Origin of the sequence: Bacillus sp. FMQ74 (assembly GCF_001875785.1) — a bacterium.
In the GTDB taxonomy this organism is placed as follows: Bacteria; Bacillota; Bacilli; order Bacillales; family Bacillaceae; genus Bacillus; species Bacillus stercoris.
Genome location: NZ_MOEO01000003.1, coordinates 288,358 through 344,978 on the forward strand (window position 1 = coordinate 288,358; position 56,621 = coordinate 344,978).

Genomic DNA, 56,621 nt, shown 5'->3' on the forward strand with positions numbered 1-56,621 from the left:
CACACCGTCTGTTATAAAATTAACCTTATTGTAACTTGTTTTTTTATCATGTATTATTTATATTATAAATTGAGATGACCGAATGGTCAAAGCTCAAGCGAAAGGGTGAATCTAGAATGAGAGAATTGGACGAAATGATCAGCCGCTTGCGAAACAGAGGAATAAAAGTGGAGAAAGTTAAATATCCGAAGCAGACCTTGTCAGAGAAAAAATGGGTTCATCAATGCAAACAGCCGCTCAAAACAAATTACAGAGATTTTAACGGCTATTCTTTCACATAAAAAAATAGACTGCAAAAACATCTACAGTCTATTTTGGCACTGCTATGCGGTATGTTACACCCGTTTTGTCATTTTCAATTGAGATAGACGCCTTATGAAGAGTTAAAATTCGTTTTACGATGCTTAGACCAATGCCGAATTCGCCTTTCTTCCCTTTATTAAAAGGCTCATAGAGGCTGGAGAGCATCTCATCTTCAATATGCGGACCGTCATTTTTAATGGTGATCACAATATTCCGATCATCTTGTTTCATGCTGATTTCTATTTTTGTCTCAGCATAGCGTATTTGATTTTCCAGAATGTTTTCGAGGAGTTTGTTCCATTGCTCCGGATCACCCGGCATCAAAATATCCTCTTCTACATCAATTTCCCACGATAGTTCTTTTCGCGCCCACTTCAATCGTTCGATGACTTCTTCTGTCACTTCCACGATACTGAACATGTCGTGCTGCACTTTTTGCTTGGCTAAATAATCCAGCTTCGTTAAATATAATAAATCCTTTATTTTTTTCTCCAGCTTAAGCGCTTCGCATTCTATGACATCTACAGTGTTTTCAAGATCTCCTTTAGGGAAAATCCCGTCTTTAATTGATTGTGTATAGCCTCTGATGACCATGACCGGCGTTTTTAAATCATGAGAGATATTTTGCAATAGAGTTCTTTCTGTTTCATCCTTTTGCACAAGCTTTTGGCGCATCTCTTCGATGGTATGGCCCAATTTGCCGATTTCATCTTTCCGATCCACTTTTACTGGATCATCCCAATCCTGTTCTGAAATCCGTTTGACGTGTTTTTCAAATGATACGAGAGGCCTTGATAAATACTTTGCAAGCCAAATGGCCGGAATCCAGCTTAATAAAATGACGACAGCTATAATAAACAGAAGCTGTTTGAACAAGGTATAGGCCAAATCGTCCCGATAAGAATCAAGCGCGTAAGAGAGCATCATCGCTGATTGTCCATTGACGGAAAGTCCCTTTTTAATGACAAAAAACACTTTCTCTCCATTGACGTCGGCGCTGTAACGTTTCTTTTTAGCTTCCTGCTTATCAGCCAGCTTGTACACCTTGTGGATAAATGAAGATGACAGTATGCTTAAATCCTTGTCTGAAGAAGCCTCTTCATTTTCAGGAAGGAGCACGTGCTGTACGGAGCGGACAGTTGTCGGCGCCGTCGCTTCCTCGCTGTAATAGCGCCTTTCAATCGAACCTGGCAGGCGGTACTCTGTCAGAACATGCTGCTCATTTTCAATCGTCGTATACGTTTCATTGGTGAAGAAATCGCGCAGCGTGTTTGAAAATAACACTAGCAGTAAAATCGATATCGCTAACAGGATGCCGGATATAACAACCCATATCTGAAACGCGAGCGGTTTGTTTTTCATGATGACATCATCCTGTAGCCGAAACCGTAAATCGTTTCCACCTTCAATTCTGGCATCTTTCTGCGCAGTCTCCGAACGAGGTCATCAACGACCCGGTCTGTTCCGAAGTAGTCATGTCCCCATACTTTTAAGAGGATATCCTCACGAGAGTATGGATGCCCTTTATGATGGATAAATAATAGCAGCAGATCAAATTCCTTCGACGTCAAATTGATGATATTCCCGTTTTCATCATAGACCTCGCGGGCGTCTTCAGCGACCCGATACGAGGAGACGGCAATTTCATTTTTTTGTACAGGAGGAGCTTCCTTATATACGAGCTGCAGCAGTTTTTGCACACGGATAATCAGCTCCCGCGGCAGAAACGGTTTTGAAATGTAGTCATTGCTGCCAAGCTCTAAGCCAAGCACTCTGTCAATATCTGCATCACGGGCGGAAATAAAAATGACCGGCACGTCAGGATCTTTCGCCTTGATTTCTTTTATTAATGTATAGCCGTCGGTATCCGGCAGCATGATATCGAGAATCCATAGGTGGGGAGACGGTGTCATTTTCTTTCTGGCGTCTTCACCTTTCGTAAAAGATGTAATGTTCCAGCCCTCATTCTCTAAATACTTCGTCAGCAGTTCATTCAGGTTATCCTCATCTTCAACTAGATAAATGGTGTATGACAAGGCTCTTCACATCCTTTCAACGTCATTATAAACTAGTTTTAACATACGGCTGGCAATTTTCATAATTTCACATATTCTTTTCATTTTTATCCCACAATGTTTGTTTATGATATGTTTAAGGGAAGAAAGGAAGAGAAAAAGAGCGAGGAAGATGTAGGATGATCAGACATATTCTATTTTGGTGCTTTGCTTTTCTCCTCATTATTGGGACAATTGAACTTGTACATGCGATGAATATGTAATGATAAATGAATAACCGTTAAAGGAGTGCAAGAACATGGATTATCGACGTGATGGCCAAAACGATCAACATCAAACAGAACCTTCACATACAGAACAGCAGAATACAGAAAACCAGAAGCTGATAGGACATTCTGAACAAGAATTGCTTGACGCGCCTGTGCCGTATGAAGCGGGACGGCAGGAAACGGCTTCTGCGTTAGAAATGGAAAAGCAAGAAACGGCTGTGAAAAAAGAAAAGAAACGGAGAGCCGCATGGCTGAGCCCGATTTTAGGCGGTATTATCGGCGGGGGCCTTATGCTTGGCATTGCGCCTTATCTGCCCTCAGACCAAAATCAGGCGACCGAGGCCGCTTCTGCAAATAAACAGGTGCAGTCTGATAATTTTACTTCGACACCGATAACGAACGCTTCAAACGTCGCTGATATGGTAGAGGATTTAGAGCCGACGATTGTCGGAATTTCAAATATCCAAACCTCTCAAAATAACACATTCGGCACGGGAGGCGGCTCCAGCTCAGAAAGTGAAAGCGGAACCGGGTCAGGTGTTATTTTCAAAAAAGACAGCAATAAAGCGTATATCATTACAAACAACCATGTCGTTGAAGGCGCGAACAAGCTGACTGTTACGTTATACAACGGAGAAACGGAAACTGCCAAGCTTGTCGGCAGCGATGCCATTACTGATTTGGCGGTTTTGGAAATCAGCGGAAAAAACGTCAAAAAAGTGGCGAGCTTCGGTGATTCTTCAAAGCTGCGCACGGGTGAAAAAGTAATCGCTATCGGTAACCCGCTCGGACAGCAGTTTTCCGGTACGGTGACACAAGGCATCATTAGCGGGCTGAACCGGACAATTGATGTGGATACAACACAGGGTACGGTGGAAATGAACGTGCTGCAAACTGATGCGGCGATCAATCCGGGGAACAGTGGTGGTCCGTTAATTAATGCAAACGGCCAGGTCATCGGCATCAACAGCTTGAAGGTGAGCGAAAGCGGTGTGGAATCACTTGGATTTGCGATCCCAAGCAATGATGTCGAGCCGATTGTTGACCAGCTGCTGCAAAACGGAAAAGTGGATCGTCCGTTTTTGGGCGTGCAAATGATTGACATGGCGCAAGTTCCTGAAACCTATCAGGAAAATACGCTCGGCTTGTTCGGGGATCAATTAGGCAAAGGTGTTTATGTAAAAGAAGTTCAAGCGAATTCACCTGCGGCAAAAGCAGGCATTAAATCCGAGGATGTTATTGTCAAACTAAACGGTAAAGACGTGGAAAGCAGTGCGGATATCCGCCAGATCCTTTACAAAGACTTAAAAGTCGGAGATAAAACAACAATTCAAGTGCTGCGAAATGGAAAAACGAAAACGTTGAACGTGACACTGACGAAGCAGACAGAAAGCAGCACAAGCTAAGAAGAAAACAAAAAGCTGAACCCAAATAGGTTCAGCTTTTTTGTTACCCTAAATAAGAGGAAAGCATCCACACTTGTTTTTCAACTTCTTCAATTAATCCGACAAATAAGTCCGCTGTCGCATTGTCTTGATTTTCTTCAGCCAAGCCGATCACGAATTTAGATTCGCTGCTGATTTGTTTGTAGTCGTTAACCAATGCTTGTACCATTTCTGAGGCTGATGTTTCGTTTCCGCCGTCTGTGATAGATGCATGCTCAGTGTATTCTTTCACTGTGGCAACAGGCTGCCCGCCGATCGCCAGCAGACGCTCAGCGATGGTATCGACTGTTTCAGCCGCATGATCATAAAGTTCTTCAAATTTCTCGTGCAATGTAAAGAAATGAGGTCCTTTCACATACCAATGGAAACGGTGGAGCTTAGAGTATAAAAGAAACCAGTTTGATAATTGTGTGTTCATTGATTTCTCAACTAGTGTTTGATTTGTTTTTGCGTTTTCAGTTTTCATAAGATAACGTCCTCCTTGTGATCTGTTGACTTAATTATATCATATACTAAATAAAAATCAATACTAAATTATAATAATTATAATTTAGATTAGCTGAATAGCTTTTTCTTCAGGATAGATTCCCACGCAGACCAAGGAAAAAGCGATCGGAACAGCAGGGTAAGCTTGATGCCTTTTCCGATCGGGTATCGCAATTTCTTTACATGCTTTTTTGTTGCCAATTGATAAATAAGGTCGGCAACCTCTTGGGGATCTCCGCTTTCTTCTCCGTTTTTTTCAACGTACGAAAGGATCTTTTTATAGTATTGATGATAGGCTGAATCGTCAGCAGGCACCGACATAAAATTTGATAATGAAGTTGACCAGATCGATGTCTTGTATGAGCCTGGCTCGATCAAAGCGGTTTCGATACCAAACGGAAGCAGCTCGATACGCAGGCTTTCAGAAAAACCTTCCAATGCATGCTTAGAAGCTGCATATGGCGATAGCGCAGGGAACCCGGTCAGTCCGCTGATGCTGCTCACGTTTATAATCTTTGCGCCGCCATGCTTTCTTATGTAAGGCAGCACGGTTTTTGTCACATGAATCACTCCGAAGACGTTCGTTTCAAATTGTTTTCTGAAATGTTCCATCGGCACATCCTCAATAAATCCTCCATAAGCCGTTCCGGCATTGTTGACGAGTAGGTCGATCGGGGCGTAAGCACTAATGGTTTTTCCGAATGAGACTATAGATTGTTCATCGGTGACATCAAGAGCTGTTATGTGAATGGAATCAGACACCTTGTGTGCTGCAGCCAATTCTCGAAGCTGTTCCGCTTTTTCAGGCTGTCTTGATGTGGCAATCACGAAAAACGATCGGGCGAGCCTTACAGCTGCAAGCAAACCGAAGCCGCTTGATGCTCCTGTTACGATTGCTATTTTTTTATTCATCCTAACCCTCCTATTAAACTGCTACAGCTATTGTACAATCCTGAACAGAAAATGACGCCTGTAAAAGAAATTTTTATACAATAATTCAGAATTGTTCTATAATAGAACGAAAGAAGGAAAGGGGTTTTGTGATATGGCGCTTCAAGGGGTAGACCAAAAATGGGATCTTGATTCATTTTTTAAGGGCGGGAGCCAATCAGAAGAATTCAAAGGGTATATTGAGAAGCTGTCACAAAGTCTGCGTGCATTTCAAGACATGACTGACGCGTTTCAGGTGCCTGCATCGTCTGAAGAGGCTGATGAGCTGACCGCGTTGCTAGATTTATTCGAGCAGACATCCGTCAAGCTTCAGCAGGCCGGCGCTTTCGTTGCTTGCCTTCAGGCCCAGAATATCAATGATCAAAAGGCTATAGAGCATCAGTCGCTTATGAATCGGCTTTCCGCAGATTTTCAATCGTCGCTCGTTACATTAGATCATAAACTTGTGGACGTTGATCAAGACGTGTGGAATGAATTGTTAACAAAACCGGGATTACGCGATATATCTTACATATTAAATGAAAGAAGACAGAGGGTTGCAGAAAAGCTTAGCCCAGGTAAAGAAAAAATGATCGGAAACCTTGCGGTGGATGGATATCACGCTTGGAGTGACTTATACAATATGATTGTCGGGAAAATGACGATCCCGTATGAGGAAAACGGTGAAAACAAGCAATTGTCTGTCGGTCAGGCAGAGAATATGATGGACCATCAAGACCGAGCTGTCAGAAAAGCAGTATATGAACGTTTCCATCAAGCATGGGAAAGCAAGCAGGATATTATCAGCAGCACGCTGAATCATTTGGCGGGATTCCGGCTTGAAACCTATAAAGCGCGCGGCTGGGAAAATGTCCTGAAGGAACCGCTTCAGATCAACAGGATGAAAAAAGAAACACTTGATACGATGTGGCAGGTCATCACTGAAAACAAGCAGCCGTTCGTTCAGTTTTTGAACCGGAAAGCATCCATGCTCGGCCTTGAAAAGCTTAGCTGGTACGATGTTGAGGCGCCAATCGGTTCTGACGGAAAGGTCTATTCCTATGATGAAGCCGCAAATATCATTACCAGCCAGTTTTCAACGTTTGGCAAAAAGCTGTCCTCATTTACTGAAAAAGCGTTTCGGGACGGCTGGATTGAGGCGGAAGACAGAAGTGGAAAAAGAGTTGGCGGCTTTTGCACCAGTTTTCCTGACAGCGGGGAATCCCGAATTTTCATGACATTTTCGGGCAGCGCCTCAAATGTTTCTACTCTTGCGCATGAACTCGGGCACGCGTTCCATCAGGAAGCAATGCTCGACGTCAGGCCGTTAAACCGTTCCTACGCTATGAACGTTGCGGAAACGGCTTCAACGTTTGCAGAGATGATAGTCGCGGACGCGACTGTCCAGCAGGCCGAGACGAGGGAAGAAAAGCTTGTTCTTCTGGAGGATAAAGTGCAAAGAAGCGTTGCGTTCTTCATGAACATTCACGCGAGATTTCTATTCGAAACGAGATTCTACGAGGAACGAAAGCGGGGAGTGGTACCGGCCAGCCGCTTGAATGAACTGATGGAAGAGGCGCAAAGAGAGGCCTACTGTAATGCGTTAGGAGAGTATCATCCGCTTTTTTGGGCATCAAAGCTTCACTTTCACATCACAAGGGTACCGTTTTATAATTTTCCATACACATTCGGCTACCTGTTTTCTCTTGGCATTTACGCGTTGGCACTTGAAGAAAAAGACACATTCGAAGAGAAGTATATGGCGCTATTGCGTGACACGGCTTCTATGACCGTGGAGGATTTGGCGATGAAGCATTTGGGTGCTGACATCACGAAGCGCGATTTCTGGGAGAATGCCATCAAGCTGGCTGTGCGTGACGCCGAAACCTTTTTGCAAATGACCGAATCTTAAAGAAAAAGCCGTGGCGTTAAATGCCCCGGCTTTTTCAATTCTTCTCTGAATGAGGATTTCATTCTCTGGATATACCTAAAACAAATGGAATCCTACAGGGGGGAAACATATGCATTTGATCAGAGCAGCCGGGGCTGTATGTCTCGCAGTGGTTCTGATTGCGGGCTGCCATCTTAATGAAGACCAGCAGCAGGCAGAAGGAGAAAATACAGCCGTCACCCAGCTGAAGTCCGTTCCTTACAGCAATTTTTCGCTTCGTGTGAGCTACGGGGATGGTGAGCATAACCGTTATGAAGGCATCTATACAAAGAACGGGACTCAGGAAAAAGCGGAAATACAGGATAAGCTCTCAGGTGTCAATCAGGAGGGAGAAGAAGCATTGGATGAGATGAAAATGATTCTGAGCGAGCTTTCCGTGACAGACCAAATGGCTGAAACAGAAGTGATACACAGCGTACTGGCAGCATTTAATCTGGACAGTCATTATGATCATATCGATTTAAAACTAAAGCTTAAGGACGGCTCGATCAGAGAAATCAAGAAATAATCGTGTAATAAAAAAAACATAAACGCCAATTATGTCCAAAGACTAATTGAAAATGATTTTCAAAGTCAGTGTTTTCTGCTACAATGAGGGATAGATGACCATATCAAATGGCTGAATATCGAATCACTTGCATTGACGACAATTGACTGAAAAGCATGTATATAGAAAACGTGCAATACATAATGCTGCTAAAAAGCCAGCAAAAAGGAGCGGTTATGGGTATGAGTGCAATTTCTACAGAAACGCTGAGCTTAGGATACGGAGATGCCGTTATTATTGATGAGTTGAATTTAACAATTCCCAAAGGTGAAATTACCGTATTTATTGGCAGTAATGGCTGCGGAAAATCGACACTTTTACGTTCATTAGCGCGCCTGATGAAGCCGAGAGGCGGTTCAGTGCTGCTGGAAGGAAGAGCAATTGCCAAGCTTCCGACGAAGGAAGTCGCAAAAGAGCTGGCCATCCTGCCTCAAGGTCCTTCGGCTCCAGAGGGGCTGACGGTGCATCAGCTGGTGAAACAAGGTAGATATCCTTACCAAAACTGGCTGAAGCAGTGGTCAAAAGAGGATGAGGAAGCAGTTGAGAGAGCACTTAAAGCAACAAAGCTTGAGGACATGGCTGACCGTGCCGTTGATTCTTTGTCTGGCGGACAGCGCCAGCGGGCTTGGATCGCAATGACGCTTGCGCAGGAAACCGATATCATCCTCCTAGACGAGCCGACGACGTATTTAGACATGACGCATCAAATTGAAATTCTTGATTTGCTGTTTGAGCTGAATGAAAAGGAAGAGCGGACGATTGTTATGGTTCTCCATGACTTAAACCTGGCATGCCGCTATGCGCATCATCTTGTGGCCATAAAAGATAAACAGATTTATGCTGAAGGCCGTCCGGAAGAGGTTATCACTTGTGATCTTGTGCAAAATGTGTTTTCTATGAACTGTCAGGTTACACAGGACCCGCTGTTCGGAACGCCTCTTTGCATTCCTCATGGCAGGGGCAGATGCATTGTCCAGGAAGCCGCTTTCACATCACATGGATAAATAACGCCAGCGAAGGAGCTTTCATTTGAGAAAGCTCCTTGCTGTTTTTTCGAAAGGAAGATGGAAAATGGAACAGAAACTTCAGGAACAGCTGGATGGATTGCTGGAAAAGTATACGGAACTTCTGCTTGGTGAAACAAACGATGAGCTAAAAGAAGAAGTGAAGCAATGGATTTTGTATACTCATATAGCCAAGAGCATGCCTCCGCTCGCTAAGCATTGGAATGCGACATATCCCGAGGCAAAGCAGGGCATTAAAGATGTCATTCAGCATATTAAAGAATTAAATGAAGAGCATCGAAACAAACAATAGCCAAAAAGCAGTCTGTTCATTATAGCAGACTGCTTTTTTGTGATTCATCCGTTTTACCTGGTGCAAAGGAATCCATAAAGGTTCTCAGCGCGCTGCTGATAAACGAATCTTTTCGAACAATAAATTCTGTTTTCATCTGTCTGAGTGCTTCAGGCAACGGGTACAATCGAATCGATCCTTCTGCCTCATGCTTTTGCACAACCGTTCTAGGCAGCAACGAAATGCCAAGACCTGCTGTAACCCCGCCAATAATTGCTTCAAGCGTACCAAATTCCATAATGACCGGCTGTGTGACACCGACGGAGCGCAGCCATTTTTCAAGTGTTTCTCGATACGAGCAGCCTGTGCTGTAAACGAGAATCGGCTTTGTGATGGCTTCCTCAACATCGGACACGGAGGCAGCCGAAACAACTACCGGTTCTTCCTCAAATGCCGGATAGGATTCGAGCTCAGGATGGTTGCATTCGCATCCGATAAACGCGCCGTCCAATTCGTAACGAAGAACTTTATCAAGGAGAAATTGCGTATGTCCTGTTGTTAAAGACAACTGGACGTTTGGATGTTCTTCATAATAAGATGCCAGGAGCTTTGGAAGCCTTACCGCGGCAGTTGTCTGAGTGGAGCCGATCATAAGCGGCCCGCTTGGTTCTGCGGAGGATGAGAGCGCTTTAGACGCTTCATCAAGTAGGCCGATAATTTTATTTGCGTAATCCAGCAGCAACTTTCCGCTTGCGGAAAGTGTCATGCCCCGATTATGGCGCAAAAACAGTGTGGTACCCAGTTCAGCTTCCAATTGTTGAATTCTGGCCGTGACATTCGATTGCACATAGCCAAGCTGCAGAGCTGCTTTCGTAATGGTTCCTTCACGGGCTACCATTTGAAATACACGTAAATCTCCGCTTTCCATTATGAACTCCTCCGTTCGTTTGATATCAATCTGAATGATATCAAGTATCTTTAACAATCATTATACGTAACATCAAAGCTGGATTACAATGGAATCAGAAATATATTTTAGTCAACAGCAAGGAGTGGCGGCAATGAATGTCTTGAACAAAATAGCTCTCGTAACGGGGGGCGGCACAGGAATCGGAAAAGCAGCCAGTATGGAATTGGCAAAGCGCGGGGCGATTGTTGCGGTGAATTATTCACGTTCGCAATCAGAAGCGGAGGAAACAGTGGAAATGATTCAAAAAGCTGGCGGGAAAGCCTTCGCCATCCAAGCAGATGTATCCAGAAACAGCGAAGTGCAGGACATGATTCAAGCAATCGTGAACACACACGGCAGGGTTGATATTTTAGTCAACAATGCCAGCATTACACGGCATATTCCAATGGATGATCTTGAGGCTGCGACAGAAGACATATGGGATGAGCTGTATGCCGTTAATGTGAAAGGGATGTTTTTCTGCGCACGGGCAGTGGTTCCGTTCATGAAGAAAAGCAAGGCCGGAGCGATCGTAAACGTCGGCAGCATCGCAGGGTTAACTGGTGCGGGCTCATCTATGCCTTACGCAGTATCAAAATCGGCGGTGCACGGTTTAACGAAATCATTGGCCCACGCCTTAGCGCCTGAAATCAGAGTGAGCGGTGTAGCACCAGGAGCTGTGGCAACGAGATGGTGGGCTGGCCGGGAAGAAAAAATGAAAAGCATGATCGGCTCTTTGCCGCTGCAGTATATTGCAAAACCTGATGATGTTGCCAAATTGATTTGTTCACTAGTTGAACAGGAATCACTCACAGGCCAAATCATCACAATTGACAGCGGACAGACGCTGTAAAGAGAGGGATGCAGGGAGATGCCATTTGTACAGATTCATTTACGGTCGGGAAGAAGCGAAGCGTGGCTTCAAAAACTGAGCAGGACTATCCACCAATCGATGATTGAAGAGATCAATGTGCCGGAAGATGACTATTTTCAAGTCATCAGGCAGTATGAAAAAGGCGAATTTTTTTATGATCCATTTTATCTCCAAGTTGAGCGTACTGATGAACTGATATACATTCATTTTACACTGAAACATTCAAGAACAACTGAACAGAAAAAAGCGCTTTACCGCTCAATCGCAAGCCGGATTCATTCCGAGCTTGGTGTAAGAAAAGAAGATGTGTTTATCATGCTGGCCGGAAATCAAGATGAGGATTGGTCTTTCGGAAATGGAAGGGCCCAGATGATTGAATAAAAAACCCCGCGGTTTGATACCCGCGGGGTGCTCTATTAATGGGAAGGTGATTCAACGGCTTTTGCCGCTTTCTCTTTCACTTGTTCTCCCGTTTTCTTATTTGATAGTTTGATAGGTTTTAAGAACAATGTAAATACGGCTCCGACTGCGATAAAGATCAGGCCTGTATAAAACACGCTGTGGAGTGAATCCATCAACGATGTTTTTAAAATCGGCACAATATGGGATGAGAAAGCCGCAGGGATTTGTTTGACTGCGTCCGGACTGAACAGTGATTGCAGCAGCCCTTGCGGATTTGTATCAATCATACCCTTTAGCTGGGCGGCAAATGAGCTTGCCTGTGCCGGAAGAGAGTCTAAATACGGCACCAATTTATCTGTTAATAGATTTCCTGATCTCGCATTCATTACGGCTCCCAACATGGTAATGCCGAATGTTCCGCCAATAGAACGGAAGAATTGGCTGGATGAGGTGACAACTCCAAGCTCCTCTTTCGAAAAGCTTTCTTGTAAAGCCAATGTCAGAATCGGCATAACAAGACCCATTCCAAGACCAATAATCGCCATATATGATGTAGCGACAAGCTTGCTCGTGTCAAGATCCAATGTCGTTAACAGCAGGAATCCGCCGGCCATAACCAGCATGCCTGTAATGATTTGCGGTTTAATTCCGATTTTGTACACAAGCTGGCCGCCGATAATACTTGTGATAATCATAGAAATCATCATCGGTGTCATAATTGTACCCGATTCAGACGCACTTACACCGACAATTCCTTGCATAAAGAAAGGAACAAACGTAATGGCGCCAAACATACCGATACTCATAAAGAAGCCAATCAAGTTTAGAAAGGTAAATGTTCTATTTTTAAATAAATACATTGGCAGGATTGGCTCTTTTGCTTTTGATTCTACGATAATAAAGCTGACAATGCCGATCAGTGCGAGAGCGAACAAACCAAGAATCTGCCATGAATCCCATGCATAATCTTTTCCGCCAAAGCTTAAGGCGAGCAGGAGGCTGACAACACCGACAATCATCGTGAAAATACCAGCGATGTCGAAGTTGATCGGACCAGTCTGCTGGCGCCCCTGTAATCCTCTTGCAATGAAAATAACCGCAATAATTCCGACTGGCAGGTTAATATAGAAAACCCATTTCCAGTTTAACGAGTCTACAATCCAGCCGCCGATTTGCGGCCCAATTACTGAAGCTAGCCCGTAAATCGCGCCAAAGACCCCTTGGAATTTAGCACGCTGTTTTCCTGTGAACAAGTCACCGATAACAATCATTGCCATCGGCATCATGATGCCTCCGCCGATTCCTTGCAGTCCACGGAAAATAATCAATTCTGTCATGTTGTTGGCCATCCCGCATAAAGCAGAAGCGGCCATAAAAATAATCAAACCTGATACATAGACAATGCGGCGTCCCAATAAATCAGCCAGTTTGCCGGCAATTGGAACAATGGTTGTTGATGTTAACAAATATGCAGTTGTCAGCCAGGTCATCATGCTCAAACCGCCCAGATCACCGACAATTTTCGGCATGGCCGTTCCGACAATGGTACCGTCAAGGGCTGAAAAAAACATGGCAATAATTAAGCCTGTTATTAATAACGTCCGTTTGGATTGTTTGCCTTCTTTACTCATTTTCATCCGTTTCCTCTTTTCATGTTTTGCTTTTCATCAGTTTCCGCTGCTGCTTGTGCGAGCTTTGCTGTAATATGCGCCGCCTGAAGCATCTCTTCCTCCGTCAAAAAGGAAAGATAACGCGCCATAATGGCTTTTCTGCCTGCCAAAATCTCCTCGAATTTTCTGTCTCCTTCGTCAGTAAGACTGAGATCAATCACTCGCCTGTCTTTTGTGTTGTGTGTTCTTGCGATAAGATTTTTTTGTTCAAGGCGATCTGCCATTAGCGTCACCGCGCTTGGCTTCACCTCCATACGCTCGGCAATTTCAGAAATTTTGAGGCTGCCGTGTTTCTTTAAGCTGGCCAGCACAAACAGCTGCGCTGGGGTGACACCTTGTTTCTCCATGCTTTCCAGCATTTCAGGCTGTATCTTTTGAAAGAGCGCCTGAAGCGATAATTGAATATCGGACATTAACTGATCCGCACTCTTCATATTCATTTCCCCTCTGTTACATACACTGTATATATATTTTGATGACAAAATAGTTAATGCTTATTAAATATAAATAAGCGTAAATGAAAAGTCAACTGATTTTACACGAAAAAAAAGGATAGATGCCCGAAAGAACATCGTATCCTTTTTACTGATGTTGTTATTGCTGATAAGGAGACTGCTGCTGAATGGTCTGCTGGAATTTTTGATAAGACTGCTGCAGCTTTTGTGCATCCTCCGCTTCAACAGAATACCATCCATATTGGAACATGAGGTCATACAGTTTTCTTTGCGCTTTTTGTGACTCATCAAAAATGGATTGAATATCCTGATAAAGAGACTCGTGGCTGAATTCGTGCAAGGCCGTGCAATAAGCTGTTGTCATGTATTTTTCGGTTGTCAGCAGTTCGTTGACGAAATCTCTGTCATTCATTTCCGATGTTGTCGGTACAGGTGTCTGCGGGTTGCTGATTTTTTGATTTTGTTGATTCATTCTGGCGCCTCCTTATTGGATGTAGCCGGACTGCTGCTGCCCTGGCTGCAGGTGCTTTAATATTCTTTGATAGTGATCATGATGCATGTGTCCGACGCGGTCGAGTTCTTGTTTTAATGATTGATCCTGGCACTTTTGCGCCATGAAATGCGCTTTTTTCATCGCAAGCAAATTCCAGTTCAGCATGTCATTCAGATACAAATGATCCTTTGTCGAAATAACGGAAGGCGGCATTTGGGATTGCTGCTGATTGTCCATTGTGATCCTCCTTTGATTTCTGTTCATTTTATAGTTTCCTTCAGGCTGGGATTTATATACAGGTGTTTTGAAGATGACGGCAGGAGGGAGTCGAATGTTGAGACATGTGTTTTTATTCTTATCTCAAAATAAAACACTTACCAAGTTCGCCAAAGCATATGGAACGCGGCTTGGAGCACGAAGGTTTGTCGCAGGGGATACAATTGAATCGGCGGTTAAGACCGTCAAAAAGCTAAACAGATCCGGTTTGTGTGCAACAATTGATTATTTAGGCGAGTATGCAGCCTCGGAAAAAGAAGCAAAACAAGTCGCAGAGGAATGCAAGAAAGCCATTCAAGCCATTGCCGAACATCAATTGGATTCGGAGCTTTCACTTAAACTGACCTCAATCGGGCTCGATCTTTCAGAAGAACTTGCTCTTACTCATTTGCGCGCTATTCTTTCCGTTGCGAAGCAATATGATGTTGCTGTGACCATTGATATGGAAGACTATTCCCATTATGAACAGACACTTTCTATTTACAGGCAATGCAAACAGGAATTTGAGAAGCTCGGCACGGTCATTCAGGCGTATCTGTACCGGGCGGCAGAAGATATTAGAAAGATGCGCGACTTAAAGCCGAATCTCAGACTTGTGAAGGGCGCTTATAAAGAATCTGCGGCTGTAGCGTTTCCTGACAAAAAAGGAACAGACCTACATTTTCAGAGCTTAATAAAGCTGCAGCTGTTAAGCGGGAACTACACGGCTGTCGCCACACATGACGATGACATCATTGCATTTGCGAAACAGCTCGTAGCCGAACATCAAATCCCCGCGTCGCAATTTGAGTTTCAAATGCTATACGGCATCAGGCCAGAGCGTCAGAAGGAACTCGCGAAAGAAGGCTATAGAATGCGTGTGTATGTCCCATATGGAACGGACTGGTTTAGCTACTTTATGAGAAGAATTGCCGAACGGCCCGCCAATGCAGCATTTGTGTTAAAAGGAATTCTGAAAAAATGAAAGCAGCCGCGGGAAGCAGCTGCATTATGATTGTTCCATATTATGTTTTTTATACTGTTGGTTTTGACTTGTCCGTTTTCCGCCGCCGTAATGCTGAGTCGGACCGGCATCTCCCTTTACGCTCGCCGAGCTGACTGCCGCAGAAGACGGATTTTTCTTCTCTCGCACCATTCCCTTCACCTCCGGGCTTAAGTTACCCGTCTTTTATAGGCTTCATACAAAAAAATAACAAATTAGCTATTGAAGTCGAACCGGAAATCTTTTAAGATGAAAGAAGAAACGGGTTTCATTTTTTTTAGTCAAAAAATGAATGACTATTCATTCAATGTTCAAGGGGGATATCTCATGCACAAACACATTCGGAAGGCAGCCGTTTTAGGATCGGGGGTAATGGGTTCCGGGATTGCGGCGCATTTGGCTAACATCGGAATTCCTGTCCTGCTGCTAGATATTGTGCCGAACGATTTGACAAAGGAAGAGGAAAAAAAGGGGCTGACGAAGGACAGTCCGGAGGTACGCAGCAGGCTTAGCCGGCAGGCGGTGAAAAAACTGCTGAAACAAAAGCCCGCTCCCCTCACATCAGCGAAAAATACCTCCTATATTACACCGGGCAATCTGGAGGATGATGCAGAAAAACTGAAAGAAGCAGATTGGATTATTGAGGTCGTAGTCGAAAACCTTGAAGTCAAAAAGAAAATTTTCGCTCTTGTGGATGAACATCGAAAGACTGGAAGCATCGTCTCAAGCAACACATCCGGCATATCAGTGCAGGAAATGGCTGAAGGCCGGTCGGATGATTTTAAAGCCCATTTTCTTGGAACGCATTTTTTTAATCCCGCACGCTATTTAAAGCTGCTGGAGATCATTCCGATTAAGGAAACGGATCCCGATATTTTAAAGTTTATGACAGCTTTCGGAGAAAATGTCCTCGGTAAAGGCGTTGTTACAGCAAAGGACACACCGAACTTTATCGCAAACCGCATCGGAACATACGGGCTTCTTGTGACAGTCCAAGAAATGCTGAAAGGCGGCTATCAGGTCGGGGAGGTTGATTCGATCACAGGACCGCTGATCGGCAGGCCGAAAAGCGCCACCTTCAGAACGCTTGATGTTGTCGGCCTCGATACATTCGCCCACGTTGCCCGAAATGTGTATGACAAAGCCGATGGCGATGAGAAGGAAGTGTTTCGCCTTCCAAGCTTCATGAACGATATGCTGGAAAAAGGGTGGATCGGAAGTAAGGTCGGCCAAGGCTTTTATAAAAAAGAAGGAAAAACGATTTATGAGCTTGACCCAGTGACGCTTACTTATGGCGAGCGGACAAAAATGAAAACACCGGCACTTGAAGCGGCAAAGCAGGCAAAAGGGACAAAAGCCAAAATGAAAGCGCTTATTTATTCGGATGACAGGGCCGGCCGATTGCTGTGGAATATCACTTCTCAAACCCTGCTTTACTCAGCCGAGCTGCTTGGTGAGATTGCCGATGATATTCATGCGATTGACCAAGCCATGAAGTGGGGATTCGGCTGGGAACTGGGGCCTTTTGAAATGTGGGATGCCATCGGCCTCAGGCAGTCAGCGGAAAAGCTTGAGCAGCTTGGAGCAGATATGCCTGGCTGGATCAAAGAGATGCTGGACAAAGGAAATGAAACCTTCTACATCAAAGAGAACGGAACGATATTTTATTATGACCGCGGCGAATACAGAGCCGTGAAAGAAAACAAAAAACGAATTCATTTACAAGCGCTTAAAGAAACAAAAGGCGTGATTGCGAAAAACAGCGGAGCTAGCTTGATTGACCTTGGAGATGATGTGGCCCTTCTTGAATTTCATTCGAAAAGCAATGCGATCGGCCTCGATATCATTCAAATGATCCACAAAGGATTAGAGGAAACAGAACGGAATTACAAGGGGCTTGTCATCGGCAATCAAGGGAAAAATTTCTGCGTCGGCGCGAATCTCGCCATGATCTTAATGGAAGTCCAAGATGACAACTTTTTGGAAGTTGATTTTGTGATACGCCGTTTTCAGGAGACGATGATGAAGATCAAATATAGTGCGAAACCGGTCGTCGCCGCGCCATTTGGCATGACGCTCGGCGGAGGAACGGAAGTATGCCTGCCTGCGGCGCGCACTCAAGCAGCAAGCGAAGCCTATATGGGACTTGTAGAATCCGGTGTCGGCCTCATCCCTGGCGGAGGTGGAAACAAAGAGCTGTACATCAATCATCTTCGCCGCGGCCATGATCCAATGAATGCGGCAATGAAAACATTTGAAACAATTGCGATGGCGAAAGTGTCCGCTTCCGCTCAAGAGGCTCGTGAGATGAACATCTTAAAAGAAACGGATCAGATCAGCGTAAATCAAGACCACCTGCTGTACGATGCGAAGCAGCTGGCCGCATCTTTATACGATACTGGCTGGCGGCCGCCTGTAAAAGAAAAGGTCAAGGTGCCGGGAGAAACCGGTTATGCGGCACTCTTGCTTGGCGCTGAGCAGATGAAGCTTTCCGGCTATATATCTGAGCATGATTTCAAGATTGCGAAAAAACTCGCTTATGTCATTGCGGGCGGAAAAGTGCCGTTTGGTACAGAGGTTGATGAAGAGTATTTATTGGAGATCGAAAGAGAAGCGTTTTTGAGTTTGGCCGGAGAGGCAAAATCTCAAGCGAGAATGCAGCATATGCTTGTGAAAGGTAAACCTTTACGGAATTAGGAGGGAGCTTATGAAAGAGGCAGTCATTGTATCAGGTGCAAGAACACCGGTTGGGAAAGCAAAAAAAGGATCGTTGGCCACCGTTCGCCCGGATGATCTGGGAGCGATTTGCGTAAAAGAAACACTGAAACGGGCAGGCGGCTATGAAGGCAATATTGATGACTTGATTATCGGCTGTGCAACGCCTGAAGCGGAACAGGGGCTTAATATGGCGAGAAATATCGGGGCGCTCGCGGGACTGCCATACACGGTTCCGGCGATTACAGTCAATCGGTATTGCTCTTCCGGCCTTCAGTCTATTGCATATGCGGCAGAAAAAATTATGCTCGGCGCCTACGATACAGCGATCGCCGGCGGAGCAGAATCCATGTCGCAAGTTCCGATGATGGGGCATGTTACCCGCCCGAACCTTGCTTTGGCAGAAAAGGCACCGGAATATTATATGAGCATGGGACATACAGCTGAGCAGGTTGCCAAAAAATACGGCGTCTCCCGTAAGGATCAAGACGCGTTTGCCGTTCGCAGTCACCAAAACGCCGCTAAAGCCCTTGCAGAAGGAAAATTTAAAGATGAAATTGTACCCGTCGAAGTGACGGTCACAGAAATCGGAGAAGACCATAAGCCTCAGGAAAAACAATTTGTATTTTCTCAGGATGAAGGTGTTCGCCCGCAAACGACTGCAGACATCTTAGCGACATTGCGCCCGGCCTTTTCCGTTGACGGGACGGTGACTGCGGGCAATTCCTCGCAGACGAGTGACGGAGCGGCGGCTGTCATGCTGATGGACAGGGAAAAAGCCGATGCTCTTGGCCTGGCGCCGCTTGTGAAATTCCGCTCCTTTGCGGTAGGCGGCGTGCCGCCGGAAGTGATGGGAATCGGACCGGTGGAAGCGATTCCGCGCGCTTTGAAGCTTGCGGGACTTCAGCTGCAGGACATCGGCTTGTTTGAACTGAATGAAGCTTTTGCCTCACAGGCCATTCAAGTAATCAGGGAATTAGGGATTGATGAAGAAAAAGTGAATGTCAACGGGGGCGCAATCGCGCTTGGACACCCGCTTGGCTGTACGGGCACAAAGCTTACACTCTCACTCATCCATGAAATGAAACGGAGAAACGAGCAATTTGGAGTCGTGACCATGTGTATCGGCGGCGGGATGGGAGCGGCCGGTGTATTTGAATTATGCTAAAGGGGGAAAAACAAATGGCAAAAAAAACGGCTGACGTACAAAAAGGCGGCGGATTTTTAATCGAGGATGTCACATACGATCAAATGTATACACCGGAGGATTTCACTGACGAGCATAAAATGATTGCGAAAACAACAGAGGATTATATCGAGCAAGATGTTCTCCCTCATATAGATGACATCGAAAACCATCAATTCGAGCATTCTGTCAGACTGTTGAAGAAAGCGGGCGAACTAGGGCTGCTTGGCGCTGATGTGCCGGAAGAATACGGCGGGCTCGGCCTAGATAAGATCAGCTCGGCGCTCATCACTGAGAAATTTTCGCGTGCGGGAAGCTTTTCTCTTTCCTATGGCGCACATGTCGGCATCGGTTCCCTGCCGATCGTCTTTTTCGGATCAGAAGAACAAAAGAAAAAATACTTGCCTGGACTCGCTTCAGGCGAAAAGATCGCGGCTTATGCTCTGACTGAGCCTGGCTCTGGGTCTGATGCACTTGGAGCAAAAACAACAGCTGTGCTGAATGAAGCAGGAACGCATTATGTATTAACAGGGGAAAAACAGTGGATTACCAACTCTGCTTTTGCCGATGTTTTTGTGGTTTACGCTAAGGTGGATGGCGACAAGTTTTCAGCCTTTATTGTAGAAAAAGAGTTCCCGGGTGTCTCCACGGGACCGGAAGAAAAGAAAATGGGAATCAAGGGATCATCGACAAGAACCCTCATTCTGGATCAAGCTGAAGTGCCAAAGGAAAACCTGCTCGGAGAAATCGGCAAAGGGCATGTCATCGCCTTTAATATTTTAAACATTGGCCGCTATAAACTGGCGGTTGGCACAATCGGCGCATCTAAACGGGTTATCGAGCTGTCTGCGGCATACGCAAATCAGCGCCGCCAATTTAAAACGCCGATTGCTGGTTTTTCATTGACACAGGAAAAAATCGGGACAATGGCCTCGAGACTGTATGCGATGGAAAGCTCTGTATACAGAACCGTCGGGCTGTTTGAAGACAATATGAGCCAGTTCACGGCTGAAGATCTCAAGGACGGCCGGCAAATTGCCAAATCGATTGCGGAATACGCCATTGAATGCTCTCTGAATAAGGTATTCGGCTCTGAAACGCTTGATTATATCGTTGATGAAGGCGTGCAGATTCATGGAGGCTACGGCTTTATGCAGGAGTACGAGGTAGAAAGGGCCTATAGGGATTCAAGGATCAATCGCATTTTTGAAGGCACAAACGAAATCAACCGATTAATCGTGCCAAGCACTTTCCTGAAAAAAGCGCTAAAAGGCGAGCTGCCTCTATTTGAAAAAGCGCAGTCACTGCAGGAAGAACTCATGATGCTTATGCCTGAAGAGCCTGGAAGCGGCGTCTTAGAGCAGGAGAAATATATTGTCAAGCAAGCGAAAAAAATTGCGTTGTTTGCTGCCGGCCTAGCCGCGCAAAAATACGGAAAAGCGATCGATCGTGAGCAAGAAATTCTCGTGAACGTCGCGGATATCGTCAGCAATGTATACGCAATGGAATCGGCCGTGCTCAGAACGGAAAAGGCCATTGCAGCACAAGGCGCTGAAAAAGCAGCGCAAAAGGTGTTGTACACAGAAATTTTCATTCAAGAAGCCTTTAACGAAATTGAAGCTCATGCGAAGGAATCCCTTATCGCAATGGAAGAAGGAGACTCACTCCGCATGATGCTTTCCGCTCTGCGCAAGCTGACACGCGTAACGCCTAAAAACGTGATTCAGAAAAAACGCAAGGCGGCGGCAGGCATTTTTGAGGCTGAGAAATATATTGTCTGATTGGCCATGAGCTCCGCATGCGCGGAGCTCTTTTTTAAGAAGCACTGTTTTAGGTTTTTAAAACAAACTGTGTTAAAATAACCTCGATTATTTTATTGAGGGGGAAGAAGATGTCGTTAACTTTTTACTGGTACCCTAAATGCGGAACGTGCCGCAAAGCAAAGAAGTGGCTTGAAGAGCATGGGAAAGAAATAAACGAAATACATATTGCTGAGCAGCCGCCAAGCAAAGAAGAATTAAAAGCGCTTTATGAAAAAAGCGGGCTGGATCTCAAGAAATTTTTCAACACGAGCGGCATGAAATACCGCGAGCTCAATCTCAAGGAAAAGCTGTATCACATGTCAGAGGACGAACAGCTCGAGCTGCTGGCTTCAGACGGAATGCTGATCAAACGCCCGCTTACAACAGACGGCGAAAAAGTGACTGTCGGATTTAAAGAAGACCAATTTGAAGAAAACTGGGCTTAATGTAAATTTTTTTTGAAAAGTGTGGTATCTTCTTATTGTAGTGCTGTAAAAAATGGAGGGATTCAATTGAGCATACCAAAAGATTTGCGTTACTCAGGAGAACACGAATGGGTAAAAGTTGAAGGAGAAAAAGCCAGAATCGGAATTACGCATTTTGCCCAGTCTGAGCTAGGCGACATCGTGTTTGTCGAACTTCCTGAAGTGGGCGCTGAAATCAAAGCGGACGAGCCATTCGGCAGTGTTGAATCCGTTAAAACGGTATCTGAGCTTTATGCGCCGATTAACGGAACTGTTGTGGAAGTAAACGAAGATCTTGATGACAGTCCGGAATTCGTCAACGAATCTCCGTACGAAAAAGCATGGATGATCGTCGTTGAGCCAACTGACGCTTCTGAAATTGAAAAACTGATGACAGCAGAGCAATACGAAGAGATGACACAAGAAGACTAAAACAGGATAGCCGTAAAAGCAATTGGACACGCTAACGTTATGGGAGGTGTCCAATATGGCTTTCGACAAACAAAAGCTCGATGTCACCAACGACGTGACAGGCCGCTTTCAAAATGGCCGGCTCTCGTTATATCATGATAATGAGATGATCGGCCAAATGACAAGCATGAATGAATATGAGCTTAAGTCCGGTTATTCCTTTGAAAATGAGAAATTTTATAAGACAGCCGATGTGGTCTCTGGTGACGATGCAAAATACGTAGATTGTGACTACGAAAACGGCTGGTGTTAAATGTTGGCGGTGAATTTCACTGCCTTCTTTTACAATCTGAACGTTTCAAATTTGACGCGGCAGGTGAAGAAGATGAAGATGGATGAGCTGGAAAAGGTTATGATTGTCGAGGGGAAATCAGATAAAGAGAAAATCGAAAGCGTCTTGAATGAACCGGTGCGCATTATCTGCACAAACGGAACAATCAGCCAGCTGAAGCTTGAGGAATTGGCTGACGAGCTTTATGACAAAGACGTCTATATATTAGTTGATGCTGATGAATCAGGCGAGAAATTGAGAAAACAGCTGAAGCGTGAATTTAATGAAGCCTGCCATCTCCATATCGACAGAGCCTATAAGGAAGTAGCGGCTGCGCCCAGGCACCATGTCGCCTCTGTATTGCTGCGTGCGAATCTGAATGTCCATACTATTTTTCTTGAAAGAAAGTCCCGAGGTGTATAGCATGAAAGAACTCCAAGAACACGAACTTGATCACATTGAAGATGATGTGTACCTTCTATATTTATATACTCCGTTTTGCGGCACCTGCCAGCTTGCAAGCAAAATGCTGACAGTGGTGAAAGAAATGCTACCTGATGTCGCCTTCTATCAAAACAATGTCAATTATTCTCCGACATTTGCAAAAGCATATCAAATTGAAAGCGTCCCTTGTTTTCTGCTGTTTAAAGGCGGAAAGGTGGTCGAAAGAGGATATGCATTTCATTCCGTTTCTTATTTATATGAGCTGATCAAACAAAAATCATCTTCCGCATCCCAATTATGACATTTTTCTCAGCATATCCAACGAAATTGTCGTTCGTTTTATAAAGGGGTTCTTGCGACAGAGAGAGAAATGTGTATGTATGACCAACAAATAGGAGGTTGTACATATGGAGAAAGCGGAAGTTTTAGAAGATGAGTATCAGCATCTGTTTTTAAAACCCCTTTTGAATGCCTCAACATTGCTCATTACCTTTCAAGGAGAAGCAGAAGCCTTAACCGTCTCAATAAACGAACAGGGAGAAATGAAAAAAGTTTCTCCGCCCCAAACGTCCAACCTGACCTTTTACGGAAACCAAACGGAAATTATTGATTTATTGCACGGAGACATTTCCCTTCAGCACCTGATTCAGAGCGGAAGCCTCAAAGTAAAGGGGTCATTCAGGGCCCTGTTAAAGCTAGAGGCCATTCTCTGGCTGACAAATGGATTTTTTCAGAGGATTTTGAAGAATTAAAAAATAATAAATTATTATAATAGTAAAAGTTGACATCATTTATTTTATTGACATTTAATCATTCGCCGTGCTATTCTACATTAAGAATTTCCGGACGAAAAAGACTATATATTTCTCTTATCAAGAGAGGTGGAGGGAAGTGCCCTATGAAGCCCGGCAACCATCAACGCTGTTGAAATGGTGCCAATTCACACGAAGCGTTCAGCTTTGAAAGATGAGAGAAAGGCATTTTATATAAGCCTTTCTGCTCAAGTGTGCAGAAAGGCTTTTCTTTTGCAGAAAAAACCGGAAGATTTCTTAGAATAGTGTTAAGGCAGGTGATCGCTTTGATCAATCTTCAGGATGTTTCAAAAGTTTACAAGTCGAAACATGGAGATGTCAATGCTGTCCAAAATGTCTCGCTTTCCATTAAAAAGGGTGAGATTTTTGGAATTATAGGATATAGCGGAGCTGGTAAGAGTTCCTTAATCCGTCTGCTGAACGGCCTTGAGAAACCAACCTCAGGAATCGTAGAAGTGGCGGGAACCAAGATTAATGAAGTAAATGGACGCGGTTTAAGAAAAGCACGCCATGAAATCAGTATGATTTTCCAGCATTTCAATTTGCTTTGGTCGCGGACTGTCAGAGATAATATCATGTTTCCTTTAGAAATTGCCGGGGTGAAAAAAAGCGAGCGGATTAAGCGCGCCAATGAACTGATTAAACTGGTAGGTTTAGAAGGAAAAGAAAAATCATATCCGTCCCAGCTGAGCGGCGGGCAGAAGCAGCGTGTCGGAATTGCCAGAGCGCTTGCAAACAATCCGAAGGTTCTTCTTTGTGACGAAGCGACATCAGCATTAGATCCGCAAACGACAGATTCAATTCTGGATCTATTGTCCGATATTAATGAAAGACTCGGTTTGACGATTGTGCTGATTACGCACGAAATGCATGTCATCCGCAAAATCTGCAACAGAGTCGCCGTCATGGAAAACGGTAAGGTAGTCGAAGAAGGCGAAGTTCTCGACGTCTTCAAAAATCCAAAGGAACAAATGACAAAACGATTTGTTCAACAGGTGACAGAGCCGGAAGAAACGAAAGAAACGCTTCAGCACCTTCTTGATGATACAGCATCAGGAAAAATGGTTCAGCTCACATTTGTCGGTGAGTCAGCTGAACAGCCTCTGATTACAGAGATGATCAGAAACTTCAATGTCAGCGTCAATATTCTGCAAGGGAAAATTTCTCAGACGAAGGATGGAGCTTATGGTTCACTGTTCATCCACATTGACGGAGACGAGGAAGAAGTGCAAAACGTGATCCGATTCATTAATGACAAACAGGTGAAAGCAGAGGTGATCACGAATGTTTGAAAAATACTTCCCGAACGTTGATTTAACTGAATTGTGGAACGCGACATATGAAACACTTTATATGACGCTGATTTCTTTACTGTTTGCTTTTGTCATCGGGGTCATCCTCGGCTTGCTGCTCTTTCTGACAAGCAAAGGAAGCCTCTGGCAGAATAAAGCGGTCAACTCTGTGATTGCGGCCGTTGTTAACATATTCAGATCGATTCCGTTCCTTATTTTAATTATTTTACTATTAGGTTTTACGAAGTTTTTAGTCGGCACAATCTTAGGGCCAAACGCCGCATTGCCGGCGCTGGTCATCGGCTCGGCACCATTTTACGCCCGCCTTGTTGAAATCGCGCTGCGTGAGGTGGATAAAGGTGTGATTGAAGCCGCTAAATCAATGGGCGCGAAAACGTCTACGATTATTTTCAAAGTGCTGATTCCGGAATCAATGCCGGCTCTTATTTCTGGCATTACGGTTACAGCCATCGCTTTGATCGGCTCAACGGCAATTGCCGGAGCCATTGGTTCAGGAGGCCTTGGAAACCTTGCGTACGTAGAAGGATATCAGTCTAATAACGCTGATGTTACCTTCGTTGCTACTGTGTTTATTTTAATCATCGTATTTATTATTCAAATCATCGGTGATGTCATAACAAATATTATAGACAAACGATAAGGGAGGATTTACATTGAAAAAGCTATTTTTGGGTGCATTACTGCTTGTATTTGCAGGAGTTCTGGCTGCCTGCGGTTCGAATAATGGCGCTGAATCCGGCAAGAAAGAAATTGTCGTTGCGGCAACGAAAACGCCGCATGCGGAAATTTTAAAAGAAGCTGAACCATTGCTGAAAGAAAAAGGCTATACGCTGAAAGTGAAAGTGCTTAGTGATTACAAAATGTACAATAAAGCTTTAGCTGATAAAGAAGTGGACGCGAACTACTTCCAGCACATTCCTTACCTTGAGCAAGAAATGAAAGAAAACACAGATTACAAACTTGTGAATGCCGGCGCTGTTCACCTAGAGCCATTCGGTATTTACTCTAAAACATACAAATCGCTGAAAGACCTTCCAGACGGTGCGACAATCATTCTGACAAACAACGTTGCTGAACAAGGCCGTATGCTTGCAATGCTTGAAAATGCTGGATTAATCACTCTTGATCCTAAAGTGGAAACAGTTGACGCAACATTGAAAGACATTAAGAAAAACCCGAAAAACCTCGAATTCAAAAAAGTAGCGCCAGAATTAACGGCAAAAGCATATGAAAACAAAGAAGGAGACGCGGTCTTCATCAATGTAAACTATGCGATCCAAAATAAATTAAATCCTAAAAAAGACGCGATTGAAGTAGAATCAACGAAAAACAACCCATACGCTAACATCATCGCAGTAAGAAAAGGCGAAGAAGATTCTGCAAAAATCAAAGCGTTGATGGAAGTTCTTCACTCTAAAAAGATCAAAGACTTCATCGAGAAAAAATACGACGGAGCTGTGCTTCCTGTATCTGAATAAGACTGAAACCCCCGGATGAGAAATCCGGGGGTTTTTTCGCGTATTTTCCTAAAAGCTGTTCATAATAAAAAGGAATGTTAAACAGATGGAGGGATTTTCTTTGAATCAAGACAGAGGAAGCATGCAGGACGCGCTCAAACAATATAAACATGGTTTAGGCACATTTGAACAAAAGATGCCGCTGATGGGAAGGAAATTTAACGAGTTTACTGAACAGTGCTTTGCCGGGAATTCTCTGACTGAAAGAGAAAAGCAGCTGATCGCCCTTGGAATCGCCATCAATGCTCAGGACGAATATTGCATGATCTATCATACAAAAGGCTGTCTTGATCAGGGAGCGACAGAAGAAAACATTCTCGAAGCCGTCAGTGTGGCAGCGGCATTTGGAGGCGGCGCGGCCTTCAGTCAAGGCGTGACAGTTGTCCAGCAGTGCATTGAGGAATTCGGAAACACCACGCATTAAGAGAAGGAATATTCCGAAAAACCATTCTCATTTGATCTGAATGGATGCTTTCGTCTCATCTGCCGCTATTTCAAGCCATATCCTTTTTGCGGCATCCAACGCAGCACTGATACAATAGAAAGCAAATATATGAAGGGATTGATTCATTATTTGCAGCAGCCAGGACAGACTGAACCTCGATTATACGTCAGAAATGGAAAAAGCGATGCAGCTGTCACACGGAATTGGATACGAGGAATACGGACGCCGGCTGGAAACAAGAATGAAAGTAGAGCGGCAGAGAGAGCTTGATTATCAAAAAAGCAAGCGGATTTCTGCTGGAGCTTATTGAGAAAATCAATCTTTTAAAAAAGGGTGGGAATCCACTCTTTTTCTTTTTCAATCGCTTTAATAAAGTGCTGATCTTTGTTAAACTTGAGGAATGTGCGAGGCACGATAAAAAGTTGTATTTACTTTTCATTTGTTATAAAATTAGAATGAGAATAAAATGAGAATAATGATTATATATTTTTGGAGGTATAGATATGGCTGCTTCAACATTAACGATCAAAGATCTTCACGTTGAAATCGAAGGGAAAGAGATCTTAAAGGGTGTAAACCTTGAAATAAAAGGCGGAGAATTCCACGCAGTAATGGGCCCGAACGGAACTGGTAAATCCACTTTATCAGCTGCTATTATGGGGCATCCTAAATATGAAGTAACAAAAGGCAGCATCACGCTTGACGGCAAAGATGTACTGGAGATGGAAGTGGACGAGCGTGCGCAGGCAGGCTTATTCCTTGCGATGCAGTACCCAAGTGAAATCAGCGGTGTGACAAATGCCGACTTCCTTCGCTCAGCAATCAACGCGCGCAGAGAAGAAGGCGATGAAATTTCTCTTATGAAATTCATCCGCAAAATGGACGAAAACATGGAGTTCCTTGAAATGGACCCTGAAATGGCACAGCGCTATCTTAACGAAGGCTTCTCAGGCGGGGAGAAAAAACGCAACGAAATTCTTCAATTAATGATGATTGAACCGAAAATCGCCATCCTTGATGAGATCGACTCAGGTCTTGATATCGATGCTTTGAAAGTTGTATCTAAAGGGATCAACAAAATGCGCAGCGAAAACTTCGGCTGCCTGATGATCACTCACTATCAGCGCCTGTTAAACTACATCACTCCGGATGTTGTTCACGTTATGATGCAAGGCCGCGTTGTAAAATCCGGCGGTGCAGAGCTTGCACAGCGTCTTGAAGCAGAAGGTTATGACTGGATCAAACAAGAACTTGGCATTGAAGACGAAACTGTTGGCCAAGAAGCGTAAGCGTTAGGGGGATTAACATGACACTAGGTACAAAACTATCCGTAGATCAGGAGTATCTCAAAAGCTTTTCCGAAAAGCATCAAGAACCTGCCTGGCTGAAGAACCTGCGCTTACAGGCTCTTGAACAAGCTGAGGATCTGCCGATGCCGAAACCTGACAAAACTAAAATCACAAACTGGAACTTCACGAATTTCGCGAAGCACACAGTTGATAACGAACCGCTTTCTTCATTAGAAGATTTGACTGATGAAGTAAAAGCGCTGATCGACATTGAAAACGAAGATAAAACATTATACGTACAGCGTGACCAGACGCCGGCGCACCTTTCACTTTCTCAAGAATTGAAAGACAAAGGCGTTATCTTCACTGATATTCTGACTGCTGCACGCGAGCACAGCGACTTGGTGGAGAAATACTTTATGAAGGACGGCGTGAAAGTTGATGAGCATAAGTTAACTGCACTTCACGCAGCTCTTGTTAATGGAGGAGCATTCCTTTATGTTCCGAAAAATGTTCAGGTGGAGACGCCGGTTCAGGCTGTTTATGTCCACGAAAGCAATGATACAGCTCTATTCAACCACGTGCTGATTGTGGCTGAAGACCACAGCTCTGTCACATATGTAGAAAACTACATCAGCACTGTAAACCCGAAAGACGCTGTCTTCAATATTATCAGTGAGGTCATCACAGGTGATAATGCCAGTGTGACATACGGTGCGGTGGATAATCTGTCAAGCGGTGTGACGACTTATGTGAACCGCCGCGGTGCTGCTCGCGGACGCGACAGCAAAATCGAGTGGGCTCTCGGCCTGATGAACGACGGCGACACGATTTCCGAAAACACAACCAACCTTTACGGTGACGGCACATACGGTGATACGAAAACGGTTGTTGTCGGAAGAGGAGAGCAAACAGAAAACTTTACAACACAAATCATCCATTTCGGTAAAGCTTCTGAAGGCTATATCTTGAAGCACGGTGTAATGAAGGATGCCGCTTCTTCTATCTTTAACGGAATCGGCAAAATCGAACATGGCGCTTCTAAAGCGAATGCGGAGCAAGAATCACGTGTGCTGATGCTCAGTGAAAAAGCACGTGGAGACGCAAACCCTATTCTTTTAATTGACGAAGACGATGTAACTGCAGGACATGCGGCATCTGTCGGCCGTGTGGACCCTATTCAGCTTTACTACCTGATGAGCCGCGGTATTCCGAAAGAAGAAGCAGAACGCTTAGTCATTTACGGATTCCTTGCACCGGTAGTAAATGAACTTCCGATTGAAGGCGTTAAGAAACAATTGGTTTCTGTTATCGAAAGGAAAGTGAAGTAATGAATATCACAGATATTCGTGAACAGTTCCCGATCCTTCATCAGCAAGTGAACGGACATGATCTCGTTTATCTCGACAGCGCGGCGACTTCCCAGAAGCCGCGTGCTGTCATTGAAACACTGGATAAGTATTATAACCAATACAATTCCAATGTTCACCGGGGCGTCCATACACTTGGAACCAGAGCGACAGACGGTTATGAAGGAGCGCGTGAAAAAGTCCGCAAGTTTATTAACGCGAAGTCAATGGCTGAGATTATTTTCACAAAAGGCACGACCACATCACTGAATATGGTGGCGTTAAGCTATGCGCGCGCCAACCTGAAACCTGGTGATGAAGTGGTTATCACCTACATGGAGCATCATGCGAATATCATTCCGTGGCAACAGGCTGTCAAAGCGACTGGCGCCACATTAAAATATATTCCGCTGCAGGAAGACGGAACGATTTCTTTAGAAGACGTCAGAGAAACAGTCACAAGCAACACAAAAATTGTTGCGGTGTCTCATGTATCTAATGTCCTCGGCACGGTCAACCCGATTAAAGAAATGGCGAAAATCGCTCATGACAACGGGGCTGTCATTGTGGTGGACGGTGCACAAAGCACGCCTCACATGAAAATTGACGTGCAGGATCTCGATTGCGACTTCTTTGCGCTTTCTTCCCATAAAATGTGCGGACCTACCGGTATTGGTGTGCTGTACGGAAAGAAAGCCCTGCTGGAAAACATGGAGCCTGCCGAATTCGGCGGTGAAATGATCGACTTTGTCGGGCTTTATGAATCAACTTGGAAAGAGCTTCCGTGGAAATTCGAAGCGGGTACGCCGATTATTGCAGGAGCAATCGGTCTCGGTGCCGCCATTGATTTTCTCGAAGAAATCGGTCTTGATGAGATTTCCCGCCATGAGCACAAGCTTGCAGCTTATGCGCTTGAACGCTTCCGCCAGCTTGACGGCGTAACGGTTTACGGGCCGGAAGAGCGTGCCGGGCTTGTCACATTCAACCTTGATGATGTTCATCCGCACGATGTGGCGACTGTTCTTGATGCGGAGGGAATCGCAGTCAGAGCCGGCCACCATTGCGCGCAGCCGCTGATGAAATGGCTGGATGTAACTGCTACTGCAAGAGCAAGCTTTTATCTGTATAATACAGAGGAAGAGATTGATAAGCTTGTGGAAGCTCTTCAAAAGACAAAGGAGTATTTTACAAATGTCTTTTAATGCAAACTTAGATACATTGTACAGACAGGTGATTATGGATCATTACAAAAACCCGAGAAATAAAGGGGTTTTGAATGACAGCATCGTCGTGGATATGAACAATCCAACATGCGGCGACCGAATCAGACTGACAATGAAGCTTGACGGAGACATCGTGGAAGATGCGAAGTTTGAAGGGGAAGGCTGTTCCATTTCAATGGCATCCGCTTCGATGATGACTCAGGCGATTAAAGGGAAAGATATTGAAACTGCCCTTTCCATGTCTAAGATTTTCTCGGATATGATGCAAGGGAAAGAGTATGATGATTCTATAGATCTCGGGGATATTGAAGCCCTTCAAGGCGTTTCAAAATTCCCGGCCCGTATCAAATGTGCAACCCTGTCATGGAAAGCACTTGAAAAAGGAGTCGCGAAAGAAGAAGGCGGCAATTAAAAGGATTGGAGTGAAAATGGATGGCTAAAAAAATGCCTGATATTGGTGAATACAAGTATGGTTTTCACGACAAGGACGTTTCCATTTTCCGTTCAGAGCGCGGATTGACAAAAGAAATCGTAGAAGAAATTTCTCGCATGAAAGAAGAGCCTCAATGGATGCTTGACTTCCGCTTGAAATCACTTGAGCATTTCTACAACATGCCAATGCCTCAATGGGGCGGAGATTTAAACTCACTGAACTTTGACGAAATTACGTATTACGTAAAACCGTCTGAGCGTTCAGAGCGTTCTTGGGATGAAGTTCCTGAAGAAATTAAGCAAACATTCGACAAGCTCGGTATTCCTGAAGCTGAACAAAAATACCTTGCGGGTGTTTCTGCTCAGTACGAATCTGAGGTTGTATACCACAACATGAAAGAAGATCTTGAAGCGCAAGGCATCGTCTTTAAAGACACTGACAGCGCGCTGAAAGAGAATGAAGATATTTTCCGTGAGCACTGGGCAAAAGTAATCCCGCCGACTGATAACAAGTTTGCGGCGCTTAACTCAGCTGTTTGGTCCGGCGGATCTTTCATCTACGTGCCTAAAGGCGTGAAGGTTGAAACGCCGCTTCAAGCTTACTTCCGTATCAACTCTGAAAACATGGGTCAGTTCGAACGTACACTGATCATTGTTGACGAAGAAGCAAGCGTGCATTATGTTGAAGGCTGTACTGCGCCTGTTTACACAACAAACTCACTTCACAGTGCGGTTGTTGAGATCATCGTGAAAAAAGGCGGCTACTGCCGTTATACAACGATCCAAAACTGGGCGAACAACGTTTACAACCTTGTAACGAAGCGTACGATCTGTGAAGAAAACGCAACAATGGAATGGATCGACGGCAACATCGGTTCTAAGCTGACAATGAAATATCCGGCTTGTATCCTAAAAGGCGAAGGCGCGCGCGGTATGACGCTTTCTATCGCTCTTGCGGGTAAAGGCCAGCATCAGGATGCAGGTGCGAAAATGATTCACCTTGCACCAAACACATCATCTACAATCGTGTCAAAATCGATTTCAAAACAGGGCGGAAAAGTAACGTACCGCGGAATCGTCCACTTCGGACGCAAAGCGGAAGGCGCCCGCTCTAACATCGAGTGCGATACGCTCATTATGGATAACAAATCAACGTCAGACACAATTCCTTACAATGAAATCTTAAATGATAACATTTCATTGGAGCACGAAGCGAAAGTGTCTAAAGTATCTGAAGAGCAGCTCTTCTACTTGATGAGCCGCGGTATTTCTGAAGAAGAAGCGACTGAAATGATCGTAATGGGCTTCATCGAGCCATTCACAAAAGAGCTTCCAATGGAATACGCAGTTGAAATGAACCGTTTGATTAAGTTCGAAATGGAAGGTTCAATCGGTTAATTGTTTCACAAAAAAGGACGTGACTGGTTTCAGTTGCGTCCTTTTTGTATGCAGAAGAAAAACCGCTGGCCGCAGGGCCCGCGGTTTTTTACTCTTCTTCTGTCTCCTGATTGATAATTTGCTTTACAGATGATCTGTTGTTATTTTCTCTGTTCATCTCTCGCAATTGAGTATAAGCCATATCGAATTCCTCTTTTGTCATCTGCTTTGCGGCTAATGCAGAGCATAATAGAGCAAAAGCAATTGGCATTGTATCAATGTGAATGTCGATATGGACCTCTGAGTTGCCGCTGTTTTTGATAACAGATTCAGTAGTGGGTATCTCTTGAGTATGTCTGTTGAGAGGAATAATGTTTTCGTTCATTAGTCTTCCCCGTCTTGTGTCTGAGCCTGTGCCTGATCCTGATCTGTGTTCACGCTGACCACGACTTTTGCATTACCGCTGTTTTGGACTTTTGCGACTGCCGCATCGCGTCTGTTTTCTTCATTTTCATGACGATTTTCGCTCATGGTATCATCCTTTCTCTATTGATAGTGACAGGATATTCGGTAGGAGAGTGAAGAGATTGGACGAACTTCGCGGTTTTTCCACATTAGGGCAAAAGGTCGAAGGAAAGCATTCTATTTGGTAAAATGAATAGACATTATAATAGAAAAGGTGTTTGCATATGAAATCGTACATCATCGTCGGCGCAGGGATTCTGGGCGCGTCGACGGCTTATCATCTCGCAAAATCAGGCGCTCGCGTTACTGTCATTGACCGGAAAGAGCCGGGACAAGCGACTGATGCGGCGGCGGGGATCGTCTGTCCTTGGCTCTCGCAGCGCCGTAATCAGGATTGGTATCAGCTTGCAAAGGGAGGAGCACGGTACTATACGGATTTAATCCATCAATTGGAAGAGGTCGGAGAAACAGATACGGGATACAAGCGTGTTGGTGCGATCAGCATTCACACTGACGCGTCAAAGCTCGATAAGATGGAGGAGCGGGCGTATAAGAGACGGGAGGACGCGCCGGAGATCGGTGAGATTACCCGCTTGTCCGCGAGTGAGACGAAAAAGCTGTTTCCGATTTTAGCTGATGGCTATGAATCGGTTCATATCAGCGGGGCCGCTCGTGTAAACGGAAGAGCGCTGTGCCGGTCGCTTTTAAGCGCTGCGGAGAAACGCGGCGCAGCGATCATCAAAGGAAATGCATCCCTGCTTTTTGAAAACGGAACAGTCATCGGCGTGCGAACAGACACACAGCAGTTTGCGGCTGACGCGGTGATTGTGGCGGCGGGGGCATGGGCCAATGAAATCATGAAGCCTCTTGGCATTCATTTTCAAGTGTCCTTTCAAAAAGCGCAGATTATGCATTTTGAAATGATGGACACGGATACAGGCGCGTGGCCGGTTGTGATGCCGCCGAACGATCAGTACATTCTTTCGTTTGATAACGGCAGAATCATAGCTGGCGCCACACACGAAAATGATGCTGCTCTTCATGATCTGCGTGTGACAGCCGGAGGCCAGCACGAAGTATTGAGCAAAGCGTTAGGCGTTGCACCGGGCCTTGCTGATGCCGCTGCCATTGAAACAAGAGTGGGCTTCAGGCCGTTTACACCGGGATTTCTGCCGGTTGTAGGGGCCGTGCCGAATGTTCAAGGCCTGTACGCTGCTAACGGTTTGGGTGCTTCTGGCCTAACGATGGGGCCGTTCTTGGGTGCAGAGCTCGCAAAGCTAGTTCTCGGAAAGCAGACAGAATTAGACCTTAGCCCGTATGATCCAGCCGGAGCACTTGCATAATAAGTAAGAGCATAACAAACAAATAGTATAAAGCTATTCTAGCTTTTCTATTCTGTATGTGTTAGCATTTATCTTTAATGAAAAAGAGGACGTGAACTAATTTTGATAAAAATTGATATACCTGCACCGAATGTCATCATCACTGAACGACAGCAATCAGCTAATGATAACGAGCCGAAAATAAAACCGATTCACGGATTCATCGACTTTCACCAGATCCCAAGGCACAAAGGCGGCATTTTTATGTTTTACAACATTCATGACGAGCTGCTGTTTGTCGGTAAAGCCAGAAAGTTAAGACAGAGAATTAAGAAACATTTTGAAGACAATGTCTCACCAATCAAACATCACAGAGATGAAGTATATAAAATTGAAGTATGTGTAGTCGATGATCCAATGGAAAGAGACATTTACGAAACCTATATTATCAATACACAGCAATCGAAGTACAATGTGGACAAGGTATTCTTCAAATAAGGTGTCAGTCTGCGGATTGAACAGTGAAGCCAGAGCTTAAATAAAGTTCTGGCTTTTCATTTGGGCATTTTTTCGCTTATAGGTCTTGTCTATAATTATTGAGAAATTTCAGAAAATAATATTGACAATCATCGCTGTGGACTTTAATATAACAATATATAATGTTATATAACGTTATATAATAAAAATAGGGAGTGAAGGATTTGAGTCAGGCCACAGCAAAAGTAAATCGTGAGGTTCAAGCTTTCTTGCAGGATTTGAAAGGGAAAACCATTGACCATGTATTCTTTGTTGCATGCGGAGGATCTTCGGCCATTATGTACCCGAGTAAATATGTGTTTGACAGAGAGTCAAAATCAATCAACTCCGACCTTTACAGTTCTAATGAATTTATTCAGCGCAACCCTGTTCAGCTTGGCGAAAAGTCTCTTGTTATTTTGTGCTCGCATTCGGGAAATACCCCGGAAACAGTCAAAGCTGCTGCGTTTGCGAGAGGCAAAGGCGCACTTACGATTGCGATGACGTATAAACCGGAGTCTCCTTTAGCGCAGGAAGCGCAATATGTTGCCCAGTACGATTGGGGTGATGAGGCGCTTGCGATCAATACGAACTATGGCGTTCTGTATCAAATCGTTTTTGGAACCCTGCAAGTTTTAGAAAACAATACGAAATTCCAACAGGCAATTGAAGGCTTAGACCAATTACAGGCTGTGTATGAAGAAGCCCTTAAGCAGGAAGCTGACAACGCAAAGCAATTTGCAAAAGCTCATGAAAAAGAAAGCATAATTTATACAATGGCAAGCGGTGCAAACTACGGTGTCGCTTACTCCTACAGCATCTGCATTCTCATGGAAATGCAATGGATTCATTCCCACGCCATTCATGCCGGAGAATACTTTCACGGACCGTTTGAAATTATTGATGAATCCGTGCCATTTATCATCCTGCTCGGTTTAGATGAAACAAGACCTCTTGAAGAGCGGGCGCTTACCTTCTCGAAAAAGTATGGCAAAAAGCTCACTGTGCTTGATGCTGCATCTTACGACTTCACTGCAATTGACGATTCAGTTAAAGGCTACCTTGCTCCGCTCGTTCTCAACCGTGTGCTGAGAAGCTATGCAGACGAGCTGGCAGAGGCGAGAAATCATCCTTTATCTCATAGAAGATACATGTGGAAAGTTGAGTATTGATCTGAAAATGAGGAACCATTATGCATTAGACTATAATGTTATATAACATTATAGTCTAATGTCCAGAGGAGGCCAACCCTTTGAAGAAAATGTTGTTGTTCTTGATCATTGCAGCTGTCAGTATGTTCACCATTGCGGGCTGTTCGAGCCAAAACAGTTCAGCGGACGGAAAGGTGACATTGAAGTTTTTCCACAGATGGCCGAAGGAGCCGGAAAAAAGTTATTTTGAAGAAGTTGTGAAGGAATTTGAAAAAGAACATCCGGATATCGATATTCAAATTGAAGCCGTTTTAAATGACTCCTATAAAGATAAAATTAAGGTCATGCTGGGAACCACCAGCCCTCCTGACATTTACTTCTCTTGGAGCGATGAGTTTGCTTATAAATTTATCAGAGGCAATAAAGCACTTGATCTCTCGTCCTACTACAAAAATGACACCGATTGGTCATCCCAGCTCGTTCAATCGCAAATTACGCCATTTACTTATGAAAACAAGCAATACGGCGTGCCGTGGCAAATGGACGCTAAATCATTCTTCTATAATAAAGACATTTTCCAAAAGCTGAATCTTGATCCCCCGAAGACGTGGGATGAATTAATCGAGGTGTCAAAAAAGCTGAAAGAACATGGCTACACACCGATCAGCTTCGGAACAAAGGCGACTTGGACAATCTCGCACTATATCGGCACGCTTAATCAGCGGATGGTCGATGAAAAAACACGGGAAAAGGACTATAACGCCAAAACGGGTGAATTTACCGATGAAGGCTACGTAAAAGCCCTTGAAAAGCTTCAAGAGCTGACGCCTTACTTTAATAAACATGTAAACTCCGTCGACCACGAATATGTGAGACAGCAATTTAAGAGCGGAAAGTCGGCGATGATATATGCGGAAACAGCAGAAATCAAGCTGGTTGAACCGGTTAACCTCGGGATGTTCCCATTTCCTGAAATCAGCGGGCAAAAAGGATCTTCAGAAGCATTAACGGGAGCGCCGGAAGGATTCATGATTTCCTCAAGAACAAAACATCCGAAGGAAGCGATGGAATTTTTGCAGTTTTTGACGTCGAAAAAAATGGGCAAAAAGCTCGTGAAAGATGTCGGGAAATACAGTGCGGTGCAAGGCACGGCTACTGAAGAAAATTCAACAGCCATTCAGCGTGAAGCCGTTCAGCATATTGTTGACGCCAAATCAATGGTTCCATGGTTTGATATGGATGTCGATGTTGAAGTCGCAGATGCGTACCTAACGGGCGTCCAACAAATGCTTGGCGGCGACATGACACCGCAGCAGGTGATGAAAGCCGTTCAAAAAGCAGCAAAGCAGGCGAGGGCGTCAGCTGAATAAATCAAAGAAAAGGTGAAGCTTCGCACCTTTTCTTTTTATAAAGGAGATGAGATACCCTTGGTCAATCAAAATAAAATAATCCCCTATTTGTTTTTGGTGCCCGCTCTCGTTTTTTTACTTTTCGTTTATATCCCGATTTTTGAGAATGTATTCCTCAGCCTGTTTCAGTGGAGCTCTTTTTCTCCGGAAAAAACGTTTATCGGCTTAAAAAACTATGTTGAATTATTTCATGATCCTGTCTTCTATCAGGCACTTACCAATAACGTGCTTTACGCAGTGATCTCAATTATATGCCAGGTATTTGGCGGTTTGATTTTGGCGGCGGTGCTTGAGGATAAGCTGGTCAGAAAATGGTCGCCATTTTTTCGTACCGTTTTCTTTTTGCCGGTTGTCATCTCCATGACGGTGATCGCGCTTTTGTTTGATTTTATTTACAATCCGGAGACAGGGCTTTTGAATCAGCTGCTTCAGGCCATCGGTCTTGATCAGCTGACGAGGGCCTGGCTCGGGGAGGACAGTACAGCTATGCTTTCTGTCATTTTTGTGTCCCAGTGGCAATCTGTCGGTTATATTGCGATGCTGTACATTGTGTCGATTCAAAAAATACCGGATGAACTGTATGAAGCAGCCCGTCTTGACGGTGCGGGGAAAATTCAGCAGTTTTTTCATATTACTGTTCCCCAGACGAAAGAGATGTCTTTTGTTGCGGTGGTCATGACGCTGACCGGGGCCTTTACGGTATTTAATGAGCCGTACATTTTGACAGGCGGCGGGCCGGGCAACGCGTCTGAAGTCTTAAGCACGTTTTTATATAAAAGCGCCTTTACAAAGGATATGATGGGCTACGCCTCAGCGATTGCCACTGTCGTGTTAATCATTACGCTCGCATTGTCGCTCATGCAAATGAAGTTCTTTAAAACCGGAAAGGAGGAGTAACAGATGCTGCCTCAGAAGAAGACAGATTCGTTCAGATTGGAGCCTGTGCCTGACCGGCACATTGAGGTGAAAAGAAAGCATAGACGAAAATGGTATATCGGAGAAACGTCTGTGTGGTTTTTTCTGTTTCTTTATCTGATTGCGATTGCCTATCCGCTTCTCTGGATGGTGATGAGCGCCTTTAAAAACTCTGACGATATTTTTGAGCACAGCTGGTCGCTGCCGTCTTCGTGGCATCCGGAAAACTTTGTATCCGCCTGGAACCAGGGGATTTCTTCTTATTTTATGAACAGTGTCATCGTTACGGCGCTGACGTGTGTGATCACTGTCTTTATCAGTGCATGGGCAGCGTATGGCCTTTCCCGGTTTGAGTTTAAAGGAAAAGGATTCTTTTTGGTGATATGTCTTGGCGGATTGATGCTGACGCCGCAGGTCAGTCTTGTGCCGCTTTATTCTATTATTCAGTCGCTTGGCCTGTACAATACGTATTGGGCGTTAATCCTGCCGTATGCGGCTTATCGGATCCCATTCACCATCATTTTGATCCGCTCTTATTTTCTTTCTATTTCCAAAGAATTGGAGGAGGCGGCCTATTTGGATGGGTGTACAAGTTTTGGGATATTTTTCAGAATTTTCTTACCAATGAGTGTGCCAATTTTGGTGACATCCGGCATTTTGACGGCTTACCATACATGGAATGAGTTTATGTTTGCGATTATCTTCATTGATGATGAGAATTTGCGGACCATTCCAGCCGGTCTGATGCAGTTCAGAGACGCGCTGCAGACAGACTGGGGCGTCCTGCTGGCGGGGTTAACGATTTCAGCCGCGCCGATTATTATTCTATTTTTATTGATGCAGAAATATTTTGTCCGCGGGATTGCAAGCGGCAGTGTAAAAGGATAAAGGAGGAAGCACTATGAAATTGATTGCGGTTGGAGATAATGTTGTCGATTACTACCAGGATCAAGAAACATTTTACCCGGGAGGAAATGCCTTAAACGTCGCCGTGCTTGCCAAACGGCTCGGGCATGAGTCTTCTTATATCGGAATCGTCGGCAATGACGAAGCCGCGGCCCATTTGTTGAACGTTCTCAAGCTGGAGCAGGTCAATGCAGATTATATCCGCCAGGCGCACGGGGAAAACGGGATGGCGATTGTCACCCTTGATGAACAGGGGGACCGCATTTTTGTCAGGTCAAATAAAGGCGGTATTCAGTCCCGGCTTCGGCTCGTGTTCCAGGAGAAAGATATAGCCTTTATCAGCGGACATGATCTGCTGCATACTAGCGTGTACAGCAGGCTTGAGAACGATCTTCCGCAGCTGTGCGGGCTTGTCCCTGTCTCATTTGATTTTTCAACCAATCGGGAGGATGATTATTTGAGAAGGGTCTGTCCTTATGTGACGTATGCGTTTTTTTCAGGAAGCGATTTGAGTGAGTCGGAATGCGGCGAGCTTGCCAAAACAGCTCATGGGTACGGAGCCAAAATGGTTTGTATGACCCGAGGGGGCCAAGGAGCAATCCTGTCTGCGGGTGATCGAATCTATCATCAGCCGATTGTGGAAACTGATATAATAGATACACTTGGAGCGGGAGATTCTTTTATAGCAGGCTTTTTGACTGCCTTTTGCGTGAAGCAGGATATAACGTACGCTTTGCGCCAGGCCGCCGAAACAGCTGCGAAAACATGCGGTGTGTACGGAGCTTTCGGCTATGGCTATCCTTATCGCTTGGAGGACGGGGGAAGCAGTGAAAAAACGAGAATACTATAAGCAGTGTCTCGTTTTTTATGCCTGTTATGTGTAGGGGCTGTTAATGGTAAAAGTGACACGGTTTGTGTGCATCAAAAACAGTGAGCAATAGATTGGCTGGTCGTTTGATGTAAAAGCCGTTTTATCAATTTCAAACAGCGCATCCCCGATATCACAATCCAGGTATTTGCTTTCCTCCTGCTGGGCATATACAACGTTTAATAGTTTCGTATTGTGCGTGGGTACAACTTTGTATTGCTGTTTCAAAATATCATGCATAGATACGCCGTCAGCAATAAAGGTATCAATTCCGGGAAACAAATCAAGCGGATAATGCGTCACTTCAAAGGTGAGAGGCTGATCATCGTTATACAGAATGCGTTTTAATTCAACGACAGGGCTCTCAGGATGGATTTGAAGCTTTTCGGCGATGGGCTTTGGCGCTGGAATGATGTCATGGGACAGCACTTGGTGCTTCGGTTTTTTGCCGGTTGATTCCATAAATTCCGAGTAGCCGTTTACAGCGATCAGCTCTCGTTTTAATTTAGGGCTTTTAACGAACGTTCCCTTTCCCTGCTGCCTGATTAGATAGCCTTCTTCGACTAAATCGAGAATGGCTTTCCTGACGGTGATGCGGCTGACGTTATACTTGCTGCAAAGCTCGTTTTCGGTAGGCAGCTTGGCGGTTGGGGAATACACGCCCTTTTTGATGTCATCAGTGATGATTTGTTTTAGCTGAATGTATAAAGGTGTAGAACTTCCGTTGTTTAACAAAGGGTAGCCTCCTTTTAACCTATTATTTATATTATAATGTATTATGACGTTATAATACAAATTTACATTTTTTATTTTAGAAATATAGCAAAAATGGGAATCGATTACTCTAAAAATAACAGAAAGACCAAGTTGTTTCCAGTGACGAAATAACGGATCAAAAGATAGGGGGAATGTTCTGATGGCTTCATTAACATTCGAACACGTCAAAAAATCATATCACTCACAATTAACCGTGAAGGACTTTGATTTAGATGTAAAGGATAAGGAGCTATTGGTGCTGGTGGGGCCGTCAGGATGCGGAAAATCAACAACGCTGCGGATGGTGGCTGGATTAGAAAGCATTTCTGAAGGAAATCTTCTTATTGATGGGGAGCGGGTCAATGATCTTCCGCCGAAAGAACGTGATATTGCGATGGTATTCCAAAACTATGCGCTTTATCCGCATATGACGGTTTTTGATAATATGGCGTTTGGATTAAAGCTCAGAAAGATGGCGAAACAGGAAATTGCCGAGCGGGTTCATGCGGCAGCCAGAATTTTAGAAATTGAACATTTGCTGAAGAGAAAACCGAAGGCGCTCTCCGGCGGGCAGCGGCAAAGGGTGGCGCTTGGCAGGTCGATTGTGAGGGAGCCGAAGGTCTTTTTAATGGACGAGCCGCTTTCTAATCTGGATGCAAAACTAAGAGTGACGATGCGGACAGAAATCAGCAAGCTGCACCAGCGATTAGAGGCAACGATCATTTATGTCACGCATGACCAGACCGAAGCAATGACAATGGGAGATCGGATTGTCGTCATGAATGAAGGGGAAATCCAGCAAGTGGCGAAACCTCATGACATTTATCATTACCCGGCCAATTTGTTTGTCGCAGGCTTCATTGGCTCTCCCGGAATGAACTTTTTGAAAGGCATCATAGAACAGCAGCATGGCGAGCTGTTTTTCACAAATTCTTCGATCCGGCTTCATATTCCTGAAGAAAAAGCAAAGCGGCTGAAGGAAAAGGGATATGCCGGAGAACAGATGATTGCCGGTGTACGGCCGGAGCACATCACACAAATGACCGGAAATGACCAGTTGTTTGATTCAGTGTTTCAAGCGAAGGTTGAAGTGAATGAAAATCTGGGCTCGGAGCTCATAGTGCATGTCATGGCTGGGGACGAGCGGCTCAAGGTCCGCCTGGATGGAAACACCCGAATCGCAGCAGGCGATTCAATCCAGCTCTCAGTGAAAATGGACCACGTCGTCTTTTTCGATGCGGAAACGGAAGAGGCTGTGTACTAGAAAAAGGTGCTCCTCAAAAGGAGCACCTTTTTCTTACGGCCAAATCTCATCCGCCCATTCAGGGTGATCGATAAATGGATTGCGGTTGTGCTGATATTTCTCATAAATGATTTCATTTCTTTTCCGCTCGCGGTCGTCAACCGGATCCTGCTTATTCCATTCGAGCAGGACAGATTGTTTGCCATGGTAAGGAGCTGAGCCGTTGCCTGTCTTATCATTAAGCTCAAGATCAGGATAGCCGTCATCACCCTCGTAACGGACAGCCATGTAAAACAGCATGCGGGCAACATCGCCTTTCACATCATCGCGGGGCTCCCATGAATCGCCGTCATAATAATTTCCGGGTGCCTTCGCATATTCAGTGCCGCCATTGTCAAAATCCATATTTCCTCTGGCGCTGTTAACTTGAACATCAGCCGGGCGCAAATGGTGAATATCAGTACCAGGCCCCTTGCTCGTACCAAAATCGCCATGGGATTTCGCCCAGACGTGCTCGCGGTTCCAATCGCCGACATTGCCGCCGTTCAGGTTTTTAGATCTCGATTCTTTCGTATAGAGCAGGATGACGTTATTCGGATTTGCCGGATCTTCATCGGTTTCTTTCAGCGCGTTCCATACTTCGCTGTAGGACAGCATCGTGTGTCCGCTGATGATGCGGTGCAGGGCGCTTTTTAGCGAGTCTCCTGTTTTGCCTTCAGCCTCTTCATAATAGGTATCTGTATCAGCATAGGGTGCAGCGGGGGCGGCTAATGAGAGAAGGCTTCCTGTTCCTGAAGGGGAAGACGCCAATCGGTCATTAAGGCTTAATGCGGTTTGCGCGCTTGCTGAAGCTGCCGGCGCAAGCCATCCGGAAATCAGTAATACACAGACGAGCGGCAGAAACCATGCTTTTTTTGTCATCACTTGCCCTCCTTTTATCAGATCATGTCTATTATCTAAAATTGACATAAAGGATAGAAGTGTCATTTTGTATATTTTTCATTAAAATTGTAAATTAGTCCCTTTGGAGGAGGCGGAAATCTCCTGTTCCCATATCTTTAGGTCCTGTTTTTTGCGAGCTGCCGGCATTTCTGTTTTCATCCGTTCGCGAACACCGCCTCTCCCGCAAAATAGTTCTGACAGGCAGGGTAAATCTGGTTGCTGGATATTGTGACCAAAAAATAAACGTTTTTTTGGTTAATCTGTCAATGAACTATCATGTTCCTCCTTCTATAATGAAGTCACCATAGCGGCCAGAGGGGGGAGTACATGGAAAAGCAGAAGCTTTCAGTAAAAAACAGCATCACAGATTATATTGAATGGCTCGCCCAATACGGTGCGTCTGCGGATGGCGGCGTAACGAGGCTTTTATACACAAAAGAGTGGATGGACGCACAGCTTGCCGTGAAAACGGAAATGTCTTCTTTCGGGCTTGACACAAGATTCGACGATGTCGGCAATGTGTTTGGAAGGCTTTCGGGCACCCAGTCTCCGGATGAAGTCATTGTAACCGGTTCACATATCGATACTGTCATCAACGGGGGGAAATACGACGGCGCCTATGGTGTTCTGGCGGCAATGCTTGCGATAAAGCGGCTCAAAGAGACATATGGATCGCCGAAAAAAACACTCGAAGCGGTATCCTTATGTGAGGAGGAGGGCAGCCGTTTTCCAATGACCTATTGGGGATCAGGGAATATGACGGGTGTTTTTTCATTACAGGATGGAGCAGAGCCAAGAGACGAATCAGGAGTCTCGCTGCAACATGCGATGCATGAGAACGGTTTTGGCAAAGGTGTGTTTCAGCCAGCATATCGGACAGATATCAGCGCTTTTGTTGAGCTCCATATTGAACAGGGACAGACATTGGAAATGTCAGGACGGGATCTCGGCATTGTGACAAGCATTGCGGGGCAGAGGCGATATCTCGTCACGCTGGAGGGAGAATGCAATCACGCGGGAACCACCTCCATGAAATGGCGCAAGGACCCGCTCGCAGCCAGCAGCCGTATCATTCATGAGCTGCTGCTGCGGTCGGAGGAGCTGCCGGAGGAGCTCCGTCTGACTTGCGGAAAAATAACGGCAGAGCCCAATGTAGCCAATGTCATACCGGGCCGCGTCCAGTTTTCAATCGATATTCGCCATCAGCATCAGCATGTGCTGGAGCAGTTTCATCAAGACATGGTTGCTTTGATCAACGGCATTTGCCATCAAAAAGGAATTCACGCCGTGATTGATGAATATATGCGGATAGAGCCTGTGCCGATGGACGAAAGGCTGAAGGCTACGGCTTTTGAAACAGCATTAGAAAACAGCTTCAGCTGTGAGGAAATGGTGAGCGGAGCAGGGCATGACGCGCAAATGATCGGAAGGCGCTATCCTGCTTGTATGCTGTTTGTGCCAAGCCGAGGCGGCATCAGCCACTCACCGAAGGAATATACATCAGCCAGACAGCTTGAGATCGGCGTCCGCGCACTGACTGATTTATTATACAAACTGGCTTACTGATAAAGGAGGAATGGCTGTGTCAGGCAGAAGAGAATTATGCACCCCGTTAAGAACGATTATGACGCCGGGGCCTGTTGAGGTTGATCCGCGTGTATTAAGAGTAATGAGCACCCCGGTTGTCGGCCAATTTGATCCGGCGTTTACAGGTATTATGAATGAAACGATGGAGATGCTTCGGGAGCTGTTCCAAACAAAAAACCGCTGGGCATACCCGATTGACGGCACTTCACGGGCGGGAATTGAAGCAGTGCTGGCTAGTGTGATAGAGCCGGGAGATGATGTGCTCATTCCCATTTATGGCCGTTTCGGTTATTTGCTGACTGAAATCGCCGAGCGTTATGGGGCAAATGTTCATATGCTTGAGTGCGAATGGGGAACGGTTTTTGACCCGGAGGACATCATACGGGAGATAAAAAAAGTGAAGCCGAAAATTGTGGCAATGGTGCATGGAGAAACATCAACAGGACGGATTCACCCGCTGAAAGCCATCGGCGAAGCCTGCCGCACCGAGGATGCATTGTTTATCGTCGATGCAGTCGCAACGATTGGGGGCTGCGAGGTTAAAGTCGATGAATGGAAGATTGACGCTGCCATCGGCGGAACGCAAAAATGTTTGTCTGTGCCTTCAGGAATGGCGCCGATTACATATAATGAGCGGGTGGCGGACGTGATTGCAGCGCGCAAAAAGGTGGAGCGCGGGATTGCGACACAAGCTGACAGGGAAGCACTTTCCGGAAATCGGCCGATCACAAGCAACTACTTTGATTTGAGCCAGCTTGAGGATTATTGGAGCGAAAGACGGCTCAATCATCATACAGAAGCGACGACGATGCTGTACGCCTTGCGTGAGGGAGTCAGACTGGTGCTTGAAGAAGGCCTTGAGGCGCGTTTTGAGCGGCATCGGTACCATGAAGCCGCGTTAGCAGCAGGGATAAAGGCAATGGGGCTAAGATTGTTTGGAGATGACAGCTGCAAAATGCCTGTTGTCACCTGTGTTGAAATTCCCTGCGGCATCGACGGCGAGTCTATCCGTCGTGTGCTGCTGGAACAATTCGGCATCGAAATCGCCAGCTCATTCGGCCCGCTGGCAGGGAAGATCTGGAGAATCGGCACGATGGGCTACAGCTGCAGAAAAGAAAACGTATTATTCGTGCTTGCCGGGTTAGAGGCTGTGCTTCTCAGACATAACGCAGGAATCGAAGCAGGAAAAGCGCTCCAAGCAGCGCTGGATGTGTATGAAAACGCTGGCCGCCAGGCAGCGGTGTAAAGAAAAGCTTGCGGACCTCCGCAAGCTTTTTAAGTTAAAATTTCGTGTTTTCTCCAATTTGATTTTCTTCGTTTGACTCTTTTTACAAATCCTCTTTCTATGTGTTTCATTTTCTGACAAATCATGAGTCATTTTTTCTTCCATCGTCTATTCTTTATACAAGTTACCAATAAAATCACGCTGAACTAGTTGTTTCTCACGTCAATTTTCGAGAGGAGGATACTGCATTGGGAAATTTTCACACGATGTTAGATGCGCTCCTGGAAGACCAGGAGGAGGCTATACTGGCGACAATTGTTCAAGTTGAAGGCTCCGCGTATCGAAAAGCAGGCGCCTCTATGCTCTTTAAGAAAAATGGCAGACGGATTGGCTTGCTGAGCGGCGGGTGTGTGGAAGAAGATGTATTCCAACGAATCAATGCGCTGGGCGATCAGCTCACGTCAGCGCTGATTCCCTACGACATGCGGGCGGAGGACGATCTTTCCTGGGGTATGGGAGCCGGGTGTAACGGCATGATTCATGTTCATGCGGAGCGAATCACTCAGGAAAAAAGGCGCCACTATGAAAAAGTGAGGGAATGCCTTCATTCAGGCAAAGCTGTCACTTCTGTTGTAAAGATTGAATCCTCCCATTATTTATTTCTGACGGAGAACGGGCATTTTGGGAACTGGCCGGACGCGCCTCTGCAAGCTATTCAACGTACTGTTTCAACGCTTCATTTACCGCATTTCGATCCACCAACTAACATGTTTATTCAGCGAATTGAACCGAAGCCGCGTCTCATTTTGTTTGGGGCCGGACCGGATACTGTACCGCTGGCCAATTTGGCGGCTGATACAGGGTTTTCTGTTATCGTGACGGATTGGCGGCCCGCTTATTGTACATCCTCTCTTTTTCCAAAAGCGGATCAGCTGATCACCGCTTTTCCGGAACAAATGCTTAGCGAATTTCAATTTTTTCCGCATGATGCAGCTGTTGTGGCAACCCATCATTATCAGCACGATCAAACGATCATCAACTTCTTATTTTCTCAAAACCTCCATTATATTGGACTGTTGGGTTCGGCAAACCGTACAAAACGGCTGCTGAACGGAAAACAGCCTCCGTCTCACTTTTACAGTCCGGTCGGGCTGGAAATCGGTGCGGAAGGTCCAGAGGAAATTGCGGTAAGTGTAATTGCAGAAATCATTCAAACAAGAAAACGGCTGGCGGTTGTATGAGAAGCCCCTATCTGATCGGCGTGTTTCTCGCTGCCGGCAAAAGCAGAAGAATGGGCCAAAACAAGCTTGCTTTGCCGCTAAAAGGAGAAAACATAGGCTCGCTTTCTTTGAAAACTGCTCTGTCGTCCCGCCTTGATCACGTGCTGGTCGTCGAGCGGACAGAACATGCCTCCCTTGAGTGGATAGGAGCGCCGTATCACGCTCCGCCTTTTCAAAAACGCTGGAGCCTGCACGTTTGCCAAGACGCAGAAAAGGGTCAGGGGCATTCAGTCAGCAGCGGGGTGAGAAAAGCAGAAAGCATGGGGGCGGACGGCGTTGTCATTTTGTTAGCCGACCAGCCTCAGCTTTCCGTCGATCATCTCAATGCTCTTATGGCACTGGCTCCTGAGTCATTTGCCGTGTCATCGTTTTTAGGGGCGTTCACCCCGCCAATCTACTTCTCGTCGGCTTGTTTTCCTTATGTAAAGGGGTTAAAGGGAGATGAAGGGGCTCGCAGGCTCCTGAAAAGCGGACAGCTTGGAGCAGGAGCGGTTTTGGAGGCAAAGAATAGGTGTGAGTTGGACGATATTGATACACCCGAGGAATATGACATGGTAAGGAGGGCGATGGTTTGAACGGCCAAGTGACAAAAGCAAGGATGAATATTCAATTATGGAGGCCGACAGCGCTTGATGAGGCCTATTCGCTTTTAGAGAAGCTTGCTCCGGATGTGTGTGCCGCATCGGGAAGCACGCTGCTTCAGCTTCAGTGGGACAAAGGAACTCTACCGAAACAGCACCTTGTCAGCCTTGAAGGGATTGACGAGATGCGAGGGATCAGCGCCAGTGACACCCACGTGTCGATCGGAGCGCTCACATCACTGAATGAATGCAGAAAGAACCCTTTGATCAAGAGCGCGCTTGGCTGTTTCAGTGACGCTGCTTCCGCTGTCGCTGCACCGGGGATTCGCAGCCGTGCCACGATTGGCGGCAACATAGCGAGTAAAATCGGTGATTCCATTCCGCTTCTGCTTGTGCTTGGTGCTGAGCTTATCGTATATCAAAAGGAGCTAATCAGGCTGCCGCTTGGCGCTTGGCTCAGTGAGGAAGACTTTAGAACGGCTATCGTCACGCGTGTCATCATCCCGCAGGCGGAGGGAGAGCGTGTATTTTATCACAAGCTTGGAAGGCGCCAGGCTTTTACAGGAGCGGTTGCTGTTGCAGCTGGACGTTTTTTGAAAGACGGCGGCATTCGTCTCGCAGCTGGCCATGCCGATATCACTCCTAGGAGATTATTGGACAGCGAAGCGAAATGGATGGCACCCGGGTGGGACCCGCATGAGCTGTACAAAACACTTATCCATGAGCTGCCGTTTTCCTCAGATGCTTTTATGTCCGCGGCATACAGAAAAAAAGCCGCTGCCAACGTCATCATGGCAGAGCTGATGGCTGGGGGAGGGGAATAAATGAACATCAACAAACCGTCAAGAGTCAGGCCGGATGGAAGGGGAAAGGTCACAGGGGATTTGAAATATATGACCGATCTCAGCTTTCCAGGAATGCTTTATGGCAAGGTGCTGAGAAGTGCTTATCCTCATGCAGAGATTGTGTCGATTTGCACCATGAAAGCTGAGAAAATGGTAGGCGTGCAGGCCGTCGTCACACATAAAGACGTTCCCGGCTTAAACCGATTTGGCATTGTCATCCCTGATCAGCCGGTTTTATGTGAGGACAGGGTGCGGTATGTCGGGGATGCGATCGCCGCAGTTGCTGCAGAATCGGAGGAAATCGCGGAAGCGGCGCTGGAGCTGATTCGAGTTGAGTATAAAGAGCTTGAAGTCATGGATTCACCAGAGAAAGCGCTTCGGCCGAATGCGCAAAGACTGCATGAGGACGGGAATATCCTGCACCGTGCGTTTTTTTCAAACGGCGATGTGGAAGAAGGGTTTCGAGCATCTGACACAGTCCTTGAAGAAACCTATGAGCTGCCGCGGCAGATGCATACGTATATGGAAACGGAAGGAGGCGTAGCCGTTCCGGAAGACGACGGGGGTTTTACGATGTATGCAGGAACCCAGCACGGCTATAAAGACCGTTTCCAGCTTGCCCGTATTTTTGACATTCCTGAAGAGAAGATCAGGATTGTGTCAAGTCCGATGGGCGGCTCGTTCGGAGGGAAAGATGAGCTGAATATTCAGCCGTATGCCGCGCTTTTGGCCCTGAAAAGCGGACGTCCTGTCAAAATCCATCAGACACGAAAGGAATCTGTACGTTCTGGCATTAAGCGCCATCCGATGAAGATTACGATAAAAACAAGTGCGGATCATTCGGGAAATCTATTGGCGCATGACGTGAAAATTGTGGCGGACACAGGCGCTTACGCCACGCTTGGACCTGCCGTTCTTGATTTTTCTGTCGAGCATGCCGCGGGGCCGTACCGTATTCCGAATACCCGGACTGAAGGAATATCTGTTTTTACAAACAACGGGGTGGCGGGGGAATTTAGGGGCTTTGGCGGCAACCAAATCACATTTGCACTCGAAACCCATCTCGATCGTCTCAGCGGAATGCTCGGCATCGACCCGCTGGAGCTGAGAAGAAAAAATATCAGAAAACCGCATGACTTGGGACCGCTTGAGCATCGAATTGCACCAACTGACGGAGCGGCGCAGGTGTTGAATGCCATCTCTAAATCTCCCATTCTTACAAGAACAAGCCGGAACTGCGGGTATCTGCAAAGAGGCACGGGAGCGGCAATTACAATGCACGGCGGCGGGCTGGGGTATGGCCGAATGGATGCGTCAGGAGGCCGTTTGTCCCTTTCGAGTGAAGGCAAAATCACAGCATCGTTCGGATTTGAAGAATGCGGACAGGGGATTCTAGCCGCGATTGAACATATTCTCATGGAGGAGCTGGGTTGTGCCGCAGAGGATATTTCCATTGTTATTGGGGATACCGCAAAAGTGCCGAAGTCAGGCTCCTCCACCGCATCCCGCGGCACAAGCATGGTGTGGCACGCGATCCAGCGTTTGAAGAAGCCGTTTCTAGCTCAGTTGAAAAAACGGGCGGCAGAATGGAACGGCTGTTCAGCGGAAAACCTTATTCCCGGCGCTGCAGGCTTGCGTGACAAAAACACAAAGGCGCTCGTGGTGACGTATAAGGAGATGGCTGAAAAAGGCCCTTTGGCAGAGGAAACGGTATTTGACTTTCCAACAACGCCTGATCCTGTAGTTGTACCAGGCAGTCATTTCTTGTATTCTTTCGGATCGGCTGCCGTTGAGGTGGAGGTAGATCTGTTAACAGGCGATGTCAAAGTGATAGATTGTGAGCAAGCTATTGCGGCAGGTCTGGTTGTCAGTCCGCAGGGATATCGAGGTCAAATTGAAGGCGGCGCTGCCATGGCACTCGGCTATACGCTAATGGAGGAAGCCAAAATGACGGACGGTCATTATGCCGCGGAAAATCTAGATCACTATTTGATCCCCGGAGTCAAAGACGTTCCTAACATGAAGGTGATCGCAATAGAAGAACTAATGAAGGGTGATGCATATGGACCGCGCGGTGTTGGCGAAATCGGAACGATCGCCATCACTCCGGCGATTGTAAAGGCAGTACATGATGCCGTCGGATGCTGGATAAACAAGCTGCCGATTTCAAGAGAAGAGCTGCTTGAAGCGATAGACAGAAAGGGACTGAAGCAATGGACGTAAAAGAGGCCGGGCCGTTTCCTGTAAAAAAGGAACAGTTCCGAATGACCGTGAATGGGCAGGAGCGGGAGGTTTCAGCCATTCCCACGGCACGTCTGAGTGATCTGCTTAGAAAGGAATTTCAGCTGACCGGGACAAAGGTGTCTTGCGGAATCGGCCGCTGCGGAGCCTGCTCTATTTTAATCGATGGAAAACTGGCCAATGCGTGTATGACCATGGCTTACCAAGTGAACGGCCATTCCATTACAACAATCGAGGGAGTACAAAAAGAGGAACTGGATATCTGCCAAACCGCTTTTCTGGAAGAAGGCGGCTTTCAATGCGGATACTGTACCCCAGGAATGATAATTGCGCTTAAAGCACTGTTTCGGGAAACCCCTCAACCTTCTGACGAAGATATAGAAGAAGGGCTGGCGGGGAATTTGTGCCGGTGTACCGGGTATAGCGGGATTATGCGGTCAGCTTACAGGATTAGAAGAGAGTTGAACGAAGGGAGACGGGAGTCCGGCTTTTAAAAGCCGGACTTTTTTAGTCTTTAAAGAGCAGTTAGACAGCGCGATCAAGACGCAGAAGCGTTGTGGGAAAACATCACGATAAATCTCGTAGAACTTGACAGCTTCTGGATTAGAAAATCATTAGTGAATCCATAGCAAAGACGCCATAAAAACTTCTTATGGCGTCTGTCGGACAGGGAGGTGTTGGATACGGCGGAGGCAAGGAAAGTTAAACTTAGTAATTAAACATAGCTGCTCCAACAATGATCAACAAAATAAATAGCACCACGATCAAAGCGAAGGAGCTCCCGAAACCGTTTGAGTAGCCAGAGTTGCCACTGTATCCACCAGAATTGTAGAATCCCATAATGTCACCCCCTTTAGTGGAGATAGGATAAGATATGCCAAACGATCATTTTCGACATAGATTTAAGTCTAAAAAAGAAAAAATGAATATCTTGTCTAAAGGTGTACCAAAACTATTAAAACCGCATCAATTGTCTTTTTAAAGTATTTTTTCGTTATAGGATTAGAAAAGGGAGCTCGGCTGCTAAGAGCTGACTTATTAGTTTGAAACCTCAATATTTATAAATGAAAGGGCTACAGGATATTTTTCTCGTAGGCATTTATCCTGAAAAATATTGGTGAATTTGTATTCAAGCTGTTGTTTCACTAAGCGTGGGATCACTTCAAGTACTTTCCTAGGATCAAAAGTTTATTGAAGTGCAAATAGAAGCCCGCCTCACCGGCGGGCTTCCTTCTTAACTCCCCCTATACACCTGATAACCAAACGGCGACAGCAAAAGCGGGATATGGTAATGCGCATCTGGATCTGCAATGTGAAAACGGACGGTGACTATGGTTAAAAACGGCTGGTCGACCGTATTCACGTTTTTACTCGCAAAATAGTCTCCTGCATGAAATTCCATCACATATTCTCCGGACACCAGCTCTTCAGCAGCCAGCAGAGGGACATCGACTCTGCCGTCATTGTTAGTGTATACCTCTTTCATAATACTTTCGTCCAGCCGCTTCAATTCAATTTTTATGTTCGCCGCTGGTTTGCCGCAGGTTAAATCTAAAATATGGGTGGTCAGCTTTCCCATCAGGCTTTCAGGCTCCGACATTTTTCAGCTGCTTTCTGTTTTTCTTTCTCGGCGTCTTCTCTTGTCACGGTAAAATGTTGGAAACCGTATGGCGGGCGCGGTTCGGTGTAGACTTTTCCTTTTGAGCCCGGGATTTCTTCGACAACCGTATCCCACGTGTGATTTTGAGATTGGAAGCTGACATTAGTGAGCTGCGGGAACCTCGCTAATATTCTGCAGCCGATATGATAGATTAAGTTTTGGATTGAAGGGGTTTCGAGCTCGTGAAAAACGGTGCTCGCCAAGTCGCGGACTTGTTCAGCCGCAACGTAGCGGGCTGGATCAGAAGCGTATGCGTCATTGGTATTTTCATATTGCCAGCTGATGTTTAAATAGACAAACAGCGGGCGGTTGCTGTCTTCGGGAAGAGTCGTATATTCGTCCCGGATAAAGCCGACGAAGGAGTTGCCGCTCACCTTGACGAGCTGAAGATCCATGATTTCGCTGTATTGCTCTGTAATCGTTATGGTATTCCCGCTTCGTTCTGCTTTCAGCGCAGAGCGGCTTCGTTCATTACGCGATCTTCTGAAGACGAGGCGGCTGGTGCTGAGCTCTTGCTCCTCGTATGCAGGCATTGCTTCAAACGGAATGTCTTCGCCAGTCAGAGTGATCTTGTCCATATGAGAATAGGTATCAAAAAATCGGTGAGCTACATAGTATAGGAACCCCTCGGTTGTCGTTCCTTCATAGGATGCGAGATGGCGCTGGATAAAGTTTTTCATTGAATCCGTCGCCACGACGAGAGTGTTATCTCCGTCTGTAAATGATGGCAGGAAGGCTTCTCCGCCAATTTCGCATGTCACATCAACGCCGACAACGGTATTGCCTCTCCCGGCAAAAGATGATTCCGGGATTTGCTTCACTCCAGTGAGCGGTTTTAAAAACGTTCGGTATGCAAATACATTTCCTTTTCCGTAAGACATAGTTCTTTTCATTTGCGTCTCTCCTTTTTCAGTGATGATGTCAGCCAGGCGAAAGCGGGCGATTTGGTAAATTTCTATAAGGGCCTGCTGGAACTCCGTTTCTCGTTCGCTCTCAAGCCGTGCCAGCAGGGCTTGGTGAATGTCATGTTTCGTCTTTCCTTTCACCGCTAAAATAAAAGGAAAGCCGAAGCGATCATAATAGTGTTCATTCAGCTTGAGAAACTCCTCGTATTCCTGCTGTTCTAATTTGTTGAGCCCCGCGTTCTGCTGCTCTCTTACCGAGTCATCGCTCATTGTTTTCTTTGTTCCGAGCCGGGGATGCTTTTTAATTAAATCAAGCTGTGTCTCGCGATCCGCGGCTTTTACAATGCCAGTCATTTTGCGGTGAAGATCAGAAAGGGACGAAAACGGCCGTAGTGCTGAGGATCTCTCCGCAATCCATGAAGAGTGTTCAAAAATAGAACCAAGTGTGCCTGTCAGTGTTTGTGTGTCCATTTGGTTCAGGTCATCCATTGTGAACATTGGCATCTTCCTTTATGTTTTTATGTCTGCGCCATTCGGCTGTTTGGTTTGAAAAAAAGCGTGCAGTGCAATGGCCGTGAAACTGCTGATCACAATTCCGCTTCCTGCCAAGACAGAGGCCGCTCCCGGAAGAGATGAAAACAACGCGGGAACTGTTGTAGCGCCAAGCCCCAAGCTGACGGAAGAGGCGATAATCAGCAGGTTGCCTTGCGAATCAAGGTCAACGCTGGATAGCATTTTGATCCCGTAAGAAATGACCATGCCGAACATGACGATCATTGCACCGCCGAGAACTGGGGTGGGGATCACTGTAGTCAGTGCCGCGGCTTTTGGAACAAGCCCGATCGCCATCAGCATGATTCCTGTGATGGCGACGACGTTGATGCTTTTCATCTTTGAAAGCTGAACGATGCCGACATTTTGCGAGAAGGCTGTATAGGGAAACGCGTTAAATAATCCGCCCAGCAAAATCGCAAGGCCTTCTGCCCGGTAGCCCTTTTCCAGATCCTTCTCCGACAGCCTGCGGTTTGTGATATCGGCAAGCGCAAAGTAAACACCTGTCGATTCAACGAGGCTGACAATCGCAACGAGAAGCATTGTGACAACAGCCGGCAGCTCAAAGGTTGGCGGTCCGAAATAAAACAGAGACGGAACATGAAGCCAAGACGCCTCCATGACCTCAGAAAAATCAACCTTTCCCATGAAATATGCAGCCGCTGTTCCTGCGATAAGACCGAGTAAAATCGCTATGGAGCGGATAAAGCCTTTAAAGAAATAAAACAGCAATAAGATAAAAGCTGTGACGCCAAACCCGAGGAGCACGTTTTCCAGTGAGCCGAATTCTTTGCTTCCTTCACCTCCGGCCAGGTTATTCATTGCCGTTGGGATCAGGCTGATGCCGATGATCATGACGACTGATCCGGTTACGGCAGGCGGGAAAAAACGGACAAGCTTTCCAAAGAAGCCCGCGGCTAAGATGACAATCAGTCCTGCGGCGATAATGGCACCATATATTGCTGGGACACCATAAGTGCTGCCGATGGAAATCATCGGGCCGACTGCGGTAAACGTGCATCCGAGCACAACGGGGAGGCCAATGCCGAAATACCGGTTTCTCCAGAGCTGCAAAAGAGTCGCCGCCCCGCACATGAACAAATCGATCGCAATTAAATACGTCAGCTGCCCCGCATTCAGTCCGATCGCCGCTCCGACGATCAGCGGAACGAGAATGGCTCCCGCATACATGGCAAGCATGTGCTGAAGCCCCAGCATCATCAGCTGAAAGGCATTATGCTGTTTCCTCATCTTTTTTACACCTCTTTTTCTAATGCAAGTGTATGTTCTAATACCGGAAGTTCAGTTTTCTGAGCTGTTTTGTCTTTTTTGCCGCGCAAGCTGAAAAATAGATTCAAAAAGATAGCGGTCAGGCTTCCGGTGATGGTGCCGTCACTGACCAGAATCCGGATCGGAGCGGGGAATTCAGCAAATATCCCGGGGACGGTGCTGGCGCCGATGCCGAGTGCGATTGAGCATGCGATGGTCAGGAGGTGGTATTGATTTTCGAGATCCGCTGTGCTGAGCATTTTGACGCCGGAGGCAATCACCATGCCGAACATGACGACGGTTGCGCCGCCAAGCACAGCAGCAGGAACGGCAGAAGCAAGGGCAGCAATCTTCGGAATTAGTCCGAGACAGACAAGAATACAGCCTGCGGTAACGACGATGTTTCTTGTTTTCACTTTGGTCAGCTGCAATAAGCCGGCGTTTTGAGCAAAGGTATTATAAGGAAAGGCATTGAACAGCCCGCCGATGAGAATGGCGATTCCTTCCGCTCGATAGCCTTTGACGAGGTCTTTTTCAGTTAAAGGTCTGCCGCATATCTTTCCGATTGCGTAGAAAACGCCGGTTGATTCCACAATAATGACGATTCCGACGATCAGCATCGTTAAGATCGGGCCGATTTCAAACGTTGGGGCTCCGAAGTAAAAAGGCTTCGGGATTTGGAAGAACGGTGCTTCTATAACAGAAGAAAAGCTGACTTTGCCCATGATTGCTGCTGCCGCTGTTCCGGCGGCGATTCCGATCAGAACGGACAGTGTTCGGGCAAATCCTTTGAGAAAGCGGTTGAGGACTAAGATCAGAACAAGGACACCGACAGAGAGAAGAAGGTTTTCGAGCGAACCGTATTCGGGGTTGGCGCTGCCGTTTATTTTTTCGCCGCCAGCCATATTTTTCACACCTGTCGGAACAAGTGAAAGGCCGATTAAGGTCACAACCGTACCTGTTACGACAGGAGGAAATAACACAGTCAGTTTGCCGAAAAAACGCGCAAACAAAAAGATGAACACACCGGCCGCGATGATAGAACCGTAAATCGCGTGAATGCCGTAATTGGCGCCGATTGCAATCATCGGGGTGACGGCCACAAATGAACTGCCAAGCATGACGGGAAGCCCGATGCCGATGTATGCTCCGCGCAAGGTTTGCAAAAGCGTCGCGACGCCGCACGTTAACAGGTCAATCGCCAATAGGTAGGACAGCTGTTCAGTTGTTACATTCAGCGCCCTGCCGACAAGCAGGGGTACCAAAATCGCACCTGCATACATGGCGAGCACATGCTGCAGGCCAAGCGTAAACACCCCAATCGATCTTTTTTTCACTATAGTCCCTCCCTGTATGTGAACTTTAGTAACATGATACCGTGCCGGCCGAGGGGTGTCATTGGATACAGTAGCCGAAAAAGACAGGTGTGATTGCTGAAAGTGACGAAAAATGATTCATTTTGTAGGAAAATGTGACAAACGTTAGCTGATCAGCCGCTGCATACGTAAGGCAAGCCGCAAACGCATCGTT

63 protein-coding genes, 1 pseudogene and 1 riboswitch (1 of these 65 running past the window's edge) are annotated in these 56,621 nt (G+C 45.9%); of the genes and pseudogenes, 43 read left to right on the plus strand and 21 right to left on the minus strand.

Annotated elements, in window-relative coordinates; genetic code table 11:
• The first annotated feature begins 116 nt into the window (after positions 1-116).
• Positions 117-281 carry an anti-adapter protein SpxO gene (gene spxO / locus BLL41_RS08280; protein WP_003221681.1) on the plus strand — a complete coding sequence of 55 codons (165 nt, stop codon included), beginning with the start codon at positions 117-119 and terminating at the stop codon, positions 279-281.
• A gap of 28 nt (positions 282-309) precedes the next feature.
• Here spxO and cssS read toward each other — a convergent pair whose 3' ends face one another.
• On the minus strand, positions 310-1,665 hold the full coding sequence (gene cssS, locus BLL41_RS08285; RefSeq protein WP_003228527.1) for a two-component system sensor histidine kinase CssS: 1,356 nt from the start codon (positions 1,663-1,665) through the stop codon (positions 310-312).
• A complete protein-coding gene (gene cssR / locus BLL41_RS08290; RefSeq protein WP_003228529.1) occupies positions 1,662-2,339 on the minus strand; it encodes a two-component system response regulator CssR in 678 nt (225 codons plus the stop codon). Before cssR ends, cssS begins: the two co-directional genes overlap by 4 nt.
• A gap of 277 nt (positions 2,340-2,616) precedes the next feature.
• On the opposite strand from cssR, the gene htrB reads away from it, so the two are divergent.
• Entirely contained in the window at positions 2,617-3,993 is a 1,377-nt protein-coding gene (gene htrB / locus BLL41_RS08295; protein ID WP_071577477.1) for a serine protease Do-like protein HtrB, read from the plus strand.
• Positions 3,994-4,036: 43 nt separating this feature from the next.
• Here htrB and mrgA read toward each other — a convergent pair whose 3' ends face one another.
• Both mrgA and BLL41_RS08305 read right to left on the minus strand, forming a co-directional pair.
• Positions 4,037-4,498: a metalloregulation DNA-binding stress protein MgrA gene (gene mrgA / locus BLL41_RS08300; protein WP_071577478.1), complete on the minus strand. Its 462-nt coding sequence runs from the start codon at positions 4,496-4,498 to the stop codon at positions 4,037-4,039.
• Positions 4,499-4,587: 89 nt separating this feature from the next.
• Positions 4,588-5,430, minus strand: coding sequence for an oxidoreductase (locus tag BLL41_RS08305; protein WP_071577479.1), 843 nt, complete (start codon positions 5,428-5,430; stop codon positions 4,588-4,590).
• 133 nt (positions 5,431-5,563) lie between these two features.
• On the opposite strand from BLL41_RS08305, the gene BLL41_RS08310 reads away from it, so the two are divergent.
• From BLL41_RS08310 to BLL41_RS08325, 4 genes are all read left to right on the plus strand, one after another.
• Positions 5,564-7,360, plus strand: a complete 1,797-nt coding sequence (locus tag BLL41_RS08310) for a M3 family oligoendopeptidase (protein WP_071577480.1) — start codon at positions 5,564-5,566, stop codon at positions 7,358-7,360.
• Positions 7,361-7,469: 109 nt separating this feature from the next.
• The gene (locus BLL41_RS08315) at positions 7,470-7,907 is read left to right on the plus strand and encodes a YusW family protein (protein ID WP_071577481.1); all 438 of its coding nucleotides are present in this window, start codon (positions 7,470-7,472) and stop codon (positions 7,905-7,907) included.
• Between the two features lie 215 nt (positions 7,908-8,122).
• The gene (locus BLL41_RS08320) at positions 8,123-8,950 is read left to right on the plus strand and encodes an ABC transporter ATP-binding protein (protein ID WP_079288351.1); all 828 of its coding nucleotides are present in this window, start codon (positions 8,123-8,125) and stop codon (positions 8,948-8,950) included.
• A gap of 25 nt (positions 8,951-8,975) precedes the next feature.
• Entirely contained in the window at positions 8,976-9,263 is a 288-nt protein-coding gene (locus tag BLL41_RS08325; RefSeq protein ID WP_083427960.1) for a YusU family protein, read from the plus strand.
• Between the two features lie 19 nt (positions 9,264-9,282).
• Here BLL41_RS08325 and BLL41_RS08330 read toward each other — a convergent pair whose 3' ends face one another.
• Entirely contained in the window at positions 9,283-10,170 is an 888-nt protein-coding gene (locus tag BLL41_RS08330) for a LysR family transcriptional regulator (RefSeq protein ID WP_071577482.1), read from the minus strand.
• A gap of 133 nt (positions 10,171-10,303) precedes the next feature.
• Between BLL41_RS08330 and BLL41_RS08335 the strand changes: the two genes are divergently transcribed.
• Both BLL41_RS08335 and BLL41_RS08340 read left to right on the plus strand, forming a co-directional pair.
• Complete coding sequence (locus BLL41_RS08335; protein WP_071577483.1) at positions 10,304-11,044, plus strand: SDR family NAD(P)-dependent oxidoreductase; 741 nt, start codon at positions 10,304-10,306, stop codon at positions 11,042-11,044.
• An 18-nt stretch (positions 11,045-11,062) separates the two neighbouring features.
• Complete coding sequence (locus BLL41_RS08340) at positions 11,063-11,446, plus strand: tautomerase family protein (protein WP_069150279.1); 384 nt, start codon at positions 11,063-11,065, stop codon at positions 11,444-11,446.
• Between the two features lie 35 nt (positions 11,447-11,481).
• On the opposite strand, the gene mdtP is transcribed toward BLL41_RS08340, so the two are convergent.
• From mdtP to BLL41_RS08360, 4 genes are all read right to left on the minus strand, one after another.
• On the minus strand, positions 11,482-13,104 hold the full coding sequence (gene mdtP, locus BLL41_RS08345) for a multidrug efflux MFS transporter MdtP (RefSeq protein ID WP_080478275.1): 1,623 nt from the start codon (positions 13,102-13,104) through the stop codon (positions 11,482-11,484).
• Positions 13,101-13,571 carry a MarR family transcriptional regulator MdtR gene (gene mdtR / locus BLL41_RS08350; RefSeq protein WP_014665318.1) on the minus strand — a complete coding sequence of 157 codons (471 nt, stop codon included), beginning with the start codon at positions 13,569-13,571 and terminating at the stop codon, positions 13,101-13,103. Before mdtR ends, mdtP begins: the two co-directional genes overlap by 4 nt.
• 160 nt (positions 13,572-13,731) lie before the next feature.
• Complete coding sequence (locus BLL41_RS08355) at positions 13,732-14,064, minus strand: spore coat protein (RefSeq protein WP_003222766.1); 333 nt, start codon at positions 14,062-14,064, stop codon at positions 13,732-13,734.
• A 12-nt stretch (positions 14,065-14,076) separates the two neighbouring features.
• Positions 14,077-14,322 (minus strand): hypothetical protein, encoded by a 246-nt coding sequence (locus tag BLL41_RS08360; protein ID WP_071577484.1) that lies wholly within the window; start codon positions 14,320-14,322, stop codon positions 14,077-14,079.
• A gap of 94 nt (positions 14,323-14,416) precedes the next feature.
• Here BLL41_RS08360 and BLL41_RS08365 point away from each other — a divergent pair, with 94 nt between their 5' ends.
• A complete protein-coding gene (locus tag BLL41_RS08365; protein WP_071577485.1) occupies positions 14,417-15,325 on the plus strand; it encodes a proline dehydrogenase family protein in 909 nt (302 codons plus the stop codon).
• A 24-nt stretch (positions 15,326-15,349) separates the two neighbouring features.
• On the opposite strand, the gene BLL41_RS08370 is transcribed toward BLL41_RS08365, so the two are convergent.
• Positions 15,350-15,496 (minus strand): YuzL family protein, encoded by a 147-nt coding sequence (locus tag BLL41_RS08370; RefSeq protein WP_071577486.1) that lies wholly within the window; start codon positions 15,494-15,496, stop codon positions 15,350-15,352.
• A gap of 174 nt (positions 15,497-15,670) precedes the next feature.
• Between BLL41_RS08370 and BLL41_RS08375 the strand changes: the two genes are divergently transcribed.
• The 19 genes from BLL41_RS08375 to sufB all read left to right on the plus strand — a co-directional run bounded on the left by BLL41_RS08375 (position 15,671) and on the right by sufB (position 32,474).
• The gene (locus tag BLL41_RS08375) at positions 15,671-18,040 is read left to right on the plus strand and encodes a 3-hydroxyacyl-CoA dehydrogenase/enoyl-CoA hydratase family protein (RefSeq protein ID WP_071577487.1); all 2,370 of its coding nucleotides are present in this window, start codon (positions 15,671-15,673) and stop codon (positions 18,038-18,040) included.
• A 10-nt stretch (positions 18,041-18,050) separates the two neighbouring features.
• Positions 18,051-19,226, plus strand: a complete 1,176-nt coding sequence (locus BLL41_RS08380) for an acetyl-CoA C-acetyltransferase (RefSeq protein ID WP_071577488.1) — start codon at positions 18,051-18,053, stop codon at positions 19,224-19,226.
• Positions 19,227-19,240: 14 nt separating this feature from the next.
• Positions 19,241-21,025 carry an acyl-CoA dehydrogenase FadE gene (fadE, locus tag BLL41_RS08385; RefSeq protein WP_071577489.1) on the plus strand — a complete coding sequence of 595 codons (1,785 nt, stop codon included), beginning with the start codon at positions 19,241-19,243 and terminating at the stop codon, positions 21,023-21,025.
• Between the two features lie 110 nt (positions 21,026-21,135).
• Positions 21,136-21,492 carry an arsenate reductase family protein gene (locus BLL41_RS08390; RefSeq protein WP_003222779.1) on the plus strand — a complete coding sequence of 119 codons (357 nt, stop codon included), beginning with the start codon at positions 21,136-21,138 and terminating at the stop codon, positions 21,490-21,492.
• Between the two features lie 66 nt (positions 21,493-21,558).
• Positions 21,559-21,942 (plus strand): glycine cleavage system protein GcvH, encoded by a 384-nt coding sequence (gene gcvH, locus BLL41_RS08395; protein WP_014665312.1) that lies wholly within the window; start codon positions 21,559-21,561, stop codon positions 21,940-21,942.
• A gap of 55 nt (positions 21,943-21,997) precedes the next feature.
• Positions 21,998-22,234: a YusG family protein gene (locus tag BLL41_RS08400; RefSeq protein ID WP_003228581.1), complete on the plus strand. Its 237-nt coding sequence runs from the start codon at positions 21,998-22,000 to the stop codon at positions 22,232-22,234.
• A gap of 78 nt (positions 22,235-22,312) precedes the next feature.
• A complete protein-coding gene (locus tag BLL41_RS08405) occupies positions 22,313-22,675 on the plus strand; it encodes a toprim domain-containing protein (RefSeq protein WP_041521423.1) in 363 nt (120 codons plus the stop codon).
• 1 nt (position 22,676) lies between these two features.
• A complete protein-coding gene (locus tag BLL41_RS08410) occupies positions 22,677-22,997 on the plus strand; it encodes a thioredoxin family protein (RefSeq protein WP_040081889.1) in 321 nt (106 codons plus the stop codon).
• A gap of 106 nt (positions 22,998-23,103) precedes the next feature.
• Positions 23,104-23,448 carry an SCP2 sterol-binding domain-containing protein gene (locus BLL41_RS08415; RefSeq protein WP_003228587.1) on the plus strand — a complete coding sequence of 115 codons (345 nt, stop codon included), beginning with the start codon at positions 23,104-23,106 and terminating at the stop codon, positions 23,446-23,448.
• 114 nt (positions 23,449-23,562) lie between these two features.
• Positions 23,563-23,669: riboswitch (SAM riboswitch) on the plus strand.
• Positions 23,670-23,774: 105 nt separating this feature from the next.
• Entirely contained in the window at positions 23,775-24,800 is a 1,026-nt protein-coding gene (metN, locus tag BLL41_RS08420) for a methionine ABC transporter ATP-binding protein MetN (RefSeq protein ID WP_071577490.1), read from the plus strand.
• On the plus strand, positions 24,793-25,461 hold the full coding sequence (metP, locus tag BLL41_RS08425) for a methionine ABC transporter permease MetP (protein ID WP_071577491.1): 669 nt from the start codon (positions 24,793-24,795) through the stop codon (positions 25,459-25,461). Before metN ends, metP begins: the two co-directional genes overlap by 8 nt.
• 13 nt (positions 25,462-25,474) lie before the next feature.
• Complete coding sequence (metQ, locus tag BLL41_RS08430) at positions 25,475-26,299, plus strand: methionine ABC transporter substrate-binding lipoprotein MetQ (protein ID WP_071577492.1); 825 nt, start codon at positions 25,475-25,477, stop codon at positions 26,297-26,299.
• A gap of 85 nt (positions 26,300-26,384) precedes the next feature.
• Positions 26,385-26,762 carry a carboxymuconolactone decarboxylase family protein gene (locus tag BLL41_RS08435; RefSeq protein ID WP_014477920.1) on the plus strand — a complete coding sequence of 126 codons (378 nt, stop codon included), beginning with the start codon at positions 26,385-26,387 and terminating at the stop codon, positions 26,760-26,762.
• A 193-nt stretch (positions 26,763-26,955) separates the two neighbouring features.
• Positions 26,956-27,093, plus strand: coding sequence for a YuzK family famiily protein (locus BLL41_RS08440; protein ID WP_014665305.1), 138 nt, complete (start codon positions 26,956-26,958; stop codon positions 27,091-27,093).
• Positions 27,094-27,286: 193 nt separating this feature from the next.
• The gene (sufC, locus tag BLL41_RS08450; RefSeq protein ID WP_003151872.1) at positions 27,287-28,072 is read left to right on the plus strand and encodes a Fe-S cluster assembly ATPase SufC; all 786 of its coding nucleotides are present in this window, start codon (positions 27,287-27,289) and stop codon (positions 28,070-28,072) included.
• 17 nt (positions 28,073-28,089) lie between these two features.
• Positions 28,090-29,403, plus strand: coding sequence for a Fe-S cluster assembly protein SufD (sufD, locus tag BLL41_RS08455; protein WP_071577493.1), 1,314 nt, complete (start codon positions 28,090-28,092; stop codon positions 29,401-29,403).
• Positions 29,403-30,623, plus strand: a complete 1,221-nt coding sequence (gene sufS, locus BLL41_RS08460; protein WP_015251273.1) for a cysteine desulfurase SufS — start codon at positions 29,403-29,405, stop codon at positions 30,621-30,623. Before sufD ends, sufS begins: the two co-directional genes overlap by 1 nt.
• Complete coding sequence (sufU, locus tag BLL41_RS08465) at positions 30,613-31,056, plus strand: Fe-S cluster assembly sulfur transfer protein SufU (RefSeq protein WP_003222809.1); 444 nt, start codon at positions 30,613-30,615, stop codon at positions 31,054-31,056. The genes sufS and sufU overlap by 11 nt, the downstream gene beginning before the upstream one ends.
• Positions 31,057-31,076: 20 nt before the next feature.
• Positions 31,077-32,474, plus strand: coding sequence for a Fe-S cluster assembly protein SufB (sufB, locus tag BLL41_RS08470; protein WP_024713611.1), 1,398 nt, complete (start codon positions 31,077-31,079; stop codon positions 32,472-32,474).
• Between the two features lie 88 nt (positions 32,475-32,562).
• On the opposite strand, the gene BLL41_RS08475 is transcribed toward sufB, so the two are convergent.
• Both BLL41_RS08475 and sspG read right to left on the minus strand, forming a co-directional pair.
• On the minus strand, positions 32,563-32,838 hold the full coding sequence (locus BLL41_RS08475; RefSeq protein WP_071577494.1) for a hypothetical protein: 276 nt from the start codon (positions 32,836-32,838) through the stop codon (positions 32,563-32,565).
• Positions 32,838-32,984: an acid-soluble spore protein SspG gene (gene sspG / locus BLL41_RS08480; protein WP_040081894.1), complete on the minus strand. Its 147-nt coding sequence runs from the start codon at positions 32,982-32,984 to the stop codon at positions 32,838-32,840. Before sspG ends, BLL41_RS08475 begins: the two co-directional genes overlap by 1 nt.
• Positions 32,985-33,142: 158 nt before the next feature.
• On the opposite strand from sspG, the gene BLL41_RS08485 reads away from it, so the two are divergent.
• The 7 genes from BLL41_RS08485 (at position 33,143) to frlD (ending at position 39,987) form a co-directional block, all read left to right on the plus strand.
• On the plus strand, positions 33,143-34,261 hold the full coding sequence (locus BLL41_RS08485; protein ID WP_071577495.1) for an NAD(P)/FAD-dependent oxidoreductase: 1,119 nt from the start codon (positions 33,143-33,145) through the stop codon (positions 34,259-34,261).
• Positions 34,262-34,363: 102 nt separating this feature from the next.
• On the plus strand, positions 34,364-34,738 hold the full coding sequence (locus BLL41_RS08490; protein WP_071577496.1) for a nucleotide excision repair endonuclease: 375 nt from the start codon (positions 34,364-34,366) through the stop codon (positions 34,736-34,738).
• A gap of 203 nt (positions 34,739-34,941) precedes the next feature.
• The gene (gene frlB, locus BLL41_RS08495; RefSeq protein ID WP_014665296.1) at positions 34,942-35,928 is read left to right on the plus strand and encodes a fructosamine deglycase FrlB; all 987 of its coding nucleotides are present in this window, start codon (positions 34,942-34,944) and stop codon (positions 35,926-35,928) included.
• 80 nt (positions 35,929-36,008) lie between these two features.
• A complete protein-coding gene (locus tag BLL41_RS08500) occupies positions 36,009-37,277 on the plus strand; it encodes an ABC transporter substrate-binding protein (protein ID WP_071577497.1) in 1,269 nt (422 codons plus the stop codon).
• 57 nt (positions 37,278-37,334) lie between these two features.
• Positions 37,335-38,213, plus strand: a complete 879-nt coding sequence (locus BLL41_RS08505) for a carbohydrate ABC transporter permease (RefSeq protein ID WP_071577498.1) — start codon at positions 37,335-37,337, stop codon at positions 38,211-38,213.
• Between the two features lie 3 nt (positions 38,214-38,216).
• Positions 38,217-39,119, plus strand: coding sequence for a carbohydrate ABC transporter permease (locus tag BLL41_RS08510; protein WP_071577499.1), 903 nt, complete (start codon positions 38,217-38,219; stop codon positions 39,117-39,119).
• A 13-nt stretch (positions 39,120-39,132) separates the two neighbouring features.
• Complete coding sequence (frlD, locus tag BLL41_RS08515) at positions 39,133-39,987, plus strand: fructosamine kinase FrlD (protein ID WP_071577500.1); 855 nt, start codon at positions 39,133-39,135, stop codon at positions 39,985-39,987.
• Positions 39,988-40,011: 24 nt separating this feature from the next.
• Here frlD and frlR read toward each other — a convergent pair whose 3' ends face one another.
• Positions 40,012-40,740 carry a transcriptional regulator FrlR gene (gene frlR, locus BLL41_RS08520; RefSeq protein ID WP_040081902.1) on the minus strand — a complete coding sequence of 243 codons (729 nt, stop codon included), beginning with the start codon at positions 40,738-40,740 and terminating at the stop codon, positions 40,012-40,014.
• Between the two features lie 181 nt (positions 40,741-40,921).
• Here frlR and BLL41_RS08525 point away from each other — a divergent pair, with 181 nt between their 5' ends.
• Positions 40,922-42,025: an ABC transporter ATP-binding protein gene (locus BLL41_RS08525; RefSeq protein ID WP_071577501.1), complete on the plus strand. Its 1,104-nt coding sequence runs from the start codon at positions 40,922-40,924 to the stop codon at positions 42,023-42,025.
• A gap of 33 nt (positions 42,026-42,058) precedes the next feature.
• On the opposite strand, the gene BLL41_RS08530 is transcribed toward BLL41_RS08525, so the two are convergent.
• Together BLL41_RS08530 and BLL41_RS23020 are read right to left on the minus strand one after the other, a co-directional pair.
• Positions 42,059-42,925: an endonuclease I family protein gene (locus tag BLL41_RS08530; protein WP_071577502.1), complete on the minus strand. Its 867-nt coding sequence runs from the start codon at positions 42,923-42,925 to the stop codon at positions 42,059-42,061.
• Between the two features lie 81 nt (positions 42,926-43,006).
• Positions 43,007-43,109: pseudogene (locus tag BLL41_RS23020) on the minus strand (hypothetical protein); the annotation flags it as partial.
• Positions 43,110-43,273: 164 nt separating this feature from the next.
• On the opposite strand from BLL41_RS23020, the gene allC reads away from it, so the two are divergent.
• From allC to pucE, 7 genes are all read left to right on the plus strand, one after another.
• Positions 43,274-44,512 carry an allantoate deiminase gene (gene allC / locus BLL41_RS08540; protein WP_071577503.1) on the plus strand — a complete coding sequence of 413 codons (1,239 nt, stop codon included), beginning with the start codon at positions 43,274-43,276 and terminating at the stop codon, positions 44,510-44,512.
• A 16-nt stretch (positions 44,513-44,528) separates the two neighbouring features.
• Positions 44,529-45,779 (plus strand): (S)-ureidoglycine--glyoxylate transaminase, encoded by a 1,251-nt coding sequence (gene pucG, locus BLL41_RS08545; RefSeq protein WP_083427963.1) that lies wholly within the window; start codon positions 44,529-44,531, stop codon positions 45,777-45,779.
• Positions 45,780-46,006: 227 nt separating this feature from the next.
• Positions 46,007-46,999 (plus strand): XdhC family protein, encoded by a 993-nt coding sequence (locus BLL41_RS08550; RefSeq protein ID WP_071577505.1) that lies wholly within the window; start codon positions 46,007-46,009, stop codon positions 46,997-46,999.
• Positions 46,996-47,613: a xanthine dehydrogenase accessory protein PucB gene (gene pucB / locus BLL41_RS08555; RefSeq protein WP_071577506.1), complete on the plus strand. Its 618-nt coding sequence runs from the start codon at positions 46,996-46,998 to the stop codon at positions 47,611-47,613. Before BLL41_RS08550 ends, pucB begins: the two co-directional genes overlap by 4 nt.
• On the plus strand, positions 47,610-48,443 hold the full coding sequence (gene pucC, locus BLL41_RS08560; protein WP_071577507.1) for a xanthine dehydrogenase subunit C: 834 nt from the start codon (positions 47,610-47,612) through the stop codon (positions 48,441-48,443). Before pucB ends, pucC begins: the two co-directional genes overlap by 4 nt.
• On the plus strand, positions 48,444-50,687 hold the full coding sequence (pucD, locus tag BLL41_RS08565) for a xanthine dehydrogenase subunit D (protein ID WP_071577508.1): 2,244 nt from the start codon (positions 48,444-48,446) through the stop codon (positions 50,685-50,687).
• Positions 50,678-51,199 carry a xanthine dehydrogenase subunit E gene (pucE, locus tag BLL41_RS08570; RefSeq protein ID WP_071577509.1) on the plus strand — a complete coding sequence of 174 codons (522 nt, stop codon included), beginning with the start codon at positions 50,678-50,680 and terminating at the stop codon, positions 51,197-51,199. Before pucD ends, pucE begins: the two co-directional genes overlap by 10 nt.
• Before the next feature lie 214 nt (positions 51,200-51,413).
• Here the strand turns inward: pucE and yuzJ are convergent, their stop codons facing one another.
• The 6 genes from yuzJ to pucR all read right to left on the minus strand — a co-directional run.
• Positions 51,414-51,545, minus strand: coding sequence for a YhzE/YjcZ family sporulation protein YuzJ (gene yuzJ / locus BLL41_RS08575; protein ID WP_071577510.1), 132 nt, complete (start codon positions 51,543-51,545; stop codon positions 51,414-51,416).
• A 394-nt stretch (positions 51,546-51,939) separates the two neighbouring features.
• A complete protein-coding gene (gene uraH, locus BLL41_RS08580) occupies positions 51,940-52,284 on the minus strand; it encodes a hydroxyisourate hydrolase (RefSeq protein WP_071577511.1) in 345 nt (114 codons plus the stop codon).
• On the minus strand, positions 52,284-53,768 hold the full coding sequence (gene pucL, locus BLL41_RS08585; RefSeq protein ID WP_071577512.1) for a factor-independent urate hydroxylase: 1,485 nt from the start codon (positions 53,766-53,768) through the stop codon (positions 52,284-52,286). Before pucL ends, uraH begins: the two co-directional genes overlap by 1 nt.
• A 12-nt stretch (positions 53,769-53,780) precedes the next feature.
• Positions 53,781-55,073, minus strand: coding sequence for a uric acid permease PucK (gene pucK / locus BLL41_RS08590; RefSeq protein ID WP_071577513.1), 1,293 nt, complete (start codon positions 55,071-55,073; stop codon positions 53,781-53,783).
• A 5-nt stretch (positions 55,074-55,078) separates the two neighbouring features.
• Entirely contained in the window at positions 55,079-56,428 is a 1,350-nt protein-coding gene (gene pucJ, locus BLL41_RS08595) for a uric acid permease PucJ (RefSeq protein ID WP_071577514.1), read from the minus strand.
• A 144-nt stretch (positions 56,429-56,572) separates the two neighbouring features.
• Positions 56,573-56,621: the 3' portion of a purine catabolism transcriptional regulator PucR gene (gene pucR / locus BLL41_RS08600; protein WP_071577515.1), read on the minus strand. Its footprint extends 1,547 nt past the window's final position; only the last 49 of its 1,596 coding nucleotides appear in the window; its start codon lies off the right edge, out of view; the stop codon is at positions 56,573-56,575.

What these genes read in the sequence shown, in the direction of transcription:
- BLL41_RS08530 (WP_071577502.1), bottom strand. Translation starts at nt 42,925, where the DNA reads ATGACAAAAAAAGCATGGTTTCTGCCGCTCGTCTGTGTATTACTGATT.
- pucL (WP_071577512.1), bottom strand. Translation starts at nt 53,768, where the DNA reads ATGTTCACAATGGATGACCTGAACCAAATGGACACACAAACACTGACA.
- BLL41_RS08370 (WP_071577486.1), bottom strand. Translation starts at nt 15,496, where the DNA reads ATGGTGCGAGAGAAGAAAAATCCGTCTTCTGCGGCAGTCAGCTCGGCG.
- sufU (WP_003222809.1), top strand. Translation starts at nt 30,613, where the DNA reads ATGTCTTTTAATGCAAACTTAGATACATTGTACAGACAGGTGATTATG.
- BLL41_RS08380 (WP_071577488.1), top strand. Translation starts at nt 18,051, where the DNA reads ATGAAAGAGGCAGTCATTGTATCAGGTGCAAGAACACCGGTTGGGAAA.
- pucK (WP_071577513.1), bottom strand. Translation starts at nt 55,073, where the DNA reads ATGAGGAAACAGCATAATGCCTTTCAGCTGATGATGCTGGGGCTTCAG.
- BLL41_RS08415 (WP_003228587.1), top strand. Translation starts at nt 23,104, where the DNA reads ATGGAGAAAGCGGAAGTTTTAGAAGATGAGTATCAGCATCTGTTTTTA.
- metP (WP_071577491.1), top strand. Translation starts at nt 24,793, where the DNA reads ATGTTTGAAAAATACTTCCCGAACGTTGATTTAACTGAATTGTGGAAC.
- BLL41_RS08360 (WP_071577484.1), bottom strand. Translation starts at nt 14,322, where the DNA reads ATGGACAATCAGCAGCAATCCCAAATGCCGCCTTCCGTTATTTCGACA.
- frlD (WP_071577500.1), top strand. Translation starts at nt 39,133, where the DNA reads ATGAAATTGATTGCGGTTGGAGATAATGTTGTCGATTACTACCAGGAT.
- sufS (WP_015251273.1), top strand. Translation starts at nt 29,403, where the DNA reads ATGAATATCACAGATATTCGTGAACAGTTCCCGATCCTTCATCAGCAA.
- BLL41_RS08410 (WP_040081889.1), top strand. Translation starts at nt 22,677, where the DNA reads ATGAAAGAACTCCAAGAACACGAACTTGATCACATTGAAGATGATGTG.
- mdtP (WP_080478275.1), bottom strand. Translation starts at nt 13,104, where the DNA reads ATGAAAATGAGTAAAGAAGGCAAACAATCCAAACGGACGTTATTAATA.
- BLL41_RS08390 (WP_003222779.1), top strand. Translation starts at nt 21,136, where the DNA reads ATGTCGTTAACTTTTTACTGGTACCCTAAATGCGGAACGTGCCGCAAA.
- BLL41_RS08440 (WP_014665305.1), top strand. Translation starts at nt 26,956, where the DNA reads ATGGAAAAAGCGATGCAGCTGTCACACGGAATTGGATACGAGGAATAC.
- BLL41_RS08475 (WP_071577494.1), bottom strand. Translation starts at nt 32,838, where the DNA reads ATGAACGAAAACATTATTCCTCTCAACAGACATACTCAAGAGATACCC.
- fadE (WP_071577489.1), top strand. Translation starts at nt 19,241, where the DNA reads ATGGCAAAAAAAACGGCTGACGTACAAAAAGGCGGCGGATTTTTAATC.
- mrgA (WP_071577478.1), bottom strand. Translation starts at nt 4,498, where the DNA reads ATGAAAACTGAAAACGCAAAAACAAATCAAACACTAGTTGAGAAATCA.
- BLL41_RS08355 (WP_003222766.1), bottom strand. Translation starts at nt 14,064, where the DNA reads ATGAATCAACAAAATCAAAAAATCAGCAACCCGCAGACACCTGTACCG.
- spxO (WP_003221681.1), top strand. Translation starts at nt 117, where the DNA reads ATGAGAGAATTGGACGAAATGATCAGCCGCTTGCGAAACAGAGGAATA.
- pucE (WP_071577509.1), top strand. Translation starts at nt 50,678, where the DNA reads ATGGACGTAAAAGAGGCCGGGCCGTTTCCTGTAAAAAAGGAACAGTTC.
- mdtR (WP_014665318.1), bottom strand. Translation starts at nt 13,571, where the DNA reads ATGAAGAGTGCGGATCAGTTAATGTCCGATATTCAATTATCGCTTCAG.
- BLL41_RS08335 (WP_071577483.1), top strand. Translation starts at nt 10,304, where the DNA reads ATGAATGTCTTGAACAAAATAGCTCTCGTAACGGGGGGCGGCACAGGA.
- BLL41_RS08330 (WP_071577482.1), bottom strand. Translation starts at nt 10,170, where the DNA reads ATGGAAAGCGGAGATTTACGTGTATTTCAAATGGTAGCCCGTGAAGGA.
- pucB (WP_071577506.1), top strand. Translation starts at nt 46,996, where the DNA reads ATGAGAAGCCCCTATCTGATCGGCGTGTTTCTCGCTGCCGGCAAAAGC.
- BLL41_RS08320 (WP_079288351.1), top strand. Translation starts at nt 8,123, where the DNA reads ATGGGTATGAGTGCAATTTCTACAGAAACGCTGAGCTTAGGATACGGA.
- pucD (WP_071577508.1), top strand. Translation starts at nt 48,444, where the DNA reads ATGAACATCAACAAACCGTCAAGAGTCAGGCCGGATGGAAGGGGAAAG.
- sufD (WP_071577493.1), top strand. Translation starts at nt 28,090, where the DNA reads ATGACACTAGGTACAAAACTATCCGTAGATCAGGAGTATCTCAAAAGC.
- sspG (WP_040081894.1), bottom strand. Translation starts at nt 32,984, where the DNA reads ATGAGCGAAAATCGTCATGAAAATGAAGAAAACAGACGCGATGCGGCA.
- BLL41_RS08435 (WP_014477920.1), top strand. Translation starts at nt 26,385, where the DNA reads ATGGAGGGATTTTCTTTGAATCAAGACAGAGGAAGCATGCAGGACGCG.
- sufC (WP_003151872.1), top strand. Translation starts at nt 27,287, where the DNA reads ATGGCTGCTTCAACATTAACGATCAAAGATCTTCACGTTGAAATCGAA.
- uraH (WP_071577511.1), bottom strand. Translation starts at nt 52,284, where the DNA reads ATGGGAAAGCTGACCACCCATATTTTAGATTTAACCTGCGGCAAACCA.
- allC (WP_071577503.1), top strand. Translation starts at nt 43,274, where the DNA reads ATGGAAAAGCAGAAGCTTTCAGTAAAAAACAGCATCACAGATTATATT.
- BLL41_RS08315 (WP_071577481.1), top strand. Translation starts at nt 7,470, where the DNA reads ATGCATTTGATCAGAGCAGCCGGGGCTGTATGTCTCGCAGTGGTTCTG.
- BLL41_RS08400 (WP_003228581.1), top strand. Translation starts at nt 21,998, where the DNA reads ATGGCTTTCGACAAACAAAAGCTCGATGTCACCAACGACGTGACAGGC.
- BLL41_RS08365 (WP_071577485.1), top strand. Translation starts at nt 14,417, where the DNA reads ATGTTGAGACATGTGTTTTTATTCTTATCTCAAAATAAAACACTTACC.
- cssS (WP_003228527.1), bottom strand. Translation starts at nt 1,665, where the DNA reads ATGAAAAACAAACCGCTCGCGTTTCAGATATGGGTTGTTATATCCGGC.
- BLL41_RS08310 (WP_071577480.1), top strand. Translation starts at nt 5,564, where the DNA reads ATGGCGCTTCAAGGGGTAGACCAAAAATGGGATCTTGATTCATTTTTT.
- BLL41_RS08405 (WP_041521423.1), top strand. Translation starts at nt 22,313, where the DNA reads ATGGATGAGCTGGAAAAGGTTATGATTGTCGAGGGGAAATCAGATAAA.
- BLL41_RS08340 (WP_069150279.1), top strand. Translation starts at nt 11,063, where the DNA reads ATGCCATTTGTACAGATTCATTTACGGTCGGGAAGAAGCGAAGCGTGG.
- BLL41_RS08510 (WP_071577499.1), top strand. Translation starts at nt 38,217, where the DNA reads ATGCTGCCTCAGAAGAAGACAGATTCGTTCAGATTGGAGCCTGTGCCT.
- htrB (WP_071577477.1), top strand. Translation starts at nt 2,617, where the DNA reads ATGGATTATCGACGTGATGGCCAAAACGATCAACATCAAACAGAACCT.
- BLL41_RS08375 (WP_071577487.1), top strand. Translation starts at nt 15,671, where the DNA reads ATGCACAAACACATTCGGAAGGCAGCCGTTTTAGGATCGGGGGTAATG.
- BLL41_RS08305 (WP_071577479.1), bottom strand. Translation starts at nt 5,430, where the DNA reads ATGAATAAAAAAATAGCAATCGTAACAGGAGCATCAAGCGGCTTCGGT.
- BLL41_RS08485 (WP_071577495.1), top strand. Translation starts at nt 33,143, where the DNA reads ATGAAATCGTACATCATCGTCGGCGCAGGGATTCTGGGCGCGTCGACG.
- yuzJ (WP_071577510.1), bottom strand. Translation starts at nt 51,545, where the DNA reads ATGGGATTCTACAATTCTGGTGGATACAGTGGCAACTCTGGCTACTCA.
- sufB (WP_024713611.1), top strand. Translation starts at nt 31,077, where the DNA reads ATGGCTAAAAAAATGCCTGATATTGGTGAATACAAGTATGGTTTTCAC.
- BLL41_RS08525 (WP_071577501.1), top strand. Translation starts at nt 40,922, where the DNA reads ATGGCTTCATTAACATTCGAACACGTCAAAAAATCATATCACTCACAA.